General features: G+C 72.7%; 44 protein-coding genes and 1 other RNA gene (2 of these 45 only partly in view). 7 read left to right on the top strand and 38 right to left on the bottom strand.

Annotated elements, in window-relative coordinates:
• The 12 genes from mycP to C1N81_RS27945 all read right to left on the bottom strand — a co-directional run.
• Nucleotides 1-487 carry the 5' portion of a type VII secretion-associated serine protease mycosin gene (gene mycP / locus C1N81_RS28000; RefSeq protein ID WP_394433612.1) on the bottom strand. It extends 935 nt beyond the left edge of the window, so the window shows 487 of its 1,422 coding nt (coding positions 1-487); its start codon is at nucleotides 485-487; the stop codon falls past the left edge of the window.
• 3 nt (nucleotides 488-490) lie between these two features.
• A complete protein-coding gene (locus tag C1N81_RS27995; RefSeq protein WP_394433610.1) occupies nucleotides 491-2,215 on the bottom strand; it encodes a hypothetical protein in 1,725 nt (574 codons plus the stop codon).
• Nucleotides 2,215-2,748 carry a hypothetical protein gene (locus C1N81_RS27990; RefSeq protein ID WP_394433608.1) on the bottom strand — a complete coding sequence of 178 codons (534 nt, stop codon included), beginning with the start codon at nucleotides 2,746-2,748 and terminating at the stop codon, nucleotides 2,215-2,217. Before C1N81_RS27990 ends, C1N81_RS27995 begins: the two co-directional genes overlap by 1 nt.
• A gap of 215 nt (nucleotides 2,749-2,963) precedes the next feature.
• Nucleotides 2,964-5,270 (bottom strand): xanthine dehydrogenase family protein molybdopterin-binding subunit, encoded by a 2,307-nt coding sequence (locus tag C1N81_RS27985; protein WP_394433606.1) that lies wholly within the window; start codon nucleotides 5,268-5,270, stop codon nucleotides 2,964-2,966.
• On the bottom strand, nucleotides 5,267-6,889 hold the full coding sequence (locus tag C1N81_RS27980) for a 2Fe-2S iron-sulfur cluster-binding protein (RefSeq protein WP_394433605.1): 1,623 nt from the start codon (nucleotides 6,887-6,889) through the stop codon (nucleotides 5,267-5,269). Before C1N81_RS27980 ends, C1N81_RS27985 begins: the two co-directional genes overlap by 4 nt.
• Nucleotides 6,886-7,782: an FAD binding domain-containing protein gene (locus tag C1N81_RS27975; RefSeq protein ID WP_394433603.1), complete on the bottom strand. Its 897-nt coding sequence runs from the start codon at nucleotides 7,780-7,782 to the stop codon at nucleotides 6,886-6,888. The genes C1N81_RS27980 and C1N81_RS27975 overlap by 4 nt, the downstream gene beginning before the upstream one ends.
• 388 nt (nucleotides 7,783-8,170) lie before the next feature.
• Nucleotides 8,171-9,778: a beta-N-acetylhexosaminidase gene (locus C1N81_RS27970; RefSeq protein ID WP_394433601.1), complete on the bottom strand. Its 1,608-nt coding sequence runs from the start codon at nucleotides 9,776-9,778 to the stop codon at nucleotides 8,171-8,173.
• Nucleotides 9,779-9,791: 13 nt separating this feature from the next.
• Nucleotides 9,792-10,679, bottom strand: a complete 888-nt coding sequence (locus tag C1N81_RS27965; protein WP_394433599.1) for a carbohydrate ABC transporter permease — start codon at nucleotides 10,677-10,679, stop codon at nucleotides 9,792-9,794.
• A complete protein-coding gene (locus tag C1N81_RS27960; protein WP_394433597.1) occupies nucleotides 10,676-11,593 on the bottom strand; it encodes a carbohydrate ABC transporter permease in 918 nt (305 codons plus the stop codon). Before C1N81_RS27960 ends, C1N81_RS27965 begins: the two co-directional genes overlap by 4 nt.
• Entirely contained in the window at nucleotides 11,590-12,933 is a 1,344-nt protein-coding gene (locus C1N81_RS27955) for an extracellular solute-binding protein (protein WP_394433595.1), read from the bottom strand. Before C1N81_RS27955 ends, C1N81_RS27960 begins: the two co-directional genes overlap by 4 nt.
• A 174-nt stretch (nucleotides 12,934-13,107) precedes the next feature.
• The gene (locus C1N81_RS27950) at nucleotides 13,108-13,395 is read right to left on the bottom strand and encodes a DUF3039 domain-containing protein (RefSeq protein ID WP_361070292.1); all 288 of its coding nucleotides are present in this window, start codon (nucleotides 13,393-13,395) and stop codon (nucleotides 13,108-13,110) included.
• A 65-nt stretch (nucleotides 13,396-13,460) separates the two neighbouring features.
• On the bottom strand, nucleotides 13,461-14,021 hold the full coding sequence (locus C1N81_RS27945; protein WP_394433593.1) for a YqgE/AlgH family protein: 561 nt from the start codon (nucleotides 14,019-14,021) through the stop codon (nucleotides 13,461-13,463).
• A gap of 254 nt (nucleotides 14,022-14,275) precedes the next feature.
• On the opposite strand from C1N81_RS27945, the gene murA reads away from it, so the two are divergent.
• Entirely contained in the window at nucleotides 14,276-15,622 is a 1,347-nt protein-coding gene (murA, locus tag C1N81_RS27940; RefSeq protein ID WP_394433591.1) for a UDP-N-acetylglucosamine 1-carboxyvinyltransferase, read from the top strand.
• A gap of 317 nt (nucleotides 15,623-15,939) precedes the next feature.
• On the opposite strand, the gene C1N81_RS27935 is transcribed toward murA, so the two are convergent.
• The 10 genes from C1N81_RS27935 to C1N81_RS27890 form a co-directional block, all read right to left on the bottom strand.
• A complete protein-coding gene (locus tag C1N81_RS27935) occupies nucleotides 15,940-16,221 on the bottom strand; it encodes an HU family DNA-binding protein (protein WP_105974351.1) in 282 nt (93 codons plus the stop codon).
• Nucleotides 16,222-16,547: 326 nt separating this feature from the next.
• Nucleotides 16,548-17,981 (bottom strand): NAD-dependent malic enzyme, encoded by a 1,434-nt coding sequence (locus tag C1N81_RS27930; RefSeq protein ID WP_394433589.1) that lies wholly within the window; start codon nucleotides 17,979-17,981, stop codon nucleotides 16,548-16,550.
• A gap of 355 nt (nucleotides 17,982-18,336) precedes the next feature.
• Nucleotides 18,337-20,724, bottom strand: coding sequence for a HelD family protein (locus C1N81_RS27925; protein WP_394433587.1), 2,388 nt, complete (start codon nucleotides 20,722-20,724; stop codon nucleotides 18,337-18,339).
• Nucleotides 20,725-20,816: 92 nt separating this feature from the next.
• Nucleotides 20,817-21,626 carry an anti-sigma factor family protein gene (locus tag C1N81_RS27920; protein WP_394433585.1) on the bottom strand — a complete coding sequence of 270 codons (810 nt, stop codon included), beginning with the start codon at nucleotides 21,624-21,626 and terminating at the stop codon, nucleotides 20,817-20,819.
• Nucleotides 21,623-22,198: a sigma-70 family RNA polymerase sigma factor gene (locus C1N81_RS27915; RefSeq protein ID WP_324774160.1), complete on the bottom strand. Its 576-nt coding sequence runs from the start codon at nucleotides 22,196-22,198 to the stop codon at nucleotides 21,623-21,625. Before C1N81_RS27915 ends, C1N81_RS27920 begins: the two co-directional genes overlap by 4 nt.
• Nucleotides 22,199-22,314: 116 nt before the next feature.
• Nucleotides 22,315-22,914 carry a CGNR zinc finger domain-containing protein gene (locus tag C1N81_RS27910; protein WP_394433583.1) on the bottom strand — a complete coding sequence of 200 codons (600 nt, stop codon included), beginning with the start codon at nucleotides 22,912-22,914 and terminating at the stop codon, nucleotides 22,315-22,317.
• 53 nt (nucleotides 22,915-22,967) lie between these two features.
• Nucleotides 22,968-23,501 (bottom strand): GNAT family N-acetyltransferase, encoded by a 534-nt coding sequence (locus C1N81_RS27905; RefSeq protein WP_394433581.1) that lies wholly within the window; start codon nucleotides 23,499-23,501, stop codon nucleotides 22,968-22,970.
• 77 nt (nucleotides 23,502-23,578) lie between these two features.
• Nucleotides 23,579-24,742: a uroporphyrinogen-III synthase gene (locus C1N81_RS27900; protein WP_394433579.1), complete on the bottom strand. Its 1,164-nt coding sequence runs from the start codon at nucleotides 24,740-24,742 to the stop codon at nucleotides 23,579-23,581.
• Nucleotides 24,743-24,860: 118 nt separating this feature from the next.
• The gene (locus tag C1N81_RS27895; protein ID WP_394433577.1) at nucleotides 24,861-26,222 is read right to left on the bottom strand and encodes a nitrate/nitrite transporter; all 1,362 of its coding nucleotides are present in this window, start codon (nucleotides 26,220-26,222) and stop codon (nucleotides 24,861-24,863) included.
• 180 nt (nucleotides 26,223-26,402) lie between these two features.
• Nucleotides 26,403-27,377 (bottom strand): LysR family transcriptional regulator, encoded by a 975-nt coding sequence (locus C1N81_RS27890; RefSeq protein WP_394433575.1) that lies wholly within the window; start codon nucleotides 27,375-27,377, stop codon nucleotides 26,403-26,405.
• Between the two features lie 93 nt (nucleotides 27,378-27,470).
• Here C1N81_RS27890 and C1N81_RS27885 point away from each other — a divergent pair, with 93 nt between their 5' ends.
• Complete coding sequence (locus C1N81_RS27885; protein ID WP_394433573.1) at nucleotides 27,471-28,790, top strand: MFS transporter; 1,320 nt, start codon at nucleotides 27,471-27,473, stop codon at nucleotides 28,788-28,790.
• Here C1N81_RS27885 and dacB read toward each other — a convergent pair.
• From dacB to ftsE, 7 genes are all read right to left on the bottom strand, one after another.
• Nucleotides 28,780-30,384: a D-alanyl-D-alanine carboxypeptidase/D-alanyl-D-alanine endopeptidase gene (gene dacB, locus C1N81_RS27880; RefSeq protein WP_394433571.1), complete on the bottom strand. Its 1,605-nt coding sequence runs from the start codon at nucleotides 30,382-30,384 to the stop codon at nucleotides 28,780-28,782. The two genes, C1N81_RS27885 and dacB, sit on opposite strands and share 11 nt — an antisense overlap.
• 84 nt (nucleotides 30,385-30,468) lie before the next feature.
• The gene (locus C1N81_RS27875) at nucleotides 30,469-31,449 is read right to left on the bottom strand and encodes an extracellular catalytic domain type 1 short-chain-length polyhydroxyalkanoate depolymerase (RefSeq protein ID WP_394433569.1); all 981 of its coding nucleotides are present in this window, start codon (nucleotides 31,447-31,449) and stop codon (nucleotides 30,469-30,471) included.
• Nucleotides 31,450-31,550: 101 nt separating this feature from the next.
• Nucleotides 31,551-31,939: a transfer-messenger RNA gene (gene ssrA, locus C1N81_RS27870) on the bottom strand.
• A 111-nt stretch (nucleotides 31,940-32,050) separates the two neighbouring features.
• Nucleotides 32,051-32,590 carry an SsrA-binding protein SmpB gene (gene smpB / locus C1N81_RS27865; RefSeq protein WP_394438284.1) on the bottom strand — a complete coding sequence of 180 codons (540 nt, stop codon included), beginning with the start codon at nucleotides 32,588-32,590 and terminating at the stop codon, nucleotides 32,051-32,053.
• A gap of 31 nt (nucleotides 32,591-32,621) precedes the next feature.
• Nucleotides 32,622-33,818, bottom strand: a complete 1,197-nt coding sequence (locus C1N81_RS27860; protein WP_394433567.1) for a S41 family peptidase — start codon at nucleotides 33,816-33,818, stop codon at nucleotides 32,622-32,624.
• A 78-nt stretch (nucleotides 33,819-33,896) separates the two neighbouring features.
• Nucleotides 33,897-34,814 (bottom strand): permease-like cell division protein FtsX, encoded by a 918-nt coding sequence (gene ftsX, locus C1N81_RS27855; protein ID WP_394433565.1) that lies wholly within the window; start codon nucleotides 34,812-34,814, stop codon nucleotides 33,897-33,899.
• Nucleotides 34,815-34,880: 66 nt separating this feature from the next.
• On the bottom strand, nucleotides 34,881-35,570 hold the full coding sequence (gene ftsE / locus C1N81_RS27850; protein ID WP_324767349.1) for a cell division ATP-binding protein FtsE: 690 nt from the start codon (nucleotides 35,568-35,570) through the stop codon (nucleotides 34,881-34,883).
• A 363-nt stretch (nucleotides 35,571-35,933) separates the two neighbouring features.
• Here ftsE and C1N81_RS27845 point away from each other — a divergent pair, with 363 nt between their 5' ends.
• Entirely contained in the window at nucleotides 35,934-36,122 is a 189-nt protein-coding gene (locus tag C1N81_RS27845) for a hypothetical protein (protein ID WP_394433563.1), read from the top strand.
• A 111-nt stretch (nucleotides 36,123-36,233) separates the two neighbouring features.
• Here the strand turns inward: C1N81_RS27845 and C1N81_RS27840 are convergent, their stop codons facing one another.
• The 4 genes from C1N81_RS27840 to C1N81_RS27825 form a co-directional block, all read right to left on the bottom strand.
• Nucleotides 36,234-37,160, bottom strand: a complete 927-nt coding sequence (locus tag C1N81_RS27840; protein ID WP_394433561.1) for a hypothetical protein — start codon at nucleotides 37,158-37,160, stop codon at nucleotides 36,234-36,236.
• A 341-nt stretch (nucleotides 37,161-37,501) separates the two neighbouring features.
• Nucleotides 37,502-38,605 (bottom strand): peptide chain release factor 2, encoded by a 1,104-nt coding sequence (prfB, locus tag C1N81_RS27835; protein ID WP_394433559.1) that lies wholly within the window; start codon nucleotides 38,603-38,605, stop codon nucleotides 37,502-37,504.
• A gap of 59 nt (nucleotides 38,606-38,664) precedes the next feature.
• Nucleotides 38,665-39,933, bottom strand: coding sequence for a serine/threonine-protein kinase (locus C1N81_RS27830; RefSeq protein ID WP_394433557.1), 1,269 nt, complete (start codon nucleotides 39,931-39,933; stop codon nucleotides 38,665-38,667).
• 132 nt (nucleotides 39,934-40,065) lie between these two features.
• Nucleotides 40,066-41,748, bottom strand: a complete 1,683-nt coding sequence (locus C1N81_RS27825) for a serine/threonine-protein kinase (protein ID WP_394433555.1) — start codon at nucleotides 41,746-41,748, stop codon at nucleotides 40,066-40,068.
• Nucleotides 41,749-42,136: 388 nt separating this feature from the next.
• Between C1N81_RS27825 and C1N81_RS27820 the strand changes: the two genes are divergently transcribed.
• The 4 genes from C1N81_RS27820 (at nucleotide 42,137) to C1N81_RS27805 (ending at nucleotide 49,395) form a co-directional block, all read left to right on the top strand.
• Complete coding sequence (locus C1N81_RS27820) at nucleotides 42,137-45,346, top strand: FHA domain-containing protein (protein ID WP_394433553.1); 3,210 nt, start codon at nucleotides 42,137-42,139, stop codon at nucleotides 45,344-45,346.
• A 326-nt stretch (nucleotides 45,347-45,672) separates the two neighbouring features.
• Entirely contained in the window at nucleotides 45,673-47,040 is a 1,368-nt protein-coding gene (locus tag C1N81_RS27815) for an ABC transporter substrate-binding protein (protein ID WP_394433551.1), read from the top strand.
• Nucleotides 47,041-47,047: 7 nt separating this feature from the next.
• Nucleotides 47,048-48,517, top strand: a complete 1,470-nt coding sequence (locus tag C1N81_RS27810; RefSeq protein WP_394433549.1) for a carbohydrate ABC transporter permease — start codon at nucleotides 47,048-47,050, stop codon at nucleotides 48,515-48,517.
• Nucleotides 48,514-49,395, top strand: coding sequence for a carbohydrate ABC transporter permease (locus C1N81_RS27805; RefSeq protein ID WP_394433547.1), 882 nt, complete (start codon nucleotides 48,514-48,516; stop codon nucleotides 49,393-49,395). The genes C1N81_RS27810 and C1N81_RS27805 overlap by 4 nt, the downstream gene beginning before the upstream one ends.
• 62 nt (nucleotides 49,396-49,457) lie before the next feature.
• Here the strand turns inward: C1N81_RS27805 and C1N81_RS27800 are convergent, their stop codons facing one another.
• From C1N81_RS27800 to C1N81_RS27780, 5 genes are all read right to left on the bottom strand, one after another.
• The gene (locus C1N81_RS27800; protein WP_394433545.1) at nucleotides 49,458-50,603 is read right to left on the bottom strand and encodes a glycosyltransferase; all 1,146 of its coding nucleotides are present in this window, start codon (nucleotides 50,601-50,603) and stop codon (nucleotides 49,458-49,460) included.
• Nucleotides 50,600-53,257 (bottom strand): CDP-glycerol glycerophosphotransferase family protein, encoded by a 2,658-nt coding sequence (locus C1N81_RS27795; protein WP_394433543.1) that lies wholly within the window; start codon nucleotides 53,255-53,257, stop codon nucleotides 50,600-50,602. Before C1N81_RS27795 ends, C1N81_RS27800 begins: the two co-directional genes overlap by 4 nt.
• A complete protein-coding gene (locus C1N81_RS27790) occupies nucleotides 53,254-56,751 on the bottom strand; it encodes a bifunctional glycosyltransferase/CDP-glycerol:glycerophosphate glycerophosphotransferase (RefSeq protein ID WP_394433541.1) in 3,498 nt (1,165 codons plus the stop codon). Before C1N81_RS27790 ends, C1N81_RS27795 begins: the two co-directional genes overlap by 4 nt.
• 108 nt (nucleotides 56,752-56,859) lie before the next feature.
• Nucleotides 56,860-57,363: a hypothetical protein gene (locus C1N81_RS27785; RefSeq protein ID WP_394433539.1), complete on the bottom strand. Its 504-nt coding sequence runs from the start codon at nucleotides 57,361-57,363 to the stop codon at nucleotides 56,860-56,862.
• A 68-nt stretch (nucleotides 57,364-57,431) separates the two neighbouring features.
• Nucleotides 57,432-57,671, bottom strand: the 3' end of a protein-coding gene (locus tag C1N81_RS27780; protein ID WP_394433537.1) for a bifunctional glycosyltransferase/CDP-glycerol:glycerophosphate glycerophosphotransferase. It continues 1,875 nt past the right edge of the window; 240 of the gene's 2,115 nt are visible here — the last part of the coding sequence; its start codon lies off the right edge, out of view; it ends in the stop codon at nucleotides 57,432-57,434.

Here is a 57,671-nt window from a genome sequence, read left to right as displayed (position 1 = left end):
CGTATGTGATGCCCTCGGCGATGGCGCCGAACAGTTCGGCGTCCGCGCTGGCCTGGTTGTTGGCCTTCTTCGCGTTGGGCAGCCGGATCGGGAGCACCTTTACGCCCGGCGCGAGTCCGTAGGCTCCTTGTCCCCCGTTGCCCGACCCGGTTCCGGCGATCATGCCGGCGATGCCGGTGCCGTGGCCGTCGTAGTCCGTGTGCTCGTCGCCGCTGAGCCCGGTCGAGAGGTCCTTCCCGGGCAGCACTTGACCTCGCAGGTCCGGGTGGTCGGCGTTGACACCGCTGTCGATCACCGCGACCGTGACACCTTTGCCGGTGCTCGTTCTCCACATCTGGTCCGCCTTCATCGCGTCCAGATGCCACTGCTGAGCACGGAACGAATCGGCGTACGCGTTCCCTGCGGCGGTCGTGCCCACCAGCAGCAGGCCGAGAACTGCCGAGGCTGCCGCGCCTAGGGCCCGGCCACGATTGCGGCTGGTGGGCATGGGTTACCTCTCGTCCTTCTTGGTCTCGTCCGCCACGACGGGAGGCACATTACGGTGTGTGTCCGGTCGCCAGGTGGCCTCGTCCTCGGTGACGTGGTCCGGGCGCTCGCTCCCCTGGTCCTCCCTGCGGTTGCCCGGCCGTGCCGCGTTGGGTGCCGCTCCGGCGCGGCCGGCCGCTCCCGAGCCGTGGCCACGTTCCTCACCCGCTCCGCCGGGCGCGGTCGCGCCGCGGACCAGCCCCGAGCCGCCTTGGCTGAAGGAGCGGGTGTCGGGTCGCCGCTGTGTGCTCGGCCTGCCGCCCACCACTCCCTTGTCGCCCGTGGCGCCTGCGGAGATCCGCCCGGGTCCCGTCCTGCCCGCCGTGGAACCCGTCGTGGTCGGCCGTCCGCTGATCCCGCCCTGGGCCGGGCCGGACGGACCGCGGGCCCCGGCCGACGCACCGCGGGCCGTGCCGCCCGCACCCTCGCCGCCCATGACCGTGCCCCGTGGTACACCGGTCGCCGATTTCCCCGTCGACGGCTGGGGGCGCCCACCCGTGACCCCGCCTTGGGCAGGCGCGCGGCCGGTTGTCGAGCCACCGGAGCCACCCGCGCCGGGCACCGAGCCGCCCGCGCGGCCCGTGCCAGTGCCGGGCTGACCGGGCACCATGCCGCCGGGAGGACGGCCGACGGGGTTCGAGGCGGACGGGCCGGTGGGCCGAGCCGGGGTTCCGGTCGGCAGGGGGCCGCTCGGGCGTCCGGTGACAGGGGCGGTGCCTCGCGCGGGGGGCCGTGGCGTGCCGGTGAGGCCGTACGCCGGTGGTGGCGCGCCAGGGGTCGAAGGTGCGGGCCCTGTCGGGCCGGTCGGGCCCGTGGTGCTCGGCGAAGTGGCGGAAGGCGTGTGCGTCGGCGGGAGTGTGCCGACGGAGTCGACCTCCATCCGGGCCGGCGCGTCCGGCACGGAAGGGGCGATCCGCGCCGGTGTGTCGGGCGCGCCGGGCCCTGCGGGGGTGAGCGGCGTCGCGACGCCCGTGTGCCCGGCCACGGACGGCCGGGCCGCGTCGGGCGTGGAGTGAGCGGTATCCGTGTCCGCGACACCGTCGGCGGAGGACGTCGCCCGGCGAGGGGTGACGCTGCTCGGGGTCGAGGCGGTCCGACCGCTCCGGCCGGTACCTAGGTCCTCGGCGCCGTAGACGTCACGAAAGTTCGGGTCCTGTAGGGCGACCGGCGGCGGCGGGAACTTCAGCAGATCCGGCTTGCGCGCCGCGGCCATCTGCGCCGTGGAGAGGGAGTATGCCTGCCCGAGCTTGTCCAGCTCGTCGGCGGTCTGCTGCCGGACCGCCATGTTCTTGGACAGGATCGATTGCGCGTCCGGGTCGTTGTGCGCGGAGCGCGCCGCGTCGATGTTGGCGTCGACGCCCTTGTCGCGCGGGACCGAGGTCTTCGCCTTGCTGATCGCCTGGGCCGCGTGGCCGAGCCACTTCGACGACTCCTGGCTGTAGTCACCCAGCGCCACGGTCGCGTTGGCCAGCTTTCCGGCCCACTCACGGAAGGAGTCGGCGCCCTCGCCCTTCCACTTCACCCACTGGGGACGGACCTTGAGCTCGTCGGCGATGCTGTGGATCTCCTTGGCCGCGGAGGCCAGCTTGTCGGCCGCCGCCTGCACCGTGCCCGCGTCCGCGGCGTCGAGCCACGCCAGCATCTGTTCGTGCGTCATGCCGTCGAACGACGTCTTCTTCTGTCCGGCCATCAGAGCCCCGTCTCCTGTCCGCCGCCGGTCTCCGCCGCCCTGGGCTCCGCCGCTCCAGGGGGGTCGGACGCCTTCGTCCGGGCGGGCTCGGGCACGTACTCGCCCCCGTAGTGGTGCTTGGTCTCCGCACTGATCGCCGCCATCCGCCGCCGCACATCCATGTCGACGTTCTCGTACCCCTTGTGGGAGGCCGTGACGGCGATGCCCATGGCCTCGATCGAGTCCGAGAGCAGCTTGGAGAGGTTCTCCAGGTCGGCGATGACCGTGTCGTACTGGGTGAAGACCTGGTGTGCCTCGTGCCAGCCCTGGTGGCCGCCGCCGAACTTCGCGCGCTCCAGGGCCTCCTGGCCGACCTTCTTCGGGCCCGCCTGGGATGCGCTCAGGTCTTTGATCAGTTGGTCGACTCGCTGCTGGAACTTCGTGAACGACTCCAGCTCCGTGACAATGTCCCCGACCGCGTCCCTGGCCGCCTCGACCACGGCGAACGGCCAGCCGCCCAGGCCGGTCGAGCCTCCGCCTTTGTCGTCCGCCATCGCGTCCGCCCCTCCCCGTTCCCCCGTGGGCGCGCTGAACGCGCCCCGTACACCGAACGCGCCCAGTGCGTCGAGTGCACTCGGCACAGTGAGCGCGCCTTCACAACAAGTTGGTCGGGTAACAACTTTAGTCGGCCGCACTGACAGTTCACAGGAGTCACAGCACAACGGCGGTTCGTGTGCGGCGGGTTGACCGGTGTGGGGCAGGTGTGAGGTCAGGGAGTGTCGGACGCGTTGGCCACGGCCGCCTGCGGCCGGATCGGCAGGCGGTTGACCGGGCGGCCCGTTGCCGCGCGGACCGCCGAGGCGATCGCGGCCGGGGCGGTGACGACGGGGACGGTGCCGGCGGCCTTGGCGCCGAAGGGGGCCACCACGTCGCGCTCCTCGACGAGCCGGACGATGTGGATGTCGGGGGCGTCGAGGGCGGTGGGCAGGGCGTAGCCGGTGAGGTCGGGGCGGCGGATCACGCCCTTGGGGGTGCGGAGGTTCTCCGTGAGGGCCGCGCCGACGCCCTGCGTGACGCCGGCCTCGATGCGGGCGGCGAGCTGACGGGGGTTGAGGACGCGGCCGACGTCCTGGGCGACGGCCAGTTCCACGACGCGTACGGAGCCGATCTCGATGTCGACGTCGACGACGGCCCGGATCGCGCAGAACGCCATGCCGACGAAGGCGTCGCCCTGGCCGGCCGCGTCCAGGGGCTCCGTGGGGTGCGGACGGCACTGGGCGGTGGCCCAGAGTTCCTTGCCGTCCATGGCTTCCTCGACCGTCGTCGACAGGACGCCGTCGTACGACGTGATCTTGCCGTCGGCGATCTGGAGCAGCTCCGTGGACATGCCGAACTTGTGGGCCAGGGGCTGGAGGAGCTGGGTGCGGACCATCTTGGCCGCGCGTTCGACCGCTCCGCCGGAGACCCAGGTGTGGCGGCCTCGGCAGCCCGGTCCCGCCGGTGGCTGGTCGGTGTCCACCGGTGCTACGTGGACCTCGTCGATGCCCAGGGTCTCCTGAACGATCTGGCGGGCCAGGGTCGTGAAGCCCTGGCCGGTCTCGACGGCCGCGCAGATCACCGTGGCGACGCCGTTCTGGACCTTGACGGTGGCCGTGGAGACCTCGTCCGCGCCCTCCGCGCCGAGGACGTGCACCATGCCGATGCCGTAGCCGACGCCGCGCCGGACCGCGTCGGGTTCGCCCGCTCCCTCGGGGCCGCCGGGCAGCAGCCAGCCCGTCTCGGGGGTGTCCTTGGGGAGCGCGGGGAGGGGGAAGTCCCGTACGGAGGTGAGGAGTTCGGCCACGGGGGCCGGGCAGGTCACCGTCTGGCCCGTGGGGAGTACGTCGCCGGTCGCGAGGACGTTGCGCAGGCGCAGTTCGGCCGGGTCGACGCCGAGCTTCTTCGCGAGCTTGTCCATCTGGGCCTCGTAGGCGGCGCAGACCTGGAGCGCGCCTTCACCGCGTACGTGGCCGGAGGGCGGGTTGTTGGTGCGGACGGCCCAGCCCTCGATGGAGGCGTTCGGGATGACGTACGGGCCGCAGGCGAAGGCGACGGCCGCCGCGAGGGCGTCCGACGACGTGTCCGCGTAGGCGCCGGAGTCGAGGAGGATCTGGGCCTCGACCTTGACGAGTCTGCCGTCCGCGTCCGCGTGGTGGCGGTAGCGCAGGAGCGTCGGGTGGCGGTGCGGGTGGCCGAGGAAGGACTCCTCGCGGCTCGCCGTCAGCTTCACGGGGCAGCCGGTGTGCAGGGCGAGGAGGCCGAGCGGGAGGTGGAAGCTCTGGTCCTCGCGGTCCGCGGTCGCACCGGGCACGCCTGTGACGACGACCTTCACCTGGTCCGGGGAGAGGCCGTAGCGGGCCGCCGCCGCGTCGCGGTCGCCGTGCGGGTCGGTCGAGGCGACGTACAGCTCCACGCCGCCGTCGGGGCGGGGCACGGCGAGACCGGCCTCGGCGCCGATGGGGGCCGGGTCCTGGCGGCCGATGCGGTAGAGGCCCTCGACGATCACCTCGCCGGTCGCGTCGAGGTCGCCGTGGCGCAGCGGGATGTGGCGGACGAGATTGCCGTCGGGGTGCAGCGGTTCGGCGGCGAACGCCTTCTCCGGGTCGGTGACCGGTTCGAGGATCTCGTACTCGACGATGATCGCGGCGGCCGCCATCCGGGCCGTGTCCGGGTGATCGGCGGCGACGGCGGCGAGGGCCTCGCCATGGTGGCGGACGACGTCGGAGGCGAAGACCGGGCGGTCCGCCGTGCGGTGGCCCGTGAGCGGGCCGCCGGGGACGTCCTCGTGCGTGACGACGGCGCGGACGCCGGGCATCTCGCGCGCGTGGGTGGTGTCGATGGAGACCACGCGTGCGTGCGCGTGCGGGGAGCGCAGGACCGACGCCCACAGGAGCCCTTCGGCCCACAGGTCGGCGGCGTAGGGGAAGGTACCCGCCGCCTTGGCGTCGGCCTCCACCGAGGGCAGGCTCGAACCGAGCCCGTGGGGGATCTCCTCCGCCCCGCGGGCCGCGGGGGCCTCGGTCGTCTCGCTGGTCACGCTCGGCCTCCGTCCCGGCTGTCCCGACCGTCCTGGATGTGCTGGCTATCCCGACCATGCCGGATGTGCTGGCTGTCCTGGCTGTGTCGCACGCCCTCACGTGCCGCGGGGCCGCCCTGGTGCGGGATGAGCGGAGGATCGTCCTCCGCCGCCGCCCTTTCCTCGGTCTCCGCCGCTTCCGCCGCGCTCTCCGCCGCCGCCTGCGACGTCGCCCGCCGCGCGTCCGCGACCTGGCGTACGGCGTCGAGCACACCCCGGTAGCCGGAGCAGCGGCACAGGTTGCCGCAGAGCGCCTGGCGAGCCTCCAGGTCGGTGGGGTTCGGGTTTCCCTCGAGCAGGTCGTGGACCGTCATCGCCATGCCGGGCACGCAGAAGCCGCACTGCACGGCTCCGCAGGCGGTCAGCGCGCGCTGCACGTCCGAGGCCCGGCCGTCCTCGGCGAGGCCCTCGACGGTGCGGACCTCGCTGCCGGCGGTCGTCGCGGCGGGCACCAGGCAGGAGGCTACGAGGCGGCCGTCCACCTGCACATTGCAGGCGCCGCACTCGCCCTGCGAGCAGCCGTCCTTGGCACCCGCCAGGCCGAGACGTTCCCGCAGCACATAGAGCAGCGATTCGCCGATCCAGGCGTCCGTGACGGGGCGGTCGGTGCCGTTGACCCGGAGGACGTAGCTGGTCACGGGGTGGTCGTCGTGGAGGGGGGTGGCGCGGGTGGTGGCGGGGGCCGACTCGGTGACCGGTTCGGGGTCCACTTCGGTGCCCGGGTCGGCACCCTGGTCGGCGCCCTCGTCGGGCTCGGCGGGGTTCTCCCCCGTGGCCTCCTCCGCGACCGACGTCCCGGCGTCTTCCGCGACCTCGTCCCCGGCCTGCGTCCCGGCCTCGTCCGCGGCCTCGTCCGCGACTGCGGCCTCGACCTCGATCTCGTCCTCTTCGGCCGCCGCCGCGATCTGAAGCTCCGGGTCAGGCTCAGGCTCAGGCACCGACAGCGGCTGGGGCTCGGGCTCGGGCTCCGGCACAGCCAGGCCCTCGGGCTCAGCCTCCGGCTCCGCCGGGACCTCCGCCGGGACCTCCGCCGGGACCTCCGCCGGCGCGGCCTCCTCCGTGACCGGCGCGGGCACCTGCGCCCACGGTTCCGACGCCCACGGCGCGGGCGCGCCGCCCGGCAGCGTCGCGGGCGGGGTGCGGTCGCCCCAGTGGGACGCCAGTGACGCGGTGGTGTACTCGCCCGATTCGTCCGGCAGTTCGCCCTCGGCGACGGGGATCGACCACTGCCCCGTGTCCCCGCCCTGCGCGAAACCGTACGGCTGCTCGGGGCCGGCAAGGGGCGCGGGCTCGGGCTCGGCCCCGTACGGCGCCGCCGTCATCCCCGTCAGTTCCGGCGGCAGCACCCACACCCCGGTGGCGGCCGGGTCGGTCGCCGCCGCGCCCGTGACCGGGCTCACCGTTATCTGCGGGGGCACGTAGCCGTGGCCGGGCGCGGCGAGCGGCGCGTCCGGGAAGCCGTCTGGGGGCAGTTGGACGAAGGCCGTGGCGTCGGAGTCGTAGTCGCCCTGGGGCAGCGGCTGCCAGCCGTCCGCGTCCGGTGCGGTGTCCGGATCGGGTCCGTGGTACTCGTTCGTCACGACAGCGCCCTCCCAAGTGCACGTCGGGCCAGCGCGGCGACGGTGCGCCGCAGATGCAGTACGGCGGGCGGCAGCGCCTCCTGGGTGCCGTCCGGGGCCGGGGGCTGGTCGGGGATGCAGGCCGCGGCCACGTACTCGCCGAACGCCTGCACGGCCTCGGGCACGAGCGCCCCGCGGTCGCCGTCCCAGTCGATGAGCGAGGCCACCCACTGCTCGGCCTCCAGGGGGCGCAGCGGCATCGGCGCGATGGCCCCGACGGCGCAGCGCACCCCGCGCCGGGCGGGGTCGAGGACGAGGGCGACGGAGGCGGTGGCGCGGCCGGGCCCGGTGCGTCCGGTCGCCTTGAGGAAGACCTGGGGGGCGTGCAGCAGGGGGACGCGGACGAAGCCGATGAGTTCGCCGGGGCGCAGCATCTCCATCCCGGCGAGCAGGTGGGAGACGGGCACTTCGCGGCGGGCGCCCTGCGGCCCGGCGATGATCAACGTGGCTTCGAGGGCGGCCAGTACGGGCAGCGCGTCGTTGGTCGGGGCGGCGGAGGCGATGTTGCCGCCGAGAGTGCCCGCGTTACGGATCTGGGGCGGGCCGGCCGCGCGCGCGGAGGCGGCGAGGGCGGGGATGAGGGCGGCGAAGTCGGGGCGGCCGATACGGGCGTGGGTGAGGCCGGCGCCGAGGAGGGCGTGGCCGTCCTGGTACTGCCAGCCGCGGATCTCGCTGATCCGGTTCAGTCCGACGAGGGCGGCGGGGCGGAGTTGACCCGCGTTGACCTGGGCCATGAGGTCGGTGCCGCCGGCGACGGGCACGGCGGCGGGCATGGCCGCGAGCGCCGCGACCGCCTCGTCGAGCGAGGTCGGAAGTACCGCGGCCTGTGTCGCCTGCGGTGCGTGCGTGGTCAAAACCGGCTGCCCCTTCCCGATGCCCGGCCGCGCGCCCGGCGGCCACGGTGGTACTCACGTGGGCTGACGCCGCTCGCGTGACCGCCGTTCCCGCCGTTACGCCTGTTCCGCCGTACGGTACGTGCTGACAGGCCGGACGTGGCAACTCTGGCACATCTTCGCGGGCGCCCGGGATCGGGGTCCGGTAGGAGGCTTTCGCCCCCTCCACCTGGGAGATGACCGATATGCGAAGGGATCGCCGGTGCGCGCGGATTGAGACTCTTCGGTGACCTTTGAGACCTCGTACGCGGCTGGGGCGAGGGGCCCTACGGGACCGGGGCGACGGGCCTTACGAGGCCGGGGCGACGGGCCCAACCCGGGGGGTGGGTCCGCCGCCGGGCCGGGGCCCTCACACGTTCGGCGGCGCCCCCTCGATCGGGCGTCCGAGCACCCCGGGTCGACGCTGCCACGGCAACGGGCCGCCCGGCGGGCGGTAGGCGACGCCGAGCGCGTCAAGTCGCCGGAAGTGTGCGGTCATCCGGCGTTCGAAGTCGGCGTAGTCGCGCTCGGCGGGCGCGGGCAGTTCGCTCCAGGCCACCTCGCAGAAGGCGGAGAGGCGCGGGAACGCCTGGTAGTCGACGCGCTGCTGGTTCTCCATCACCTCGGTCCACAGGTTGGCCTGGGTGCCGAGGACGTGGCGCGCCTCGTCCTGCGTCAACTGCGGCGGAACCGGCTCGAAGCGGTAGACGTCCTCCAGGGTGCGGACGAAGCCGATGGGGACCGGCTCGTCCTCGCCGGGTGCCTGCCGGTGGTCGAGGTAGACCTGCTGTTCGGGGCACATGACGACGTCGTGGCCCGCCTTGGCGGCGGTGATGCCGCCGCGGTAGCCGCGCCAGGAGGAGACGGCGGCGCCGGGCGCGAGACCGCCCTCCAGGATCTCGTCCCAGCCGATGAGGCGGCGGCCGCGCGCGCTCAGCCAGGTGTCGAAGTGGCGGATGAACCAGGACTGCAGCTCGTCCTCGTCCTTGAGACCGAGCTCGGCGATGCGGGCCTGGGCCGTCGGGGACTTCTGCCACTGGTCCTTGGGGCACTCGTCGCCGCCCACATGGATGAAGGTCGACGGGAAGAGGTCGAGCAGCTCCTCGAAGACGCCCTCGTAGAAACGGAGGGTGGTGTCAGTGGGGGCGAGTACGTTCGGGTTGATGCCCCAGGTGTCCCAGACGGGGAGGGTGGACGTGTCGATGACGTCGGTGTTGCCGAGTTCCGGATACGCGTGGATGGCTGCCTGCGAGTGGCCGGGCAGGTCGATCTCGGGGACGACCGCGATATGGCGGGCGTGCGCGTAGGCGACGATCTCGCGGATGTCGTCCTGGGTGTAGAAGCCGCCGTGGGGCTTGTCGTCCCAGAGTTCTGAGGCGCGGTGGCCCCACTTGGTGCGGGTGCGCCAGGAGGCGTCCTCGGTCAGCTTCGGGTACCGCTTGATCTCGACGCGCCAGCCCTGGTCGTCGCTGAGGTGGAAGTGGAAGACGTTGAGCTTGTGGGCGGCGAGCAGGTCGATGAAGCGCAGGACGCCGTCCTTCGGCATGAAGTGCCGGGCCACGTCGAGCATGGCGCCGCGCCAGCCGAAGCGGGGGCCGTCCTGGATGTGCACCAGCGGCAGCTCCCAGGTGCGCCCCGGCAGCGGGGCGCGGCGGAAGGCGTCGGGGCCGAGGAGTTGACGCAGCGTCTGGGCGGCCCAGAAGACGCCTGCGGGGGCGCCGCCGACGAGGTCGACGCCGGTCGCCGTGGTGTGCAGCCGGTAGCTCTCCGCGTCCAGGGCCGGGTCGATCGAGAGCCGTATGGCCGCGCCCTCGCTCTGCGGGGGCAGCGCGAGTCCGGTGGCGGCGCCGAGGGTGCCGCGCAGCCAGCGCGCGGTGGACTCGGTGCCCTCGCCCGCGCTGATGCCCGTGGTGCTGTCGAGGACGAAGGAGCCGTCGCCGTCCGGGGAGACGTGACGGGGTGCCGGAATCAGATCCATGGGGTGAGACCTCTCAGTCCTTGACCGCGCCGCCGAGCCCGGACACCAGGCGCCGCTGTACGAGTACGAAGAAAACCAGTACCGGAATGGTCATCACGGTCGAGGCTGCCATGATTCCGCCCCAGTCGTTCTCGTCGGGTTTGAAGAAGACGAGCAGGGCCATCGGCAGCGTCGACTGGGACGTGTCGCTGATGATGAAGGACTTCGCGAACAGGAAGTCGTTCCAGGTGGAGATGAAGGAGAAGACGCTCGTCGCCACGAGCCCCGGGAAGACGAGCGGGAAGAGGATCTGCCACAGGAAACGGGCGCGGCTCGCGCCGTCCAGATAAGCCGCTTCCTCCAGCGCTTCGGGCACCGCTTTCACGAAGCCGCGCAGCATCCAGATGGCGAACGGCAGGGAGAAGGCGAGGTGCGGCAGGATCAGCGAGCCGAGCGTGTTGAGCTGCCCGAAGTCCCGCATCAGGAAGAACAACGGAATGGTCAGCGCCTCGACCGGCACCATCTGGGCGACGAGGAACATGATGAGCAGCGTCGTACGGAACTTGAAACGGAAGCGGGTCACGGCGGTCGCGGCGAGAAAGGCGACGAGCGCCGAGACGAGGACGACCGTGCCCGCCACGATGAGGCTGTTGACGAAATACCGCCCGAATTCCTCCTGTTGGAAGACGCGCCGGAAGGAGTCGAGCGACGGGGAAAGCGTCCACGGGCGGGGCTCCGTCGATTCGATCTCGCCCGCCGGCTTGAAGGCGCTGAGCACCATCCAATAGAGCGGGAAAGCGACGGCGACCGCGATGAGCAGCGCGGAGGCTTCGGCGGCGAGCCGCCAGGGTCTGCGGATCCGCAGGGCGCGCAGGGCCCTGACACCGGATCCCGCACGTGTTCCGACACCGGAAAGGCTCACAGTTCCCGCCCCTCTCTGCGCATGAACCGGAGATAGACGAGCGTGACGGCGAGCAGGATGACGAGCATCACGACGCCGATCGCGGAGCCGAGGCTGTACTCGCTGCCGGAGAAGGCCTTCTGGTAGGCGTAGACGTTCAGGACGAGGTTCTGGCCCGCGATGCCGCCGCCGTTCGTCATGACGTAGATCTGCGTGAAGACCTTGAAGTCCCAGATGATCGACTGGATGGTGACGACGACGAGGATCGGGCGGAGCATCGGTGCCATGACCGAGCGCCAGGTCCGCCATTGCGAGGCGCCGTCGAGCGAGGCCGCTTCGAGGACTTCGGCGGGGATCGCGCGGATGCCCGCGTACACGGTGACCATGACGAAGGGGAAGCTGCACCACACGACTTCGAGCAGGACGAGCGCGAAGGCGCTGTACCGGCCGTACGTCCAGGAGTGGTCGCCGAGCCCGAGGACCTTGTTGACCGGGCCGAAGTCCGGGTCGAAGAGGAACACCCAGACGGTGGACCCGGTGATCGCCGGGGTGGCCCAGGCGCCGAGCGCGGCCAGCATCAGGGCGAGCCGTGGCAGGGCCCGGACCCGGGTGAGCAGGACGGCGAGGGCGCAGCCGACGAGCAGGGTGGACAGGACGCAGGCCGCGGCGAAGAGCACGGTGGCGAGCAGGACCTGCCAGAACTGGCTGTCGGAGAAGAGGTGCTGGTAGTTGCCGAGGCCCTGGAAGGTGGCCGGTTCGCCGCCGCTGACCTGGGCCTGGGTGTACTCCAGGAAGGAGATCAGGCCGAGCTGGTAGATCGGGTAGACGAGGAGGCCGCCGAGGAGGACGAGGGCGGGGGCGAGGTAGAGCCAGGGGGTCCATCCCCCGCCCCGGATCCCGCCCTTGACCCCGCCCCGGATCCGCGCGGAGCTCACCCGGCGGCCCCGAACGCCTCGTTCATCTTCTTCGCGGCGTCGCCGGATGCGGCCTTGACGTCCTTACGGCCGCTGACGACCTCCTGGAACATGGTCGGCAGGACGAGCGAGGCGTCGATCTTCGCCCAGGCGGGCGAGGCGGGGACGAACTTGGTGCCCGCGCCGAGCGTCTCGACGAAGGGCGCGACGAACGGCTCCCTCTTGGCTACCTCTTCGCGGACGTCGGTGTAGGTCGGCAGGAAGCCCATGCCGTCGAAGAGGGCGCGCTGGGCGTCCTTCCCGGCGAGGCGCTTCATGAGGTCGACGGCGAGCGTGCGGTGCGAGGTGCTCTTCAGGACGCCGATGTTGTTGCCGCCGGCGAACGCGGGGGCGATCTCCCCGGCCTTGACGCCGGGCAGCGGCACGACGGCGTACTTGCCCTTGACCTTGCCGTCCTCCATGGCCTGGTGGCTGAAGTCGCCGCCGATGGCCATGGCGGCCTTGCCGGTGGCGAAGGCGGTGACGGTGTCGTTGCCGCCCATGCCCGCGCACTTGGCGGCGGGACAGTTCGCGGAGCCGAACAGCGAGGTGTACGCCTTGATGCCCTTCTGGGCGGCGGGCGCGTCGAGGGTGCTGGTGTAGGTGTCGCCCTTCTTCTCGGCGAGGTCGCCGCCGTTGGCCCAGATGAACGGCATCGCGCCATAGGTGTAGGCGCCGCCGACGGCGAGCCCGTACAGCTCGGGCCGCTCCTTGTGGATCTTCTTGGCGGTGGCGGCGAGCTCGTCCTGCGTCTTGGGGACGGATATGCCGAGGTCCTTGAAGACGTCGGTGCGGTAGTAGAGGGCGCGGACGCCGACGAAGTAGGGGGCGCCGTAGACCTTCCCGTCGACCGTCACGGACTCCTTCGCCGTCGGGTCGGTGTCCTTGGCCTCGGACCACTGGCCGAACTCGGCGCTCACGTCGGCGAGTCCACCGTCCTTCACGTACCCGGCGGTGTCGGTGTTGCCGTACTCGATGACGTCGGGCGCGCTCTTCGGGTCGTTGAAGGCGGCCTTGATCTTCTCGGCGCGGGTGTCGACGGGGATGTACTCGACCTTGACCTTCGCACCGTCATGGGCCTTCTCGAAGGCGTCGACGGCGGCGTCGACGGACTTCTGCTTCGGCGCGTTGTTGACCTCCTGGAAGAGCCAGACGCGCAGGGTGCCGCTCTTGTCGTCCTTGGCGGAGCCGCTGGTGTCGGAGGTGCCGGGCGCGCAGGCGGCGGTGGCGGCGAGGACAAGTGCCGTGAGCGGCACAGCAGTTCGATACGGGAACTTCACGGGGAGCTTCAACGGAACGCCTCCGAGCTGTCGTTGCAACATACGCAATGGTTGTTTCGCTGTGCACAACAGGGAGGAGGCTAGAAGGACTGGACCAGTGAGCGCAATGGTTTACGTGAGGCAACGCACAGCCGGGCGCGCGCGGAACACACGAAGGCCCCCGGTGTGCGTCACCGCACACCAGGGGCCTTCGGGGAGTCCGAGAGGGGGCCGGGGCTACTTACCGCCGTCCTTGCCGCCGTCCTTGTCGCCGCCCGCGCCCATGGACTCGTAGATCTCCTTGCACATGGGACACACGGGGTACTTCTTCGGGTCGCGGCCCGGCACCCACACCTTGCCGCAGAGCGCGACGACCGGCGTGCCGTCGAGAGCGCTCGCCATGATCTTGTCCTTCTGGACATAGTGGGCGAAGCGCTCGTGATCGCCGTCGCCGTGCGACGTCTGCGGCGTCGGCTCTACGAGGGTCCCCGTACCTGTCCCGCGCTCGGGCTCAAGAGTGCTCATAACCGCCAAGGGTACTGAAGGCCGCGCGCAGGACGAAGGCCCGCCGGTGACGACGGCGGACCCGGTCAGTTGAGCGACGGATCGTCCGGATACGTCGCCACCATCGCCAGCTCGCTGCGCTGACGGCGCAGGACCGCGCGCCACAGCCCCTCGGGCCGCGTCGCCGACACGTCCCCCGGCTCCGACTCGACGACGTACCAGGCCCCGTCGGACAGTTCGCTCTGCAGCTGGCCAGGCCCCCACCCCGCGTACCCCGCGAAGATGCGCAGCGAGCCGAGCGCCGCCGCGAGCAGTTCCGGCGGCGCCTCCAGGTCGACGAGGCCGATCGCGCCGTGCACCCGGCGCCAGCCGAGCGGCCCGTCCTCGCCGGGGATGACGGCGACGCCGAGCGCCGAGTCGAGGGAGACGGGGCCGCCCTGGAAGACCACGCCCGGCTCACCGGCCAGCTCGCCCCAGCCCTCCAGGATGTCTCCGACGTCCACCGGGGTGGGCCGGTTCAGGACCACGCCGACCGAGCCCTCCTTGTCGTGGTCGAGGAGCAGCACCACCGCCCGGTCGAAATTCGGGTCCGCGAGAGCGGGAGTGGCCACGAGCAACCGCCCTGTGAGCGAGGACACCTCGGTCATGGCAGACATGATCCCGCACTTTCCCCGGACAGGGGGAGACAAGCGGGATAACGACAAGACGGCAGCTCAGCCCGGACACGGCCGCACGGGACGCACACCCGCGCACCAGTCACCCCATGCGCCCGGTTCGTAACGGTTCGTGTTGTAGCCAATTCATGACGCTCCGGGGCGCCCTCGGGCTGATAAGAGCGGTGCTCCGCACGCTTACCCTTGTCCCTTGGCCCCCTGCCCACCCTCTTCGGAACGCGAGATACATGACCGTCACCGGCATTGACGACGTACTGACTGTCCACGGCGGAACCCCGCTGGAGGGCGAGATCCGGGTCCGCGGCGCCAAGAACCTGGTGCCCAAGGCCATGGTGGCCGCGCTGCTCGGCAGCGCTCCGAGCCGGCTGCGCAATGTCCCCGACATCCGTGACGTCCGGGTCGTACGCGGTCTGCTGCAGCTGCACGGTGTGACGGTCCGCCCCGGTGAGGAGCCGGGCGAGCTGGTCATGGACCCCTCGCACGTGGAATCGGCGAACGTCGCGGACATCGACGCGCACGCGGGCTCGTCCCGTATCCCGATCCTGCTCTGCGGCCCGCTGCTGCACCGCCTCGGCCACGCCTTCATCCCGGGCCTCGGCGGCTGCGACATCGGCGGCCGGCCGATCGACTTCCACTTCGAGGTGCTGCGCCAGTTCGGCGCGACGATCGAGAAGCGCGCCGACGGCCAGTACCTGGAGGCCCCGCAGCGGCTGCGCGGCACCAAGATCCGGCTGCCCTACCCCTCCGTCGGCGCCACCGAGCAGGTCCTGCTCACGGCCGTCCTCGCCGAGGGCGTGACGGAACTCTCGAACGCGGCCGTCGAGCCGGAGATCGAGGATCTGATCTGCGTCCTGCAGAAAATGGGCGCGATCATCGCGATGGACACCGACCGCACCATCCGCGTCACCGGTGTGGACAAGCTCGGCGGCTACACGCACCGCGCGCTCTCCGACCGCCTGGAGGCGGCGTCCTGGGCCTCGGCCGCGCTCGCCACCGAGGGCAACATCTACGTGCGCGGCGCCCAGCAGCGCTCGATGATGACCTTCCTCAACACCTACCGCAAGGTCGGCGGCGCCTTCGAGATCGACGACGAGGGCATCCGCTTCTGGCACCCCGGCGGCCAGCTCAAGTCCATCGCCCTGGAGACCGACGTCCACCCGGGCTTCCAGACGGACTGGCAGCAGCCGCTCGTCGTGGCGCTCACGCAGGCCACGGGCCTCTCGATCGTCCACGAGACGGTGTACGAGTCCCGGCTCGGCTTCACGTCCGCGCTGAACCAGATGGGCGCGCACATCCAGCTGTACCGCGAGTGCCTCGGCGGCTCCGACTGCCGGTTCGGGCAGCGCAACTTCCTGCACTCGGCGGTCGTCTCGGGCCCGACCAAGCTGGAGGGCGCCGACCTGGTCATCCCCGACCTGCGCGGCGGCTTCTCGTACCTGATCGCGGCGCTCGCCGCGCAGGGCACGTCCCGGGTGCACGGCATCGACCTGATCAACCGCGGCTACGAGAACTTCATGGACAAGCTCATCGAGCTCGGCGCGAAGGTCGAGCTGCCGGGCAAGGCGCTCGGCTAGCCGCCGTTCTCCCCGGCTCTACGGCGATGGGGCCCACCCGGATCATCCGGGTGGGCCCCATCGCCGTTCCGGCGGCTCAGAGGCTGCCCCAGACGCTTTCACGGCCGCCTGCGGGTACTCCGTGGCTGGTCGCGCAGTTCCCCGCGCCCCTGGCGGCGAGCGGAGCTCGCCTTTCAGGGGCGCGGGGAACTGCGCGAGAAGCCCCACCGGCCGTCGGACGGCGACGAGACGCAGAACCCGGCAGACGCGGCCCCGAACAGGCCGACGGGCGGTCACCCGGAACCCCGGGTGACCGCCCGCCGCAAAATCGCCGAAGGTTACTTACCCTTGGCGGCTTCCTTGAGCTTCGAGCCCGCGGAGACCTTCACGCTGTAGCCGGCCGGGATGTTGATCGGGTCGCCGGTCTGCGGGTTACGAGCGGTGCGAGCGGCACGGTGGGTGCGCTCGAAGGTCAGGAAGCCGGGGATGGTGACCTTCTCGTCGCCCTTGGCAACGATCTCGCCGACGGTCTCGGCGAACGCGGCCAGCACGGCGTCGGCGTCCTTGCGGGTCACCTCGGCGCGGTCGGCCAGCGCGGCCACCAGCTCACTGCGGTTCATGTTTGTACTCCCGTGTTCTTCTTGCCGTTGAGGCGTGCCATACGGCAGGGCCGTATGTGGGGCAACAGCGAAGCCGATGCTGCCAGGGTCTCGGTCAGGCCCGGGACCCGGGGTCCGTATCGCAGGACCCTCGCGCCCGCTGGGGGCGCCCCCTGGACCACGTCCTTGGGGAAGCATCCTGCCCCCACCAGCGGCGGTAAAGCCAATCCGGCACCATGGGGGTCACCTGGAAAGCCTTACCTCCCAGGGGCCGGGGGCGGGTCGGGCCTGCTTCCCGGCCACCCTAGAGGGCCCGGCGGAGCGGGTGATCCGCGACGCGCCGGATCTCAGGCGGTCGTGGTGCCCGTCACAACCACTCCGGCGGCCTTCGCGGCGTCGCGCACGGCACCGGCGACGGCCCCGGCGACCTTGTCGTTGAAGACGGACGGGATGATGTAGTTCGGGTTGAGCTCGTCCTCGCTGACCACGTCGGCCAGGGCCGTCGCGGCGGCCAGCATCATCTCCGTGTTCACCGTGCGCGACTGGGCGTCGAGCAGGCCGCGGAAGACGCCGGGGAAGACCAGCACGTTGTTGATCTGGTTGGGGAAGTCGGAGCGGCCCGTGGCCACCACGGCAGCCGTCTGGCGGGCGATCGCCGGGTCGACCTCGGGGTCCGGGTTCGCGAGCGCGAACACGATGGCGCCCTCGGCCATGGCGGAGACGTCGTCGCCGTCCAGGACGTTCGGGGCGGAGACGCCGATGAAGACGTCGGCGCCGACGACGGCCTCCTTGAGGGTGCCGGTGAGGCCTTCGGGGTTGGTGTTGTCCGCGATCCAGCGCAGCGGCGAGTCCTTGTCGGCGTCCTTGAGGTCCTCGCGGTCGGCGTGCACGACGCCGTGGATGTCCGCGACGACGGCGTTCTTCACGCCCGCCGCGAGCAGCAGCTTGAGGATGGCGGTGCCGGCCGCGCCCGCGCCGGACATGACGACGCGGATGTCGCCCATGCCCTTGTTGGCCACGCGCAGGGCGTTGGTCAGGGCGGCGAGGACGACGATCGCGGTGCCGTGCTGGTCGTCGTGGAAGACGGGGATGTCGAGGGCCTCGCGCAGGCGGGCCTCGATCTCGAAGCAGCGGGGCGCGGAGATGTCCTCCAGGTTGATGCCCGCGAAGCCGGGGGCGATCGCCTTGACGATCTCGACGATGGCGTCGGTGTCCTGGGTGTCCAGGCAGATCGGCCAGGCGTCGATGTCGGCGAAGCGCTTGAAGAGGGCGGCCTTGCCCTCCATGACGGGCATGGCGGCCATCGGGCCGATGTTGCCGAGGCCGAGCACGGCGGAGCCGTCCGTCACCACCGCAACGGTGTTGCGCTTGATGGTCAGGCGCCGGGCGTCCTCGGGGTTCTCGGCGATCGCCATACAGACGCGGGCCACGCCGGGCGTGTAGACCATGGAGAGGTCGTCACGGTTGCGGATGGGGTGCTTCGACGCCATCTCGATCTTGCCGCCGAGGTGCATCAGGAACGTACGGTCGGAGACCTTCCCGAGCGTGACGCCCTCGATCTTGCGCAGCTCCGTGACGATCTCGTCCGCGTGGGACGTGGAGCTGGCCGCGATCGTGACGTCGATCCGGAGCTTCTCGTGGCCGGAGGCGGTGACGTCGAGGCCGGTCACCGAGCCGCCGGAGGACTCCACGGCGGTGGTGAGCTGCGAGACAGCCGTACCGCTCGCGGGCACCTCCAACCGGACCGTCATCGAGTAGGAGACGCTGGGCGCCGTTGCCATGGCCGACTTCCTCTGCTTTCACCGTGTAGCTGTTGCCGTCCGATGGTCGCACCTACCGCCGAGTACGTGGTAGCCGCATCGGATTGTGAACCTTACGTTCACCGTGTTTTCGGAATTGAGTTTCCACCATACGAGAAGTGCGGGGGAAGAGGAAGAGGCGCCCGGAACGACGAGAGGCCCACGTCACTGAGTGACGTGGGCCTCTCGCTCTCCGTTCATGACACCGACCCGCCATGCTCGCCTCGCGGCAAGTGGTCCCTCGTAGGGACGATGGTTGGGCCCGGGGGCTTGGATCGAGCCGGTGCCACTTCAACGGTAACACCGGCTGCTCCCGACACAAGAGTCCGTCGCGAGGTCAGTCGCGCAGCAGGTCCGGCACCCCGTCCGCGTCGGGTTCGTCGCGCTCGCCGGAGACCACGGTGAGCTGCTGGGTGGCGCGGGTCAGCGCCACGTACAGGACACGCAGGCCCGCCGGGGACTCGTCGGCGATCTCCGCCGGGGAGACCACGACCGTCGCGTCGTACTCCAGGCCCTTGGCCTCCAGGGAGCCGAGCGCGACCACCCGCTCGCCGAGCCCGTCCAGCCAGCGGGCCGCCTCCGCGCGGCGGTTCATCGCGACGACGACGCCGACCGTGCCGTCGACCCGGTCCAGAAGGCGCGCCGCCTCCTCGCGGACGGCGGTGCCGAGCCGGTCCCGTACGACGGCGAAGCGCGGCTGGACGCCGGTGGAGCGGACCGCGGACGGGGACGGGGAGCCCGGCATCGCGAGGGCCAGGACCTTCGCCGCCAGCTCCGCGATCTCGGACGGGTTGCGGTAGTTCACGGTGAGGGTGAAGCGGCGGCGCGGGCGGGTGCCGAGCGCCTCGTCGCGGGCGGCGGCCGCCTCGTCCGGGTCGGACCAGGAGGACTGGGCCGGGTCGCCGACCACGGTCCAGGTGGCGTGCCGGCCCCGGCGGCCGACCATGCGCCACTGCATCGGGGTGAGGTCCTGTGCCTCGTCGACGATGACGTGCGCGTACTCGGTGCGCTCCTGGGCGAGGCGTTCGGCGCGCTCGCGCTGGGACTCCTCGCGCTGCGGCATCAGCTCCTCAAGGCCCGTGAGCTGGTCCAGCGGGTCGTACTCGCGCTTCTTCTTCGGGCGCGACGGGGTGCCGAGGATGGCGTTCAGCTCGTCCAGGAGCGCCACGTCGTGCACGGAGAGCGCGTCGCGCCGCAGCGAGCGGGCGACCTTGCGGATCTCGCCCGGGTTCAGGACGCGCCGCGCCCACCGGCCGAGGCGCCGCTCGTCGGACATGGCGGTGAGGACGGCGCGCGGCGTCAGCTCCGGCCACCAGGCGTTCAGGAACCGTACGAAGTCGTCCTCGCCGGTGATGTCGTCGTCGAAGGAGGAGCGCAGCTCGGCGGCGAGTTCGGGGTCGGTGTGGCGGCTGCCCGCGCCCGACTGCTCCCACAGGGCGTCGAGGAGGAGCTTGCGGGCGCGCGGGCGCAGGTGGTTGACGGGGGCCGTGCCGCTGAGGGCGGTCTGGCGGATGCGGCGGAGTTGGTCGGCCTCCAGTTCCAGACGGCGGCCGAAGGCGACGACGCGCAGGCGGGTGGGGGTGCCGGTGGGGGCTTCCCGGGCTTCTTCGGGGGTCTCGTCCTCGCCGAACGTGAGCTGTTCGGCGGGGGCGGGGGCCGGGCGGCCCGACTCCAGGGCGCCGCGCGCCGCCTTGCGGAGCACCTTCAGCATCCGCGAGGAGCCCTTGACGCGGGCGACGGCCGGGCTGTCGTACTCGCTCGCCTCGGCCCCGTCGACCAGGGAGCCGACCGCGCGGATCGCGACCTGGCCCTCCTCCCCGAGGGAGGGCAGGACGCCCTCGGTGTAGGCGACGAGGAGCGGGGTCGGCGAGACGATGAGGATGCCGCCCGCGTACCGGCGGCGGTCCTGGTAGAGGAGGTAGGCGGCGCGGTGCAGCGCCACCGCCGTCTTGCCGGTCCCGGGCCCGCCCTCCACGTAGGTGACGGAGGCGGCGGGCGCGCGGATGACCTGGTCCTGCTCGGCCTGGATGGAGGCGACGATGTCGCGCATCGAGTGGGAGCGGGCCTGGCCGAGCGCGGCCATCAGGGCGCCGTCGCCGATGGCCGGGAGCCGCTCGCCGTCCAGGAACGCGGTCAGCTCGGGGCGCATCAGGTCGTCCTCGACGCCGAGCACCTTGCGGCCCTTGGAGCGGATGACGCGGCGGCGCACGACGCGGCCCGGGTCGACCGGGGTGGAGCGGTAGAACGGGGCCGCGGCCGGCGCCCGCCAGTCGATGACGAGCGGCGAGTAGTCCGCGTCCAGGACGCCGATGCGGCCGATGTGCAGCGTCTCGGCGATGTCGGCGGTGTTGTCGGGGCGGACCGCGCCCTCGGCCGGTTCGATCGCCGTGTACGCGCCGTCCGGGCCCTTCTTGCCGTCCTTGCCCTGGAGCAGGTCGATACGGCCGAAGAGGAAGTCCTCGAACTCGTTGTTGAGCCGGCTGAGGTGGACGCCGGCGCGGAAGACCTGGGCGTCCCGCTCGGCGAGCGCGCCGGGCGTGCCGACCTGGCCGCGCTTGGCGGCGTCGTCCATCAGGAACTCCGCCTCGTGGATCTTCTCTTCCAGTCGGCGGTAGACGGCGTCGAGATGGTGTTGTTCGACACCGATCTCGCGGTCACGAACGGAGTCCGTATCCGAGTCCACCGCCGGATCCACCGCTGGATCCTGCTGAGCCTGAGCGGCCACCGGGCCCCCTTCTGACGTGCTGGGCAGCCGTCAAAGGTACGCGAAAGGGGGGCCCTGCGGCTACGTCCGGCGGGGGCGACCCGGCGGCGGGGTCACGCGTGTACCTCCACCAGTCGCTTCCCGTCGAGGGTCTCGACCTCGAAGCGGTCGATCTGGTCGCGGTCGAAGGCGGCGCCGCCGTGCACGTAGAGCGGGTAGGTGGCGTCCTCGTGCGGGCTGTCCTTGATGCCGTAGCCCCACTTCGGGACGGACCAGGTGGTGACCGTCTCGCGCGCGCCGTTCTTGCCGACGGCGACGAGGCTGCACTTCAGCGGGCCCTTCACGTTCTTCAGCTGGAGGACCGTGTGGGTGCCCCACGTCTTGTCCTCCATGCCGACCGTCGCGCTGACCTTCGTCGTCGCGTCGGTGCCCGACACCTTCTCGTCCATGTGGTGGAAGAAGGCGTCCTCCGCGGGGCTCGTGGGGTGCGGCTCCGCGAGGACCCCGGTGCCGCCGCCGTCGGAGACCGCCATGACCGTGAGCGGGCCGCCGATGATCAGCGCCGCCGCGGCCGCCACCAGGTACAGGGAGCGGCGCCGCTTGCGCCCGCGCCTGCGCGCGACCTCGCCGATCAGCGACTCCGAGAGGCGGCGGCTGGGCGCGGCGGCCAGCGACTCCCCGATGTGCCGGACGGCCGGTGCGTCGCGCCGGGGCGGCAGATCGGCGAGGGCGGCGAGCATCGGCTCCATGCCCGCGAACTCCTCCAGGCGTGCCGCGCACACCTCGCACCCCGCCAGATGGGCCTCGAACGCGCTCGCCTCGGCGTCGTCGAGCACGCCGAGGACGTAGGCGCCGACGGCCTCGTGCACGTCACCCGCCGGGCCGTGCCCGGACGGTCCGTTCGCCCCGTACGCCGACGTCATGCCGTCACCCCCCGCTCCTCAAGCGCCAGCTTCATGGAGCGCAGCGCGTAGAAGACGCGGGAGCGCACCGTGCCGCTGGGGATGCCGAGCGTCTCGGCCGCCTCATTGACCGTACGCCCCTTGAAGTACGTCTCCACGAGCACTTCGCGGTGCGCGGGGGTCAGGTCCTCCAGGGCGTCGGAGAGTGTCATCAGCCACAGCGCCTTGTCGATCTCGTCCTCCGCGGGGATGACCTCCAGCGGTGACGCGTCGACCTCCTGCGGCCGGGCCTGCCGGCTGCGGTGGCCGTCGATGACGATGCGTCGGGCGACCGTCACCAGCCAGGGGCGTACCGAGCCGGTCGCACGGTTGAGCTGACCGGCGTTCTTCCAGGCGCGGATGAGCGTCTCCTGCACGACATCCTCGGCGCGCTGCCGGTCCCCCGCGACCAGCCGCAGCACATAGGCGAGGAGGGGGCGCGCGTGCTCGGCGTAGAGCGCGCGCATCAGCTCCTCGTCCGGCTCCGGCGGCCGGGGCGCACGATGCCGGGCCCGGGGAGGGCGTTCATCGGCCACGGCGGAATCCTTGCGCACGCCTACCTCCGGTGTCCCCGGTTCGACGATCCGGCCGTCTTTTTTCGGCTGGGTTCACGGGAGGGATACGTAACCGAACGCGCGTGTGTTCAAGGGGAGTTGGAAAAAGGCGACCGTCAGGCGCGGGCGAGGGCCGCCCTGCGGCGGTGCCGGGCCACGCGCTCCCGGTTGCCGCACACCTCGCTGGAGCACCAGCGGCGTCTGCGGCCCCGGGACGTGTCGAGGTAGATGATCGGGCAGTTGTCGCCCTCGCACTGGCGCAGGCAGCCGCGGACGGCGGGGTCGGTGAGCAGGTCGACGGCGTCCCGGGCGACGGCCGCGAGCAGGGCCGGGCAGCCGGGCGCGTCGTGCAGCGCGCGGACGAGCGCGCCGTCGGCGGTACGGACGGCGCGGGGCGCGGGCGGGGCGGCGCGGGCGAGCAGGTTGACGCGTTCGAGGGCGGCGGAGGCGGGGCGGCCCGCCAGCTCGCCCCGTACCAACTGGCCGATGTGGAAGCGCAGTTCGCGGAAGGCGGCGAGCCAGGCCGGGGTGCACGCGGTGAGTGCGGCCGGATCGGGGACGAGCTGGGCACCGACGAGCCAGGCGCACAGGCGGTCGGTGGAGGTGAGGCGTTCGTCGGGGTGTGCGGTGGCGACCAGGTCCAGGCAGAGGCGTCCGGAGTCGAACCGCAACTCAGGGAGAGGGGGGAGGGAGGGCTCTGTGGGTACTGCTGCCATGTCCTCTACAGTGCCCGCCCCGCCGCCCCGCCGGAACCCCCGGTAACGGCGGGCTACGTGGACAGGTGCGCGGGCGGCCCGTCGTGCAGCAGGCGCTGGAAGAGGACGTGGTCGCGCCACTCCCCCGCGACGAACAGGTACTTGGGGGGCCTGCCGTACTCGGTGAACCCGCACTTGGCGAGCACCCGCTGGGACGCCTTGTTGTCGGTGAGGGTGCCCGCCTCGACGCGGTGCAGGCCGAGTTCGTCGCGGGCGGCGCGGCAGACCTCCTCGACGGCGGCCGTGACGAGACCCCGGCCGGCGTACGCGCCGTCGGCCCAGTAGCCGAGCACGCCGCTGCACAGGGGGCCGAGGGTGATGCCGTTCAGCATGACGCGGCCGACGACCCGCTCCCCGTCGAACAGCAGCCATGTCCGGCAGTTCGGCTGGGTCAGCCGCTCGGCCTGCGCCGCCGCCGTGTAGAAGCCCGGTTCACGGGGCGGCTCGGTCGCGCTCAGGTGCTCCTGGTTGCGCAGGTACGCGTCGGCGAGGGCCTGGGCGTCCGCGGGGACGGCGGGGCGCAGCTCGATGGTGTCGTTGATCAGCATGGGCGTACGGTACGCGGGGCAGGCCCAGGTCAGCGTGGGTCACCCCGCGTACGTGGCGTCCGCCAGGTCGGCGTCGGTCACCCCGCGTACTTCGCGTCCGCCGACGCCGGGTCGAGCGCGAGCCGGTAGCCGCGCTTGACCACCGTCTGGATCAGCTTCGGCGCGCCGAGCGAGGACCGGAGGCGGGCCATCGCCGTCTCCACCGCGTGTTCGTCGCTGCCCGCGCCGGGCAGCGCGCGCAGCAGGTCCGCGCGGGACACCACCCAGCCGGGGCGGCGCGCGAGGGAGCGCAGGAGCGCCATGCCCGCGGGCGGTACGGGGCGGAGTGCGCCGTCGACCATGACGGCCTGGCCGCGGATCTGCAGGCGGTGACCGGCGACGGGCAACGTCCGCGCCCGGGACGGCAGTTCGTGGCAGAGCAGCTGCACCAGCGGGCCCAGCCGGAAGCGCTCCGGCTGCACCGTGGGCACGCCCCGGTCCTGCAGCGGCAGCGCCGTGACCGGGCCGACGCAGGCCGGGACCACGTCGTGCTCCAGCGCCGCGAGGAGGTCGGGGAGGCTGCCGCGCTCCTCGGCCCGCTTCAGGAGGGAGGCCGCCGCGGGCGCCGAGGTGAACGTCAGCGCGTCCACGCCCCGGGCCAGGGTCGCGTCCAGAAGGCGGTCGACGGGCCCGATGTCCTCCGGCGGCATCCACCGGTACACCGGCACGCCCACCACCTCGGCCCCGGCCTCGCGCAGCGCCTCCACGAAACCGGGCAGGGGTTCGCCGTGCAGCTGGACGGCGACGCGCCGGTCCTGGACGCCCTCGGCGAGGAGCCGTTCGAGGACCTCCGCCATCGACTCCGACGACGGCGACCACTCCTCGGTGAGGCCCGCCGCGCGGATCGCGCCCTTGACCTTCGGGCCGCGCGCGAGGACCTCCACCCCGCGCAGGCGGGCGAGCAGCGCCTCCCCGAGGCCCCAGCCGTCGGCGGCCTCGACCCAGCCGCGGAAGCCGATCGCGGTGGTGGCGACGACGATGTCGGGGGCGTGGTCGAGGAGTTCCTTGGTCGCGGAGAGGAGTTCGCTGTCGTCGGCGAGCGGCACGATCCGCAGCGCGGGCGCGTGCAGCACGGTGGCGCCGCGGCGCTTGAGGAGCGCGCCGAGTTCGTCGGCGCGGCGTGCGGCGGTCACACCCACGGTGAACCCGGCGAGCGGGCCGTGCGCCGGCTCCGCCCCGGGGGGCTGCTGTGCGTCGTCCATGCTGGTTCTCGTCCCGCTCGACGGTCGTGTCGGTGCTGTGGCGCCGGCGTCCGAGCCTGTCAACTCGGCGTGACGGGCCCGGATCGGCGCCATTGCGTACGTGTTACGGGCCCGCCGCTCACACCTCGGCGTAGCTGAGCTGCGGCTTCGCCTCCGCGTTCGGGGCGGGCACGGAACGCGCCGCCGGACCTCGAAGGTATACGGCCCAGGTGACCGCGAAGCACACCGCGTAGAAGACGAGGAAGGAGACGAAGGCGCCGGTGCCGGTGCCCGCCGTCTGGAAGGATTGCCGGAACGCGAGGTTGATGCCGAGTCCGCCGAGCGCCCCGGCCGCGCCGATCAGCCCCATGGAGGCACCGGAGAGCCGCCGCCCGTACGCGGCCGCCTCCTCGCCGGTGAGGCCGAGGCCGAGCGCCTTGGCGTGGAAGATGCCGGGGATCATCTTGTACGTGGACCCGTTGCCGAGCCCGCTCAGCACGAACACGACGATGAAGGCGACGGTGAACAGGGTGAGGGACTCCTCGACCGACGCCAGGACGACGACGGCGGTCGCGGCGCCCATCGCGACGAAGTTCCACAGCGTGATGCGGGCGCCGCCGAACCGGTCCGCGAGCCGCCCGCCGACCGGCCTGATCAGCGAGCCGAGCAGCGGCCCGATGAAGGTGACCCCGGCCGCCTGGAGCGGGGTGCGGCCGAACTGTGTCTGCAGGACGAGGCCGAAGGCGAACGAGTAGCCGATGAACGAGCCGAACGTGCCGACGTAGAGGAACGCCATGATCCAGGTGTGGCCGTCCCTGGCGGCGTCGCGCGCGGCGCCGGTGTCGTTCTTCACCGACGTCAGGTTGTCCATGAACAGGGCCGCGCAGACCGCCGAGACGACGATCAGCGGGAGGTAGACGCCGAGCAGGACGCGCGGGCCGCCGCCCGCGCCGATGACGGCGAGCGCGACGAGCTGGATGACGGGGACGCCGATGTTGCCGCCGCCCGCGTTCAGGCCGAGGGCCCAGCCCTTCTTGCGCAGCGGGAAGAAGGAGTTGATGTTCGTCATGGAGGAGGCGAAGTTGCCGCCGCCGACGCCGGTGAGCGCCGCGCACAGCATGAACGTGCCGTACGAGGTGCCCGGCTCCATGACGGCGAAGGCGAGGGCGGTCGGCACGAGCAGCATGGTCGCCGAGATCACCGTCCAGGTGCGCCCGCCGAACACGGCGACGGCGAACGTGTAGGGCACGCGCGCGAAGGCGCCGACCAGCGTCGCCATGGAGACGAGGAAGAACTTGCCCGCCGGGTCGATGCCGTACTCGGGCCCCATGAACAGGACCATGACCGACCACAGGGACCAGATCGAGAAGCCGATGTGTTCGGAGAGGATGGAGAAGACGAGGTTGCGCCGGGCCACCTTGGCGCCCGTCTCCTCCCAGAACGTCTCGTCCTCGGGGTCCCACCGCTCGACCCACTCACGGGTCCCGCTCCGGCCTGCCATCTCACGCCTCCAGGGTCACGGATCCTGCCTTCCGTCCGACGGTAGGGAGGCGGGGTTTCCGGACTGTGGCGCGCGATGACCGGCGGGGAACGTTGCTCTCACCCGCTGCCGGGGCGCTCGGTGAGGGCGCCGGGCTCCTCCCGTCGCTCCAGGGTCACGGCCCCTCGGGGGGAACGCCCGTCACCCGCGGCTCAGCATGACGAGGGCGTCCGGTTCCGGCAGCCACGTGTCCGCGGGGCGGTCGAGCCAGCCCTCCTCCTCGGCGAGCGCGGCCGCGGCGGCCCGCAGCGCGTCGATCCCGGGATGCTTCTGCCCCTTGCGCCACACGAGCGACACCGGTGACAGCGGGACGGGGTCGACGATCGGCCGGAGCACCGATCCGGGCATGGGCGGGAAATCGATCCCGGCCAGCACCGGGTGGCGGTACTTGGCCATGATCCGCCGGAACTCCTCCTCCCCGACGGCGAGCGGCGCGGGCGGCGCGACCCGGATGCCGCGCCCGTCGAACAGCCGCCGGGCGAGATCGGTCCACTCGGGCGTACGGGGATTGCCGGCGCCCGCATAGAGCGTCTCCCCCGCGAGCCGGTCGAGCGGTACGGCGTCGAGACCGGCGAGGGGGTGGTCGTCGGGCAGCATGACCGCCATCGGCTCGTAGCGCAGGGGTTGCTGGGCGAGGCGCTCGCGCACGGCCGGGTCGAGCCCCGCGAACCGGCCGAAGGAGACGTCGATGCGCCCGGCGAGGAGCTCGGCGGCGGCGTACGTCAGGCCGCTCTCGAAGCGCGCCATCAGCTCGTGCCCGGGCGCGAGCGCGCGGGCCCGCGCGAGGACCCGCTCGTGCACGAGCCCGGGGCTGTTGACGTCCACGAGCAGCGGGCGCTCCTCGGACCCGGGCCGCGTGAACGCGGCGAGCAGCTCGTCCTGCGCCTCGATCACGCGGCGCGCGTACGGCAGCAGCCGCGCGCCCTCGGCGGTGAGCGTGACCTGCCGTGTCGTCCGCCCGAACAGCTCGGCGCCCAGCTCCCGTTCGAGCCGCCGGATGTCCCGGCTGAGCGCCTGCTGGGCCACGTAGAGCCGGGCGGCGGCCCGCGTGAAGTGCAGCTCGTCGGCGACGGCGAGGAAGGCGCGCAGGAGGCGCGGGTCGAGGGTGGTGGCCATCGGGAGAACCTACAACGACTTACAACACAGGTGAGTGAATGGGTACGGAGTAGGTGTTGGACCGGGGGTACCACCTGCGGTGACGCTCTTGGCATGCCTGAGACAACCACCCCGACCGCCACACCGTCCGCCACCCCGACCGCCGCTCCGCCCGCCACCCCGTCCGCCCCCGCGACCGCGCCCGCCGCCCCAAGAATGACCTACGCCCGGCTCTTCGCCGTCCCCGGCGCCCGCGCCTTCACCCTCGGCAACCTCCTCGCCCGCTTCCCGCAGGGCATGTTCAGCATCAGCGCCGTCATCATGATCTCCGGCACGCGGGGCTCGTACGCGCTCGCCGGCGCCGTCACCGCGACGGGCCTCGTCGCCAACGCGGTCGTCGGCCCCTGGACGGCACGGCTCGTCGACCGGTTCGGGCAGGCCCGCGTCGCCGTCCCCGCGACGGTGATCTCCGCGTGCGGCTCGCTCGCCCTCCTCCTGTGCGTGCACTTCGGGGCGCCGAACTGGACGCTGTTCGCCGCGTACCTCGCGTCGGCGGCCACGCCCAACACGGGCGGCATGTCCCGGGCCCGCTGGGCACACCTCCTCAAGGGCGACGCGGACGCCCTGCACACCGCGAACTCCTTCGAACAGGCGGCGGACGAGCTGTGCTACATGCTCGGCCCGGTCATGGCCGCCTTCCTGTGCGGCACCCTGTTCCCGGAGGCGGGCACGCTGGTCAGCGTCGTCCTCATGGTGACCGGCGTACTGATCTTCGCCGCTCAGCGGGCCACGGAACCCCCGCCCCACGCCCGTACGGAGACGACGAGAACGCCGCTGCGCGCGCGTGGCATGCCGCCGCTCCTCATCGCCTTCCTCGCGACGGGCGCGATCTTCGGCTCCCTCGAAGTCGTCACGGTCGCCTTCGCGGACGCGCAGGGCCACAAGGCGTGGGCAGGCGGCATCCTCGCGCTCCAGGCGGCGGGGTCGTGCGCGGCGGGCCTCGTCTACGGGGCGGTCAGGCCGGCGGGCCCGGCCGACCGGCGCCACCCGGTGTGCGTCGCCGCGATGGCCGCCCTCATGACACTGCCGCTGCTGGCGGCGGCCCTCACCGGTTCGCTCCTCGCCCTCGGCGGGGCGCTCCTGGTCGCGGGCATGGCGACGGCACCGACGATGGTGACGGGCATGACCCTCGTCCAACAGCGCACACCCGCCGCCCAGTTGAACGAAGGCATGACGCTCGCCGTGACCGGTCTGCTCGGCGGCATCGCGTGCGGCTCCGCGACCGGCGGCGCCGCGGTGGAGCACTGGGGCCCCACCGCGGCGTACACCGTCCCGGTCGTGGCGGCGGCGACGGCGTTGCTGCTCGCGGTCTACGGATACGTACGTGTGCGGGGTGTGCGGGGTGTGCGGCGTGTGCGGGGCGTCAGCAGGTGACGGGCTTGCGCCACGAGCATTCGAGCCCGTCGGCGGTGTCCGGCACGGACGTCCTCGCCCTCGGCTTCGGGACGACATCCGCCGCCGCCTTCTCCGCGGTCGACTCGGCGAGCGTGACGACGATCGCGTCCTCCAGCGGCTTCACCGAGTCGGCGAGGTAGTTGTTCTGGACGACGCTGTAGACCAGCTCGCGCCCGTCCGCGTCCTTGACGTACCCCGACAGGGCGCTGGCCCCGGTCAGCGAGCCGGTCTTGCCGCGGGCGTTGAGCGCGGCCGGGGTGTCGCACATCCGCGTCCGCAGCGTCCCTCCGACGAACCGGTCCGGGGCGCAGGCCACCGGCAGCGACGTGTACCAGTCGGCGTACCAGGGCTCGTCCCGTACGGAGAGCAGCAGGTCGGCGAGTTGCCGGGCGGCGAAGTTGTTCTTGCGCGACAGGCCCGAACCGTCGACCTGGCGGATCTTGCCCGTGTCGACCCCGGCGGTCTTCAGGTAGGAGGCGACGGCGGCGATCCCGTCGCCCCAGTTGCCCGGCCGGCCCGTCGCCTCGTACGCCATGGCCTTGGTGAGCGACTCGGCGTGCATGTTGTTGGACAGCTTCATGAACGGGATGAGCAGGTCCTTCAGCGCCATCGAGTCGTGCGTGGCGAGCGCCGTCGCCCCGGCCGGGGCGGCCCGGCCCAGCCTGGTGGCGCCGCTCACCCGCACCCCGTGCGTGGCGAGCGCGTCGCGGAAGACGGCGGCGGCGTACCCGGTCGGCTCCCACACGGTGACCCACTCCTTGGTGGTGTCCCCGCCGACCGGCACGGTCCCGCCGACGGTGATCGTGTTGGTGCCGTGCTGCCGCTCGACGGCGATGCTGTCCGCCCCGGCGGCGGCGACGGTGCGCGCCCGCACGTCGAAGCGCACGTAGTCCGTCTCCGGCGTGGTCCGCACCCGGGGCCTGTCCCCGGCCTTCTTCCCCGGCTCGACCTCGACGATGACGGTCCCGGTGTCGTAGTCGGTGTCGGGTGCGACGCTGAGCGCGGAGATCTGGGCGGCGTAGTACGAGGACTCGTCGTCGGCGCCCCAGGTGTCGCCCTGGCGCCGGTCGTCGAACCGGGTGTCGTCGGCGACCAGCCGCCCGTCCACCCTTCTCACCCCGGCGGCGGCGACATCGGCGGCGAGCCGGTCGTAGTCGGCGGCGAGCGTGGTCGGGTCGCCGGTCCCCCGCAGATACAGGTCGCCGCGCAGCACCCCGCCGCGCACGCGCCCACCCGCGAGCACGTCCGTCGTGAACCGGTAGCCGGGGCCGAGCACCCCCATGGCCGCCGTCGACGTGGCCAGCTTGGTGTTGGACGCGGGCATGAGCCGCCCGGTCGGGTTGTGCTGGTACAGGGTCTCGCCGGTGGCGGCGTCGGCCACGACGACACTGGCCGCGCCGCCCTCCATCCGCGGGTCCCCCAGGATGGTGTCGATCGCCTCGGACAGTCCGCTGGGGTCGCCGTCGGCCCCGGCGCTCCCGCCCCACGAGAGGGTGGCGGCGGCCACACCGAGGACGACGGGCCAGACCCATCTCCGGTACGCCTTACGAGGTTCGCTGTCAGCTCTGCTCATGCCACAGGAGCATCCCGGACGCCCGGGGCCCGGCCAAGCCCCGAGAGTCGGCCAAGCCCCGAGAGTCGGCCAAGCCCCCAGGGATCAGCCAAGCCCCCAGGAGTGCCCGAGCACCTGGGCGGCGCACAGGTTCACGTCGAGGAGGTACGCCCCCGCGGTCCCGCACTGCGCGGCGCCGGTCCCCGGATCGACGGGCTGCCCGTGCCCCATGCCGGTGATGCTGTACGTCTCGACGGCGGTGGCCCCGGAGGCGTCGCGGAAGACCTGGTGCGGATACCCGGCGACGCTGTCGCTGGCGTCGGCGACCTGGTCGGCGCCGCGCACATCGGTCCACTGCTTGGTCAGGTCGGTCATGTTGACGGGCTTCACGGTGTAGTCGGCGCTGCCCTGGAACACGGTGAGCCGCGGCCACGGCCCCGCGTACCCGGGCCGCGCGGCCCGCACCCGGTCGCCCCACTGCCCGGCGCTCTGCGTGGCCCCGACATACATGCAGACGTACGGGGACCCGGCGGCCTGCGCGCACCCGTAGGGCAGCCCGGCGACGACGCCCCCCGCGGCGAACTTCTCCGGGTAGGCGGCCATCATCACGGCCGTCATGGCGCCGCCCGCGCTGAGCCCGGTCACATACACCCGGGACGGGTCCGCGCCCGCGTCGGCGACCTGCTTGTCGACCATCTGCGCGACCGAGGCGGCCTCGCCCTGCCCGCGCGCGATGTCCCCGGCCTGGAACCAGTTGAAGCAGGACTGGAGGTTGTTGCCCGACGCCTGCTGCGGCAGCACGACGGAGAACTTCCACCGCTCGGCCAGCTCGGTCCACCCGCTCCCGGTCCCGTACCCGGCGGCGTTCTGCGTACAGCCATGCAGCACGACGACGACGGGCCGCCCACCGGCCAGCCCCTCAGGCACGTACCGGTACATCTTCAGGCCCCCGGGATTGGACCCGAACCCGGCGACTTCCTGCACCCCCGGCGCGGCGGCACCCGCCTGCGGCACAGCGGGCAGAAAGAAGGCGAGAAGAGCGAGCAGGACGGTCGCGGCTCTGGTGCGTGTACGCGTGTGTGTCATGGGGAGCGAAGGTAGAACCGGGCCCGGGGGGCCGATATGGGGCGGGCCCACACAACGACAAAGGCCCGGCTGTGTGAACAGCCGGGCCTCAGCGCATGGGGTGGTGGAGATGGCGGGAATCGAACCCGCGTCCAACGGTGCAGCAGCAGGGCTTCTCCGAGCGCAGTTCGCTGCGATTTTCTCGGCCCCGGAGATCACGCGAACAAGTCTCCGACGGGCCCAGTCGCTGTTTGATTTCCCATCGAACCCCGCGACCGGGCTCGATGGTTTAGTCCCCTAGATTATGCCAGGGTCCGGGTCGGGAACATCCCCGGGCTGACACCCATTTAGGGTCCTTCAGTCACTGCTTATTAGGCAGCGAGGGCGAAGGACTGGGAATCGCTCTTGGAATTGGCGATTATTGGTTGCGACATATGGTTTACGAGATCATTGCCGCTTCCTCGGCTCGCTTCCCCTGCTTCGACAGCCGCTGTCGAAACCGATCATCCCCATGTTGTTTTTTCAATGTGGGACCTTGCGGTCCCGGTGCCCCTGCCGTGAGGAGCAGTCCCATCGTACGTGACCAACGGGCGCGGGTGCCAGCTTATTCCCCGGCGCCGCCTCAGCCCTGCTGCGCCCGCTGGCGCCGCTTCGCCGCCGCGATGGCACGGTCTGATTCCCGCCGGTCCTGCTGCTCACGCAGCGTCTGGCGCTTGTCGTACTCCCGCTTGCCCCGGGCGAGCGCGATCTCGGCCTTGGCCCGGCCGTCCTTGAAGTACAGCACCAGCGGCACGATCGTGTGCCCGGTCTCCTGCGACTTCGACTCCAGCTTGTCGATCTCCTCGCGGTGCAGGAGCAGCTTGCGCTTGCGGCGCACGGAGTGGTTGGTCCAGGTGCCCTGGCTGTACTCGGGGATGTGGGCGTTGTGCAGCCACGCCTCGCCGCCGTCGATCTGCACGAAGCCGTCGACCAGCGAGGCCCGCCCCTGGCGCAGCGACTTGACCTCGGTGCCGGTCAGCACGAGGCCCGCCTCGTAGGTGTCGATGATCGCGTAGTCGTGGCGCGCCTTCTTGTTCTGCGCGACGATCTTGCGCTTGCCGTCCTTCTTGCCGGACGCGTCCCCCTTGCCCTGCTTGGGCTGGGACTCCTTCGGTACATACATTCCCTTGGCCATAGTGCTGGCCATTTTCGCACTACGAGGGGGTACCGAGGCCACTCAATACCGTCTCGGCCCGCTGCCTGGCGCCGTCCTCGGCCTCCAGGTCGGGGGTGATGCCGTGGCCGTCGACGCCCCGGCCGCCCGGGGTGCGGTAGTGGCCGACGGTCAGCTCCGCGACGGAGCCGCCGGGGAGCCGGCTCGGCATCTGCACGGAGCCCTTGCCGAAGGTCCTGGTGCCCACGACGACCGCGCGGCCGCGGTCCTGGAGGGCGCCGGTGAGCAGTTCGGCCGCGCTCATCGTCCCGCTGTCGACGAGCACGACCACCGGTCTGGTGGTGTCCCCGCCGCGCGCGGCGTGCAGGGCGCGCTGTTCACCCCGTACGTCGTACGTGGCCACGAGCCCGCCGTCCAGGAACGCGGAGGCCGCGCTGACCGCCTCGGTGACCAGGCCGCCGGGGTTGCCCCGCAGGTCCAGGACGATGCCCGCGCGCGCGGGCGCCTCGCGCACCGCCCGGCGCACCTGGGCTCCGGTGCCCTTGGTGAAGGCGCTGACCTTGATCAGTTCGGCGCCGGAGGCGAGGCGGGTCGTCGTGACGTTGTCGGTGGTCAGGTTGGCGCGGTGCAGTGTCTCGCTCCACGCGCGCGTGCCCCGCCGCAGCCCGACGCGTACGGGGGTGCCCGCGTGCTCACCGCGCAGCAGCCCGAGGACCTCGGTGACGGGGCGCCCGGTGACGGGCTCGCCGTCGACGGCGGAGATGCGGTCGCCCTCGCGGATCCCGGCGAGCTGCGCGGGCGAACCGGAGCGGACCTTGGTGATCTGGACGTCCCCGTCGGCGGCGCGGCGGGCGCGCAGGCCGACGCCGGTGTACTCGCCGTCGAGGGACTGCTCGAACTCCTCGAACTCGCCCTGCGAGTAGACGGCGCCCCAGCGGTCGCCGCTGCGGCTGACGGCCTCCTCGGCGGCGAGCGTCGGGGACTTGCCGTCCTGGACGGCCTCGGCGGCCGCCTCGGTCGGGTCGGTCGGGCGGTCGGCGATGTGGCGCTGGGGCGCGGCGGCGACGGAACGGCCCGGTTGCGTGGCGGAATCCTCCGCGTCGTCGGGCCAGGAGCCGGTCGCGGCGCCCGCCACGAGCACGCTCGCGAAGACGAATGTCAGGGCCGCCCCGCGACCGATGCGGCGGGGCCCAGGGTGCGCGGCGAGCGCGTGGAACAGATCCTGGCGGCCTGACATGCCGGTGAGTCTAGGACAACCTGGGGCGCCGTACGGGAGGTTGACCCGCCCGGCGCCCCGTTGCCCGGGGGACTCTCGTCACACCTTCAGGTACTTGCGCAACGCGACGAACGCGGCCAGCGCGGGCATCAGGACGCTCACCGCGAGGATGAGCGGCAGCTTCGTGAGCACCGCGTCCCAGCCGATGAAGTTGATGAGCTGGAGCTTGTCGGAGAGCGCCACACCGTTGTCGATCACGAAGTACTGGCCGGCCGCCAGGAAGATACAGGCGATGCCGCCGCCGATGAGTCCGGCGACCGCCGCCTCCATGATGAACGGCGCCTGGATGTAGAACCCGGACGCGCCGACGAGCCGCATGATGCCGGTCTCGCGGCGCCGGGAGAACGCGGACACCCGCACGGTGTTCACGATCAGCAGCAGCGCGACGACGAGCATCACGAGCATCACGGCCCCGGCCGCGTAGTTGAGGTAGCCGAGCAGCCGGAAGAGGTTGTCGAGCACGCCCTTCTGGTCCTGCACGGACTGCACACCGGCACGGCCGTTGAACGCGGTCGCGATGACCTCGTACTTCTCCGGGTCCTTGAGCTTGATCCGGTACGACTCCTGCAGCTGGTCCGGGGTGAGGGAGCTGGCCAGCGGCGAGTCGCCGAACTGCTCCTTGTAGTGCTTGTACGCCTCGTCCTGGGACTCGTACGTCACGTTCTGGACGACGTCCATCTTGCCGAGGTCGTCCTGGATCTGCTTCTTCTGCTCGGCGGTGACCGGGCCCTTGGCGCAGTTCGGGTCGGACTCGGCGTCTCCCTTGTTGCACAGGAAGATCGAGACGTTGACCTTGTCGTACCAGAAACCCTTCATCTGGTTGACCTGGTCGCTCATGAGCAGCGAGCCGCCGAACAGGGCGAGCGAGAGGGCCACCGAGATGATGACGGCAAAGGTCATCGTGAGATTGCGGCGGAGACCGACACCGATCTCCGACAGAACGAATTGGGCACGCATAGCGCTTACTGAGCCTTTCGCAGCTTCTCTCTCGGTACTTCTACTTGAATCTCTGTCCGGTACTTCTCAGTGCTGGTAGCCGTAGACGCCGCGCGCCTGGTCGCGGACGAGGCGGCCCTTCTCCAGCTCGATGACGCGCTTGCGCATCTGGTCCACGATGTTCTGGTCGTGGGTCGCCATGACGACGGTGGTGCCCGTCCGGTTGATGCGGTCGAGCAGCTTCATGATGCCGACCGACGTCTGCGGGTCCAGGTTGCCGGTGGGCTCGTCCGCGATCAGCAGCTTGGGGCGGTTGACGAAGGCCCGCGCGATGGCGACACGTTGCTGCTCACCACCGGACAACTCGCCCGGCATCCGCTCCTCCTTGCCGCCGAGCCCGACGAGGTCGAGCACCTGCGGCACGGCCTTGCGGATCTCGCCGCGCCCCTTGCCGATGACCTCCTGGGCGAACGCCACGTTCTCCCCGACGGTCTTGTTGGGCAGCAGCCGGAAGTCCTGGAAGACCGTGCCGAGCTGGCGGCGGATCTGCGGGACCTTCCAGTTGGAGACGCGGGCCAGGTCCTTGCCGAGGACGTGCACCTGGCCGTGGCTGCACCGCTCCTCGCGCAGGATGAGCCGCAGGAACGTCGACTTTCCGGAGCCGGACGAGCCGACCAGGAAGACGAACTCGCCGCGCTCGACCTCGAGGGAGACATCCCTGAGGGCGGGGCGGGTCTGCTTCGGATAGACCTTGGAGACGTTGTCGAATCGGATCACGGAGCGCCTCGGAGCGTCGGGTTGCGTCGGGGGCGGGGGTGCGGTGCGGGGCCTGCGGGGCACCCCCTCGGTGTGCGTGACCATACGCGAACCGGCACACGCAGCGCAGGCGCCGTCCCTGGTTGCGCGTTTTGTCCCGGTGCGCGGTCACGGACAGTGCCGTTTTTGTCCGTCCCGGGCCTGGTCAGGGCGGCCGGGCGGACGTCTTCAGCCAGGTCGTCCGAGGGGGCCGCGCCGAATCCGCGGGAAGCTGGCACAGTGGAGTGGGAACGGTTGCGTTTCCGGGAGCGTTGAGCGGAGAGAACCAGTGGGAACCTGGCAGACGTCGCAGCCGGCTCCGCCGCGCGGGAGGAGGACAGGCGCATGACCTATGACCGCTTGGTGTGCGCGAACTGCGCGGCGCCGGTGAGCGAGGGCCGCTGCCCGGTGTGCCGGGCGAACCGTGAGCGGCTCCAGCAGAGCCCGTTCGCGGGGCTGAACCCGATGGCGCTGGTCGCGCTCGTCGCGATTCTCATCGCGGCGATGGCGCTGCTCGCCCATCAGACCGTCTAGCCCGCGGTATTTGATCTTTCAGAGCACGCGGAAGGGCCCGGAGCTGTGGCTCCGGGCCCTTCCGTGCGCACTGGCGTGTGCGCCGCGTTGTTCAGTTGTCACACAGAGGTGTTACGCGGCTGCGCCACGGTTGTTCGCGAGGCGCGGCAGGAACCGGAAGCCCACGCCGCCCGCGATCATGGTCGCGGCGCCGATGAGCAGGACGGTGGTGCCGTCGGCACCGGTCTCGGCCAGCTCGCCGTCGTTCTTGCCCTGAGCGCCGGTCTGCTCCGCAGGGGTCGAGCCGGTGTCCTGCAGGCTGTCCTTGCCCTGGCCCTGCTCGACGGGGTTGTTGTTGCCGTCGGGGTTGGTGTTGTCGACGCCACCGGAGCCGCTGCCGCCGTTGCCACCGGTCTGCGAGCCGCCCGTCTGGGAGCCGCCCGACTGCGAGCCGCCGGACTGGTTCCCACCGGACTGGTTGCCGCCGGCGTCGTTACCGCCCGCGTCGTTGCCACCGGCGTCATTGCCGCCCGCGTCGTTGCCACCGGCGTCGTTACCGCCCGCGTCGTTACCGCCCGCGTCGTTGCCACCGGCGTCATTGCCGCCCGCGTCATTGCCGCCCGCGTCGTTGCCACCGGCGTCGTTACCGCCCGCGTCATTGCCACCGGCGTCATTGCCACCGGCGTCGTTACCGCCCGCGTCGTTGCCACCGGCGTCGTTACCGCCCGCGTCATTGCCGCCCGCGTCATTGCCGCCCGCGTCGTTACCGCCCGCGTCATTGCCGCCCGCGTCGTTGCCACCGGCGTCATTGCCGCCCGCGTCGTTACCGCCGTCGACACCGCCGTCGACGCCACCATCGACGCCGCCGTCCACACCACCGTCGGTGGCGCCGTTGAGCACGCCCACCTTCAGGCCGTCCTCGTTGGCCTCGACGCTCGCCAGGCCCGGGACGTTGATCTCAAGGGCGGAGGCGGCACCCGCTGCGGTCAGCGACGCACCGGCGGCGATCACCGCTCCGGCCGCTATCCGCGCTACGCGGATCCGCGTCTTCTTGGTCATATGTCTGCTACCCCCAGTAGCCAATTGTCATTGGAGCAGCGCCCGGGACCACGTTCAACCGGGGTGCAGCAGGCATCGAATTCGACCCGGCCCCCGTTCACACGCGTCCCACTGATACGCATGCCGCGCGCCAGCCTTCCCAGTTTTCGGATCAGCGTCAAGGTCGTTGCGTACGCGATGGCCCGTTATAGGGCGACTTGACCGCCGTACGGTCATGTGACTGTGACGTAAAACGCCGAAGGACCTTCACAGTTGGGGGTGGGCCCTCACGGAACAAGGCAACTGCCGTGACGCACACGGCAGTTGCCTTGTCGATAAATCACGGGAAGCGCGAGCGCGGGTTACTTCTCCTGCTGCTTGCGCCAGCGAATTCCGGCCTCGATGAAGCCGTCGATCTCACCGTCGAGCACGGCCTGCGGGTTGCCGACCTCGCACTCGGTGCGCAGGTCCTTGACCATCTGGTAGGGGTGCAGGACGTAGGAGCGCATCTGGTTGCCCCACGAGCTGCCGCCGTCCTTGAGGGCGTCCATCTTGGCCCGCTCCTCCTGGCGCTGGCGCTCCAGGAGCTTGGCCTGCAGCACGTTCATCGCCGTGGCCTTGTTCTGGATCTGCGAGCGCTCGTTCTGGCAGGAGACCACGATGCCGGTGGGGAGGTGGGTCAGGCGGACCGCGGAGTCCGTCGTGTTGACGCCCTGGCCGCCGGGCCCGGAGGAGCGGTAGACGTCGACGCGCAGGTCCGACTCGTCGATCTCGACGTGGTCGGTCTGCTCGACGACGGGGAGCACCTCGACACCGGCGAACGACGTCTGGCGGCGGCCCTGGTTGTCGAACGGGGAGATGCGCACGAGGCGGTGCGTGCCCTGCTCGACGGAGAGCGTCCCGTACGCGTACGGCGCCTGGACGGCGAAGGTGGTCGACTTGATGCCGGCCTCTTCCGCGTACGAGGTCTCGTAGATCTCCGTCTTGTAACCGTGGCGCTCGGCCCAGCGCAGGTACATGCGCTGGAGCTGCTCGGCGAAGTCGGCGGCGTCGACGCCGCCGGCCTCGGCGCGGATGTTGACCAGCGCCTCGCGGGAGTCGTACTCGCCGGAGAGGAGCGTACGGACCTCCATCTCGTCCAGCGCCTTCTTGACCGAGGTCAGCTCGGACTCGGCCTCGGCGCGGGTGTCGGAATCGTCCTCCTCCTCGGCCATCTCGAAGAGGACGGAGAGGTCGTCGATCCGGCCGCGCAGCGCCTCGGCCTTGCGGACCTCCGCCTGGAGGTGGCTCAGCTTGCTGGTGATCTTCTGCGCCGCCTCGGGGTCGTCCCACAGGGACGGCGCGGCCGCCTGCTCCTCGAGCACGGCGATATCTGCCCTCATCTTGTCGAGGTCCAGGACGGCCTCGATCGACTCCATGGTCGAGGAGAGGGACTTCAGCTCTTCGGAAACATCGACGACTGCCACAAGACCAGCCTAACGGCTGAGGCAAGTGATCTGTTCCGGGCGGTCCGGCGGGCCCGGGCCTAGGGGATCTCCGGGGCTGAGTTGTTGCTGTCGCCGGGCGGGGTCTCGTCCGAGCCGGAGGAGGTGACGGCCCAGACGCCGCCGCCGATGGCCGCCGCCGCCACGAGGCCGACGACGCCCAGCGTGATGCGGCGGCGCCGCGCGGGGTGCCGGTTGCGGGCCGAGCCGGGGCGGCGGGCGCCGGTGGCGCGCGGCGCGCGGGCGGTGCCGCGGGCGCCCCCGGCCAGCTCGTCGGGGGCGGGGACGCGCATCGAGGTGTGGGTGTCGCGGTTGGAGTCGGCGGAGGCGGCGCCGGGGACCAGGGAGACGGCGCCGCGCCGGGGTGCGGCGGGCTCGGCGGCGTCCGGGGCGGCGGAGCGGGGCCGGTCGGCGGACGGGGCGGTGTCCTCGTCGCTGTCGTCGCCCTCGGTGTCGTCGGGGTCGTGGACGTCGAGCGGGGCCATGCCCGCCAGCATCGGGGCCAGCTCGCGCAGGCGGGCGGCCAGCTCGGAGGCGCGCAGCCGGGAGGCGGGGGCCTTGGCGAGGCACTGGATGAGGAGCTGCCAGAGCTCGTCGGGGATGCCGGGGAGCGGGACGACCGTCTCCGTGACATGGCGGCGCAGGATGGCGCCGGGGTGGCCGCCGCCGAACGGGGTGAACCCGGCGAGCAGCTCGTAGAGGACCGTCGCGAGGGCGTAGATGTCGACGGCGGCGCGCGGCGGGAGGCCCTCGATGATCTCGGGGGCGAGGTAGTCGGGGGTGCCGATGATTTTCGTGGCGCGGGTGCGGCGCGGGGTGTCGATCAGCTTGGCGATGCCGAAGTCGGTGAGGAGGGCGGGGTGGGCGCCGCCGGGGCCGAGCGGGCCCTCCATGTCCAGGAGCACGTTCTCCGGCTTGACGTCGCGGTGGACGATGCCGGCGGCGTGCGCGGCGGCCAGCGCGTCGGCGATGTCCGCGGCGATGGCGACGGCGGCCTCGGGGGCCAGGCGCTTCTCGCGGTCCAGGCGGGTGCGCAGGTCGGTGCCGCGGACCAGGTCCATGACGAGCGCCAGGTCGTTGCCGTCGACGACGAGGTCGTGGACGCCGACCACGCGCGGGTGGTCGAGACTCAGCAATGCGGTGCGCTCCTGGACGAAGCGGCCGACCAGCTCCTGGTCGGAGGCGAGGTCCTCGCGCAGCATTTTGATGGCGACAGGACCCTCCGGTCCCTCACCCAGCCACACCGTGCCCGCACTGCCGCGCCCCAGGATCTGGTGTGCGGTGTACCGGCTGCCGATCTTCCGTGCCAAGGCTGCTCCTACAGACGCGTGTTGGCGCCCAAGCTACGCGGCTCGGACGCCAACCAACGCATCAGGAGGCGAAATCACCCGCTGGGTGTCGACAAATCTCCAACATCGCCTGTCGGCACCGGCCGCGGGCGGCTAGTTGCTCAGGCTGCCGATCCAGTCCGTGACCGTCGTGAACCAGTCGGAGAGCTGCGCCCAGTACCCCTTGCCGGTGCCGATCCAGTCCTGGAGCGGGGTGAACTCCCAGACCAGCCAGGACACCACGAAGAGGATCACGATCATGAACAGGCAGCCCTTGAGGCAGCCGAGACCGGGGATCTTCATCGGGTTGGCGCCGCGGCGGCGCGGCTCGCGCGGTTCCCTCGGCTCGCGCGCGGGCGGCGCCTGGCGCGGCGGCGCGGGCGGCGCGTACTGCTGCGGCTGCGGGCGCGGCTGCCGGCGCTGCGGGGCGTACTGCTCGGGCTGCTGCTGCGGTCGCTGCTGGCGTCCGCGCGGCTGCTGCGGGGCGTACTGCTGCGGCCCGGGCTGCTGCTCGGGCCGCGCGACCTGGCGCTGCGGGCGGCGGCGCAGGGGGTCCTCGTTCGGGTCGAGGTACTGGACCTGCGTCTGCTCGTTGCGGTCGCGGGCGGCGCGCATCTGGTTCTGCCAGGGGTGCGGGTCGTCCGGGTCGCCGCTCTGCGGCTGCTGCCCCGGCTGGTGCGGCGGGACGGGCGGCATGACGGCGGTCGGGTCGGCGGCGCCCCGATGGGGCAGCACGGACGTCGGATCGGCGTCCGCATACTGGTTGCCCTGACTGGCCTGATTGCCCTGCTGCTGCATGACGCTGGTGGCGGCGTTCGGGTCGTACGTCGCCGCGTTGCTCGGCAGCACCTGGGTCGGGTCGGCGGCGCCCGGGACCTGCGCCGGGTCCGGGTCGGGCGCGAGGAGGGCGCCGACGCCCTCGGCGGCGGCGATCTGCGCGCTGCTCGCGTGCACGCCGATGCCCTCGGCGACGGTGCGCAGCGCCCGCGCGAGGTTCTCGGCGCTCGGCCGGTCGTCCGGGTTCTTGCTCAGGCAGCGCTCGATGACCGTCCACAGCGGGTCGGGGACGGTGGAGGGGCGCCGGGGTTCGGCGCTGAGGTGCTGGTGCAGGACTTCGAGCGCGGAGCCGCCGGAGAACGGCGGGCGCCCGGTGACCAGCTCGTACAGCAGGATGCCCGCGCCGTAGATGTCGACGGCGCTGGTCTGCGGGCGGCCCTCGGCGGACTCCGGGGCCACGTACGCGGGCGTGCCGACGAACTCGTGGGTGCGGGTCAGGCCCGGGGAGTCGGCGAGGCGCGCGATGCCGAAGTCGGTGAGCATGGGGTGCATGCCGCCGTCGTCCTGCTTCAGCAGCACGTTGGCCGGTTTCAGGTCGCGGTGCACGACGCCGTCGGCATGGCTGGCGGCGAGCGCGTCGGCGATCTGGGCGGTCAGGAGCGCGGCCGCGACCGGCGAGAACGGGCCGTTCTCGCGCAGGTAGCGGTGCAGGTCCGGGCCGTCGACCAGGTCCATCACCAGGGCGAGCAGCTCTCCCTCGACGACCAGGTCGCGGGTGCGCACGATGTTCGGGTGCGTGAGCCGGAGCAGGACGGAGCGCTCGCGCAGGAAGCGCATCACCACGTCCGCGTCGTTGGCCAGCTCCTCCTTGAGGACCTTGATGGCGACGGTCTCGCCGGGCTGCCCTGCGACGGCCGCCTCGGCGCCCGCGGTCTCCCGCTGGCGGGCTCGCCAGACGGTGCCCGTGGCGCCGCGTCCGAGCGGCTCCTCGAGCAGGTACTTGCTGCCTACCGGCCGCACGTCATGCGCTCCCTGCATCGGTACTTGCGTGATCTGCCCCGGTCCCGGGTGCCGCGACCCACTCTAGTGGCGGCTCATGGGGTCCTGGTGAGAACAGACCCGCGACAAACCTGTGTTCGACGTGAAGACGCATGTACCCGGCCCTTGGTTGCCGGAGGGCGACGTGAGTGATCTCAACCGGCACCGAGGCGGCCCGCAGCAGGCACTTTTGCGGGCAGAGCCGACCAATCAAGATCATTTATGGGTGGGGGGCGGGCGTGTTGTCAGTGGCAGGTGCGAGGATGCCTGCAGCACTGGCTGATGTGCCCGTGGCGAGGGGGACGCGCGGTCGGGGGGACCGCGGGCCGACCCGTCCCGGGCGCCCGCGCAGAAGGGACCGCAGACGGCGATGCAGATCCGCCTTACCGTCGTAGACCCCCTGGGCCCGCGCCCCGACGCGGCCACGCGCGAGGGAGCCGCGAGCACCGCGGTGGACGTGCTGGTCACCGCGCCGGGCGGGACCGCGCTCGCCGCCGTCGCCTCCGGGCTCGCCGCCGCCGTCGCGGGCGGAGACGCGCCGTCCTCCGTCCTGTACGCGGGCGCCGAGCGGCTCGACGCCCAGCGCTGCCTGCTCGGCGAGCCGCCGCTGACCGACGGCGCGGTGCTCTCCCTCGGCGCCCCCACCGACCCGGGCCCCGACCCCGACGACGGCGCGGCGCAGCTGCACGTGGTGGCCGGGCCCGACGCGGGCGGCGTCCACCTGCTCCACGGCGGCCAGGTCCGCATCGGCCGCTCCGCCGACGCGGACGTGCCGCTGGACGACCCGGACGTCTCCCGGCTGCACTGCGCGGTGACGCTCTCCGCGGACGGCCGCATCACGGTCGTCGACCTGGACTCGACGAACGGCACGACCCTCGACGGCCGCCCCCTGGACGAGCGCCCCGTCCGCCTCGCCCCCGGCGCGCTCCTGCGCCTCGGCGAGTCGGCGCTGCGGGTCGTGACGGCGGGCGACACGGCCCGCCCGGCGGCGGTGGCCACGGCGCCGGACGGCGAGGGACACGTACGGGTCGCGTGCGGCGGCGGGACCGGCCCGGCTCCGGCGGGCGGCCGGGCACCCGGCACCTCCGCGACGCCCCCCGCGTCCTCCGCCTCTTCCGCGTCCTCCGCCGCCTCCGCTTCCTCCGCGACATCCACGTCCCCCGTGTCCTCAGCGTCCTCCACGTCCTCCGCGTCCGACGAGACCCGGCACGCCTACGGGGACGCCTCCTGGGGGGCCGCGGGCGAGAGTCAGGAACCGGGCGCCCGGCCCGTCGTCCCCGGCCAGGGCGGCGCCCCCGGCCTGGAACAGGTGGCGTCCGGCACCCCGGCGCGCGGCACGGCGCTGCCCCGGGCGCAGCGCCGCAAGGGCGGTCTCGGGCGGCTGCTGCGGCGCGGGCGGGACGGGCAGGAACAGGACCAGCAGCACGAGATCCACGAGCCGTACACGCTGCGCACCCCGCACATGCCCGCCCCGTACGAGGACGGGCCGGATCCGGCGCCGCCGCCCGCGGGACCCTCGACCACCGAGACCTGGCCGGACGCCGCGGCCCTGCTGCTCACCGCGCTGGGCCCCGGCCCCCGGCTGTGGGAGCGCCGCCCCGGGCACCCGGAGGAGCTTGCGGTGCGGCTCGGCACCGTCGACCGCACGGGCCCGGGGGGCGGCGGGCTGCTGCCCGCGGTCCCGGTGACCGTGGGCCTCGCCGAGGCCGGTGCGCTCGGCCTGGCCGGTCCGCGGGCGCGGCTCGCGGGGCTCGCCCGGTGCGTCCTCGCGCAGCTCGCCGCGTTGCACGCGCCGGACCGCCTGGAGATCGTGCTGATCGCCACGGACCGGGCCAGGAGCGCGCAGGAGCGGATCGCCGAGTGGTCCTGGCTCGGCTGGCTGCCGCACGTGCGCCCGGTACACGGGCAGGACTGCCGGCTGCTGCTCGCCTACGACCGGGAGCAGGCGGCCGCGCGCACGGGCGAGCTGCTGCGGCGCCTCGAGGACCACGCGGCGGGGCTGCGCCCCGGGCGGGAGGAGTCGGCGGCCGGGGAGGACGCGGCCGTCGTCCCGACCGTCGTGGTCATCGACGGCGACCCGGGCTCGGCGACGCTGCGGGAGGCCGCGGCGCGCCTGGCCGCCGAAGGGGCACCGGCCGGGATCCATGTGCTGTGCCTGTCGGAGGCGCCCGCCGCGTCCCCCGCGTCCCCCGTCGACGACACGTACGAGGCGGCGTGCGCGCAGAGTCCGGCGTTCCGGGCGTGCGGTGCCGTGGCGCTGCTCAGCGGTGACGTGGCGACGGCGCTGCGGCTGCACCGGGCGGCGCGGGGGCAGCTCGTGGGGCACGGGACGGTCGCGGCGGTCGACGCGGTGTCGCTGCCGTGGGCCGAGCGGTTCGCGCGGGCGCTCGCGCCGTTGCGCACGGACGCGTCCGGCGGGGCCGGGGAGCGGCAGGCGCGGGTGTCCGCGCCGTTGCCGCAGTCGGCGCGGCTGCTGGACGAGTTGGGGCTCGCGCGGGCGACCCCGGCGTCGCTGATGGCGCGGTGGGCGGCGGCCGCCGATGACGCGGGGTCGGTCGGGGGCCGGGTGTGGGCGGTGCTGGGGGCGGGGCCGCGCGGTCCCGTCGCCGTGGACCTGGCCGCGGACGGACCGCACCTGCTGATCGAGGGGCCGCCGGGCAGTGGCCGTACGGAGCTGCTGCGGTCGGTCGCGGCGTCCCTGGCGGCGGCCGAGCGGCCCGACCGGCTCGGCATCGTCCTGGTGGACGGGCAGGGCGGTGGTACGGGTACGGGGAGCGAGCGGACCGAAGGGCTGCGGGTCTGCACGGACCTGCCGCACGTCACCACGCACCTGGCCGCCAACGACCCGGTGCGCATGCGCGAGTTCGCGCAGTCGCTGACGACGGAGCTGAAGCGGCGGGCCGAACTCATAGGGCGTACGCACTTCACGGAGTGGCACACGCAGCGGGCCGTCGCCGGACGGATGGTGGCCCAGCGGGCCGCGCCGCCCGGCTCCGGCGGGGCCGGGGACCTGGAGGCGACGACCAGCTCGACGATCCGGTTGCGGGCGGGCGGGGCACGCGAGAAGGCGGAGCCGCCCGCGCTGCCGCGGCTCGTGGTGGTCGTCGACGACCTGGACGCCTTGCTGGCCCCGCCGTTGGGGTCGCCGGGGCGGCCCGCCGCGGGGTCCGTCGTCCGGGCGATCGAGGCGGTCGCGCGGGACGGGGAGCGGCTCGGGGTGCATCTCGTGGCCGGGTCCGGGGTGGGTTCCGGGCCCGGGTGGGGGGCGGCCCGGCCCCGGGTCGTCCTTGATCCGGCGGGGTCCGGGGTGGAGGATCCGGCGCCCGGGCGCGGCCGTCTGCTGGGGGCCGACGGGCGGGACACCGGGGTGCAGGTGGGCCGGGTCACCGGGCGTATCCCCCGTACGGCCACGCAGCGGCCGACCGTCGTCGCCCTGGACTGGGCCCGTATGGGTGATCCGCCGGACCGTCGCCCCGTACGGGAGCTGGGCAACGGGCCGACGGATCTGGCCCTGCTCGCCTCCGCGCTCGAGCGGGCGGCGCGCTCGGTCTCGGCGCAGGAGGTCCCCTCCCTGCTGTAGCGCCCTCGCGCCGGGCGGGGCTCCTCTCTGGAGTCCCGCTGCACGACTTTCTGGAGTCCCGCTGCACGACTTTCTGGAGTCCCGCTGCACGACGCACCGACGGAGGCTCGAAGATCCGGTCAGGGGCGGGGCGGCGAGAGCGCAGAGGGGTGCCGGGTTCCCGGGGTCAACTCCTGCCCCGCACAACGACGTTGACGCATCACGACCCCGTCACGATCACCCCCCTGAGCGCACAGGCACCCTTGCCGGTCATCCCTGGTCGGGCGTAGACCAGTGCGCACGGGACACCGCTCGGGTGAAGCGTTCAGGACGAGAACGGGGCAGCGATGCGCAGCACTCTTCGTACACCCATATTCCGCCGGGCCCTCGTGGCCGTGGCCGTGGGCTCTCTGGCCCTCGGGCTCACCTCGTGCGGGGACGACGGCAAGGACGACAAGTCCAGCGGGGGTGAGAGCAAGTCCCCCGCGAACGGTGTCCAACTGCCGAAGCTGGACGGCGCGTCGCTGGAGATCGCCGCGGTGTGGACCGGTGACGAGCAGAAGAACTTCAAGCAGGTGCTCGCGGAGTTCGAGAAGCGGACGGGCGCGAAGGTCACGTTCGTGCCGGCGCAGGACCCGATCATCAACTTCCTGGGGTCGAAGGTGGCGGGCGGCGCCCCGCCGGACGTCGCGATGCTGCCGCAGCCGGGCGCGATCAAGCAGGCGGTGGACAAGAAGTGGGCGAAGCCGCTGGGTCCCGAGGCCCAGGCGCAGCTCGCGAAGAACTACAGCAAGGGCTGGCAGGATCTCGGCAAGGTCGACGGCAAGCAGTACGCCGCGTATTACAAGGCCGCCAACAAGTCGCTGGTCTGGTACAACACCGCCGTCTTCGAGAACGCGGCGGCGAAGGAGCCGAAGACCTGGAAGGAGTTCCTGGCGACGGCGCAGACGATCTACGACTCGGGGGTCACCCCGGTGTCGATCGGCGGGGCCGACGGCTGGCCGCTCACGGACTGGTTCGAGAACATCTACCTCTCGCAGGCGGGCCCGGAGAAGTACGACCAGCTGGCGAAGCACGAGATCAAGTGGACGGACCCGTCGGTGAAGCAGGCGCTGACGACGCTGGCGCAGCTGTGGGGCAAGAGCGACTTCATCGCGGGCGGCAACAAGGGGGCCGTGCAGACGGAGTTCACGAAGTCGGTGGAGCAGACGTTCACCGGCGGTGACCAGCCGAAGGCGGGCATGGTCTACGAGGGCGACTTCGCGCAGGTCAACATCCAGCAGACGAAGGCGAAGATAGGGACGGACGCGAAGGTGTTCCCGTTCCCGGCGGTGGGCGCGGACGCCCCGGTGGTCAGCGGCGGTGACGCGGCGGTGCTGCTGAAGGACTCGAAGGCGTCGCAGGCGCTGGTGACGTGGCTGGCGTCGCCGGAGGCGGCGACGATCCAGGCGAAGCTGGGCGGCTATCTGTCCCCGAACAAGAGCGTGGAGCTGTCGGCGTACCCGAACGAGGTGCAGCGCACCATCGCGAAGGCCGTCATCGGCGCGGGCGACGACTTCCGCTTCGACATGTCGGACCAGACCCCGCAGGCGTTCGGCGGCACCCCGGGCAAGGGCGAGTGGAAGGCGCTCCAGGACTTCCTGGTGAACCCGAAGGACGTGGCGGGCACGCAGGCGACGCTCGAGGCCGAAGCGGCCAAGGCGTACAAGGGCTGACGCCGCGATGACCTCGGCCGCCGACGGCGGCGGCCCGGACCGCTCCGCCAAGTCACCGCAGGACAGAGCCGGTGACTTGGCGGGCTCGTCGTCCGGGCCCGCCCCCGACACCACCGCACCCCGTAAGAACCCCTCACGGTTCAAGAGCGTCACCGGCACCCGCCGGACCGTCGCGTTCCTCTTCCTGCTGCCCGCGTTGATCCTGCTCGGCGCGCTCGTCGTGTACCCGATCGGGTACTCGGTCGTGCGGAGCTTCTTCGACGCGTCGGGCGGCTCGTTCATCGGTTTCGACAACTACGAGACGCTGTTCACCCGCGCCGACACCAAAGCGGCGATCAACAACAACATCTTCTGGGTGGTGCTCGCCCCGATGGTCGCGACGGCGCTGGGGCTGATCTTCGCCGTGCTGACGGAGCGGATCCGCTGGGGCACCGCGTTCAAGCTGGTCGTCTTCATGCCGATGGCGATCTCGATGCTGGCCGCGGGCATCATCTTCCGGCTCGTGTACGACCAGGACCCGGAGAAGGGCGCCGTGAACGCCGTCTGGGTCGGCATCCATGACACGTTCGTCGATTCGTCGGCGTTCCCGAAGGCGCATCCGCGGCCGAACGGGGAGCTGGCGGGCCGGAGCGGCGGCCCGTATCTCACGAAGGAGCCGGTCCGGGCCGGTGAGCCGGTGAAGCTGGCGCTGGTCGGGGTCGCCGCCGACCAGATGCCGAAGGACGCGAAACCGGCCAAGGCGGCGCCCGCCGCGCCCGGCGAGGTCAGCGGCACCGTCTGGCAGGACTTCACGCTCGGCAAGGGCGCGGGCGGCCTGAACGGCATCGACGCGACGGAGCTCGGCTATCCGGGCATGAAGGTCGAGGCGGTCAAGGGCGGCAAGGTGGTCGCGTCGACGACGGCCGCCGCGGACGGCACGTTCACCCTGCCGGCGAAGGCGGACGGGGCGAAGCTGCGGCTGCCGTCGGCGAACTTCGCGGAGGCGTACAACGGCGTCGACTGGCTCGGCGACAAGAAGTTCTTCACGGTCCACCTGGGCGGATTCGACCTCTACCTCAACATCGTGACGACCTCGATCATGGTGTCGTACGTGTGGATGTGGGCCGGTTTCGCGATGGTGCTGATCGGCGCGGGCCTGGCCAGCATCCCGAGGGAGCTGCTGGAGGCGGCGCGGGTCGACGGGGCGACGGAGTGGCAGGTGTTCCGGCGGGTCACGGTGCCGCTGCTCGCGCCGGTGCTCGCGGTCGTCCTGGTGACGCTGATGATCAACGTGTTGAAGATCTTCGACCTGATCTTCATCATCGCGCCGGGCTCCTCGCAGGACGACGCCAACGTGCTCGCCCTCCAGCTGTACCGGTCGGCGTTCAGTGAGGGCAACGAGGGTCTGGCGAGCGCGATCGCGGTCCTGCTCCTGCTGCTCGTGATCCCGGTGATGTGGTTCAACATGAGGCGGCTTCGACGGGAGGCACGACGATGACGACCGTCGACGAGACAGTGCACAAGCCGCGATCGTTCGCGGGCCGCGTCGTCGACAAGGTCGGCAGCGGAGTCCTCCAGTTCGTCCTGATCCTGGTGGGCGCGTTGTGGCTGGTGCCGACCGTGGGCCTGCTGCTCTCCTCGCTGCGCAGCCCGGAGGACATGGCGGCGAGCGGCTGGTGGAAGGTGTTCAGCAAGCCGTCGCAGCTGACGTTCGACAGCTACAGCAGCCTGCTCGAGAACGCGGACGTCACGAAGTCGCTGGTCAACACGGCGCTGATCACGGTGCCCGCGACGCTGCTCGTGATCATCATCGGTTCGCTCGCCGGGTACGCGTTCGCGTGGATGGAGTTCCCTGGCCGGGACTGGTGGTTCCTGATCGTGGTGGGGCTGCTGGTGGTGCCGGTGCAGCTCGCGCTCGTACCGATCGCGAAGCTCTTCGGCGACATCGGGATCTTCGGCTCGCTGTTCGGCGTGATCCTCTTCCATGTCGGGTTCGGGCTGCCGTTCGCGGTGTTCCTGCTGCGGAACTTCTTCGCGGAGATCCCCCGGGAACTCCTGGAGGCGGCGCGCCTGGACGGCGCCGGTGAGCTGCGGCTCTTCGTGCGCGTGGTGATGCCCCTTGGCGGTCCGGCGATCGCCTCGCTCGGCATCTTCCAGTTCCTGTGGGTGTGGAACGACATGCTGGTCGCGCTGATCTTCACCGACACCGACAGCCAGCCGATCACGGTCGCGCTGCAGACCCAGGTCCGGCAGTTCGGCAACAACGTGGACGTGCTGGGTCCCGGCGCGTTCATCTCGATGATCATCCCGTTGGCCGTGTTCTTCGCGTTCCAGCGGCAGTTCGTGTCCGGCGTGATGGCGGGCGCGGTGAAGTGACTGGCAGGGGGCCGGGCAGGACCCGGCCCCCGCTGTCACCGCTGTCACCGCTGTCACCGCTGTCACCGCTCAAGGAGCGCGAACAGCTCCTCCCAGCGCTCCAGGACCCGCTCCTCGGAGAACCGCCGCACATGGGCGCGGGCCCGCTCCCCCATGGCGTCCCGCATCCGGGGGTTGCCGGTGAGGCGGAGCAGCCGGTCGGCGAGCGCGTCGAGGTCGCCGACGGGGGCGAGGAGGCCGTCCTCGCCGTCGCGGACGATCTCGCGGACGCCGGGCGCGCAGTCGAACACGGCGCACGGCACACCGCTCGCCATCGCCTCCATCAGGGCGAGCGGGAACCCTTCGCCGCGCGAGGACTGGACGAAGACGGAGGAGGCGGCGAGGGCGCCGGGCACGTCGTCGGTCAGCCCGCGCCAGCGCACAGACGCGTCGAGGCCCAACTCGGAGCATTGCGCCCGCAGTTCGGGCTCGTCCGGTCCGGCCCCGTACACGTGCAGCTCCCAGTCCGGGCGGAGCGGTGCGACCTTCGCCCAGGTGTCGAGGAGCATGTCGACGCCCTTCCGGTCGGTGAGCCGGCCGATCGAGCAGACGGCCTTCTCCGTACGGGGTGAGGGCTCGGCAGGCAGGTGGGCGAGGGCGTTGGGCAGGAAGTCGACGTTGTCGAAGCCCTCGCCCGCCCAGAGGTCGGCGTCCTCCTGGGTGAGCGCGAGCCAGCGGTCGACGTGCGGGTAGTGCCGCTCGATCTCCTGGTAGCGGTGGCAGGCGCGCGTGTACCGGTAGGACTCGTGGCTCATGCCGACGACGACGAGGCCGGAGGTGTCGATCTCGCGCAGCCACTCCATCGCCCACACCTGGGTGACGATCACGACGGAGCCGGGGCGGGCCGCGTCGAGGACCGAGCCGAGCGTGGCGAGGGCGTCGTCGCGGGCCGCGATCCGGCGGGCCGCGCGCCGGCGTGCGGGCACGCTGAACCGCCGGGCGCCGCCGGAAGGTCGCGGGGCCTGCGGGTGCTCGGCGTAGAGGCTGGTCACCGGGTAGCCGGGGGCCTGCGGCACGGCCATCTTCAGGTCGGACTCGAAGACGCCGATGACGTGCACGCGGTGGCCCGCGCCGGTGAAGAGGCGGGCCGTCTGGTGGGTCCAGGCGGTGACGCCGCCGAGTTCGTCGGCGGAGCCGGTGACGAGGAAGAGATCGCGGGCCGCGCTCACGAGTCTGCCTTTCGCGTGAAGAGGGCCTCGACGACGGCGCGTGCGGCGCCTCCGTCGTCGTAGGCCCCGAACTCGGCGGCGAACGCGCGTCGCCGCTCCTGCCACGCGCCGTCGGTCTCCTTGGTCTCCGCGAGGGCGCGGTGCAGTGCGTCCTGGGTCTCGACGACGGGTCCTCCGGCGCGTTCGCGCAGGTCGAAGTAGCTGCCGTGGTCGGCGGCGTGCGCGTCGGGGTCGGGGGCGAAGTGCAGGATCGGGCGGTCGAGGAGGGCGTAGTCGAACATGACCGACGCGTGGTCGGTGATCAGTACGTCGGCCAGGCAGAGGAGTTCGGCGGTGTCGTGGTGGGCGGAGACGTCGACGACGGTGCCGGGCGGGGTCGGCGGCAGGGCCGCGGTCTCCGCGCGGTGGGCGCGGACGAGCAGGACGTGCGTGTCCCCGAAGGCGTCGGCGAAGGCCCGTACGTCCAGCGGAAGGTCGACGGTCCCGCGCTCCGGGTCGCCGCGCAGGGCGGGCGCGTAGAGGACGACGGTGCGGTGGTCCGGGATGCCGAGGGCGGCGGCCGGGGCGGGGCGCGGGAGGCGCCCCTCGCGTTCGTCGCGCTCCCTCGCGGCCACGAGCCGGTCGTTGCGCGGGGAGCCGACGCGAAGGAGGCGCTCCTCGGGGATGCGGTGGGCGCGGGCGAGGGTGCGGACGTCGTGCTCGGAGCGGACCAGGAAGTGGTCGAAGCGGGCGACGGCACGGTCGAGCCGGGCCCGCTGCTCCGCGTTCCGCGTCTTGTGGCGGATCTCGTCGCGGCCCGTCCGTTCGTACGCGGAGCCGTGCCAGGTCTGGAGGTAGGTGGTCTCCCTCGGCTTGGTGAGGGCCTGCGGGAAGCCCTGGTCGTCGACCCAGAACTCGGCGCGGGCCAGCGCCCACAGGTACCGCCACGACCAGCGGCGGACGAGCCTGGCGTCGGCGGGGAACCCGTCCGGCGACGTCGCGTACGACCACACGGCGCGAAAGCCCTGGCCCCGCAGCTCCTCGTGGAGGGCGCGGGGGCTGTCGCCGTAGCGGGTGCCGAGGTGGCTCTCGAAGACGACGGTGCCGCGGCTGACGGGCAGGCGGCACAGGTACCGGTGGTAGACGCGGACCTTGACGCGCCGCGTGTGCAGGGCGGCGTACCGCTCCACGAGCTTCTTCCGCAGCCGCCCGACCGTGCGGGCCGGGCGGAAGGCGGTGAGGTGGCGGGCGAGGGCGTTGGCCTTGCGGGCGAGGGCGCGGCGGGGCAGCAGGCACACGGCGAGGTGGTGCCCGGTGGTGACGTAGGGCTGCCAGGTGTCGCCGGTGAGCCGGGTCAGGCGTGGCCGGGCCGGGAGCGCGGCCGACGGCCCCGGAACGGTGTCGGGCTCCGCGAACAGGTCGAGCGGCGGCAGGAGCGTGCCGTCGACGCCGAGGCGCAGGCGCGGGTCCCAGACGCGGTCGCCGATGCCGCGCGGGCGCAGCAGCCGGGTGAGCGGGACGGTGGCGCGCCACACGAGCGTGGAGTCGTCGCGCAGGCGTACGGCGTCGGCGGCCACGGTCACCGCCGTCCGCGCGGCCCCGCGGGCCACCAGGTCGAGGGTGGCGGTGAGGACGCTCCCGGGTCCGTACAGGGCGAACGGCACGACGATCCGGCCCTCGACGACGAGCCGGCCGTTCCTCGCCACACAGCGGGTGACGCGGTTGAGCAGCGTGTGGCCGTGCGGGTCCTGGTGCTGGTGGCCGAGGTCGGTGACGTCGTACGCGGCGCCGGTGTGCGCCGCGCTCCACCGCACGGCGCCGTCGTCGGCGCGGACCAGGGCGGAGACGACGGTGCCGGGGTGGTCGAGGGCGTAGGCGGCGCGGAGCACGCCGTCCGTGTCGCCGTCGGCGAGCAGCCGGGCGGCGACGCGCTCCAGGGCGGGGAGGTCGCGGAGGGCGGCGGTGTCGAGGAGGCCGTCGAGCGAGCGGGCCGCGGCGGCGGCCGCCTCGTCCCGGCGGGCCGCGTCGAGGCCGGGGAACGCGCGGGCGTACGGCAGTACTTGCCCGGTGACGAAGTGGTGCGTGCGGCGCGTCCGCAGTGCGGGGTCGTCGATCAGGGCGAGGGCGTGCCGGTGGCCGGCGACGGCGGCGGGGAGGTCGCCGAGCGGGTCGGGGGCGGCGCGACGGATGGTGACGAGGTTCGGCACGAGGGCGATACGGCGGGCGGCGAGGGCGAGGCCGAGCCCGGAGCGCGGCTCGGTGGCTTCGTACAGGTCGCGTCGGACGCAGTAGCCGGCGGTCAGCGCGGGGCGGGTCAGCAGCGCGGGCGCCTCGGCCGCCGCCGCCAGGACCCGCGAGCGGGCGTACAGCTCGCGCTGCCAGTCGGGGGCGGTCTCCTCGCCCCCACCGAGCCGGGTCCACCGCCCCGCGACCAGGTCGGCGCCGGTGCGGCGGGCCGCCGCGTACAGGTTGCGGCAGGCGTTCTGTTCGAGGATCTCGCCCGCGGTCAGGGGCAGGACGTACGTGCCGCGGGGCGCTCCCCCACCGACGACGACCTCCGTACGGCGGTGGGTCTGGTCCCGGACCGAGCGGACCGTGGCGTGCAGCAGCGCGGGGTCGGTGTCCGCCGGGCAGTCGACGAGGACGCTGATGTCGGGGTCCTCGGCGGCGCTCACGCGCGGCCCCCGTCCGCGTCCGCGCGCGCGCCGAACGCCAGCATCGCGTCGGCGACCTGGGCCGCCGCCGTGCCGTCGTCGAGGTCGCAGAACGCCTCCCGGAACCGGGCGTGGGCGGCCCGGTGCCCGGCGACCGCCGCGTCCGGGTCGAGGAGCGCGGCGATGACCTCGTCGCTGGTGCGCAGGAGCGGGCCCGGCGCCCGGGCGGTGAAGTCGAAGGAGAAGCCGCGCACGGAGTCCCGGTAGTGGTCGGGGTCGTAGGTGTGGAAGAGCATCGGGCGGCCGGTCTGCGCGAAGTCGAACATCATCGACGAGTAGTCGGTGACGAGGACGTCGGCGACGAGGAGCAGGTCGGCGGCGTCCGGGTGGCGGGAGACGTCCCGGACGAAGTCGGAGGCGGGGACGGTGCCGCCGACGAGGTGGGGGCGGCGGACCAGGAGGACATGGTCGTCGCCGAGCGCCGCCTCGGCCGCCGCCAGGTCGAGGCGGAGGTCGAACCCGTGGCGGCCGGGGGATCTGCGGGGCCGGTGCTCGCGCCGGGTCGGGGCGTAGAGGATGACGCGTCTGCCGTCGGGGATGCGCAGGCGCTCGCGGACGGCGGTGGCGAGCTTGGCGCGGTCGGGGGCGTGCAGCACGTCGTTGCGCGGACAGCCGGAGGCGAGCACGGGCCCGTCGTAGCCGAAGGCGCCGCGCAGGAGGGGTGTGGAGAAGCTGTTCGGGGAGACGAGCAGGGACCACTGGGCGGCGCGGTCGGGCAGCGTGCCGATGGAGCGCCGGTCGGCGGAGGCGGCGCCGCGCGGGTCGCGGCCGATCCGCTCGAGCGGGGCGCCGTGCCAGGTCTGGACGACGTACTGGCCCTCGGCTCGCCGGAACCAGTCGGGCAGATGGGTGTTGGTGACGAGGTAGCGGCTGCGGGCGAGCGCCTCGTGCCAGTCGGCGCTCCACAGGGCGACGGGGGTCGCGCCCGGCGGCAGCTCCACCTGCTGGTCACGGACGACCCACAGATGCTCCAACTCGGCGCCGCGCGAGCGGAGTTCATCGAAGACGGCGCGTGGGGAGTCGGAGTACTGGCGGCCGTCGAAGCTGACGTAGAGGACGGCGTCGCGGCGGGGCAGGGTCCGCTGCCGCGCGGAGGCGGCGCGCAATGCCGCCTGGGCGCCCCGCCCCCGGTCCCGCTCGGGCAGCGACGTGCCGGAGGTCAGCAGGAGCTGGTCGTGGTGGCGGCGCCGCACGGTGAACTCGCGGCCGCCGAGGACCTTGCTGAGCGGCAGGTGCGGATGGCGGGCGGGGGCGACCAGCACGGGGGCGCGGCCGTCCGGTTCGGCGGCGCCGCTCGCGCGCAGGAACAGGCGCCAGGTGCCCTCGGCGAGCGGCAGCGTGCCCGCCGGGCCCGGCAGGGCGTGCGGGCGCAGGGCCGCCTCGAAGCGGCCGTCGGCGAGGGTGAGCGGGACGGCGTTCTCCTCGTCGTGGCCGCTGTGCACGAGCACCAGTTCGCGGCGTACGGCGTCGGGGCAGCTGCCCGCGATCAGCAGCCGGCCGTCCTCGTCCCAGCGGAGGGTGTCCACGACGGGGCGCACGGTCTGGTCGCGCAGTTCGGTGTCGCCGGACGGGTTGGCGAGGACCATCAGCTCACGGCCGCCGTCGAGCCCGTAGCGGCCGGGGGCGATGTCGGGGCGGACGGGGAGGGAGATCCGCTCCGCGCCCTCCGCGCCCTCTTCGGCCCTGCGGACCAGGCCGACGCCCCACGGGTCCGCGGAGCCGTCCGCGCCGCCGAAGAGGGCGAGCGGCACCTCGGCGGTGAAGGTGCGCCCGTCGACGGTGACGGGCAGGTCGTGGGCCTCCTTGGTGCGCCAGTTCTCCACCCGCACGGCGAGCGGCACGTCCTGCCGGCCCGGCGCGAGTTCGCCTTTGACGCGCACCCGCCGCCCGTCGCTCTCGTGGGCGACGAGGCGCGCGGGCAGCCGCTCGACACGCAGCCGGAGCCGTCCGCCGCGCAGGACCGGCGCGATCCGCAGGAAGTCGTCGAGGTGGCGTACGGGCAGCGGGCAGGCGCCGCTCATGCGGACGGGCCCTGTGCGGGGCAGGAGGCCGCCCGCGTACGCGGCCAGCTCCAGGTTCCAGGTGGTGCTCGCGCGCCCGGTGACCAGCTTCGCCGGGTCGACGACGGTCTCGAACCCGGCCCGGTCGTAGTCGTGCAGGCCCTGCCGGGAGGAGACCGTCGCCTGACGGGAGCGGACGGTGCGCAGACGCAGCGGCACGGCCCGGCGCCTGCCCGCGCGCAGCCAGGCGAGGCGGACCCGGGCGGTGAGGCGTCCGGCGGGCAGGTTGCGCACGTAGGCGTAGCCCTTGAGCCGGAGGGTGCCGTCGGCGCCCCAGGCGGCATGGGTGACGCGGGCCTCCAGGGGCAGGTCGGCGCGGGTGAGGGCGACGACCCTGCGGGGCAGGGGCGGGGTCGGGGCGGGGAGGTCGGCGCGGCGCCCGAGCAGGCCGCGCCGGGTGGGGAAGGCGCCGGAGTGGGCTTTCTCGTAGGCCATGAACGTGAGCAGCTCGGGCAGGCGGCGCTCGCGGATCAGCTGCCAGCGCACGCGCAGGACGAGCGGGAGTTCGGCGAGGACGGCCGGGTCGACGGAGGCGGCGAAGGCGCCCGCGTGGTCGAGGAACGCCTCGTGGTAGGCGGCGTCGCCGTCCGGGAGGGCCTCCATGAACATCCACAGGTCACCGGCGAGCACGGAGGCGTCGTAGCGCCGCTTGCTCTCCCGCCACTCCGGGCGCTCCGCGAGGAACCGGCTGACGTGGGTGACGGAGGCGGTGCGGTCGCGGACGGCGCGGAGCAGGGCGCGCCGGTCGGAGATCGGGCCCTCGCGGTCGCGCCACAGGTGGACGGTGTCGCGGAGGACGTCGACGGAGCGGGCCAGGAAGTGGGCGGGCAGCACGACGGGGATGTCCTCGAAGAGGACGCCCTCGGGGAAGGTGAGGCCGTGCTCGTCCCAGAAGGAGCGCCGGAAGACCTTGTTGCGGGCGATGCGGTCGGCGAGCAGGTCCCCGTCGCGGGTCACGTGGGTGGCCCGGCGGCTGGTGGCCGTCGCCCCGCGGAACATGGGCGACTGCACGGTGGTGCCGTCGGCGCGCAGCCGGTGCACGTTGCCGGTGACGAAGTCGGAGCCGGACGCCTCCAGGGCGGCGAGCATCAGCTCGTAGGCGCCGGGCGGGATCACGTCGTCGCTGTCCACGAAGGCGAGGTGGGTGCCGTGGGCGTGCCGGACGCCGGTGTTGCGGGCGCCGCCGAGGCCCGCGCCGGCCTGTTCGACGAGGCGGAAGCGGGGGTCCTGTGCGGCGTGGGCGCGCGCGATCCCGCCGCCGGCGCCGGTGGACCCGTCGTCGACGAGGACGACCTCCAGGTCCGGCATGGTCTGTGCCGACAGCGACTCCAGGCAGGCGCCGAGGTGGTCCTCGACGGGGTGGACGGGGACGACGACGGTGAGGCGGGGTGTCATGCGCTGCGCACGTTCCTTCCGGCGGCGGCTGGGGGCCTGCTCGTCTGACAACCGGCGCCGCCGTTCCCGGTCACCCGGCCTGGGCCATACGGGTGGTCGCGGCGGCGGTCACGACCGGACTCCGTGGACGCCGACCGGCACGACGGGGGCGACGGGGCGCGGGGTGGCGAGCGGGATGGGACGGGCGTGGGTGAGCCCGGGGGTCGGCGGGGCCGGTGCCGGGAGGGCGGTGGGGTGCCCGGCCGCGGCGGTCAGGGGGTGGTTCCGCGCGGGGTCGTGCCCGTCGGCGTGCGGCAGGGTGGCGGTGGCGTCGGAGCGCAGGGGGAGCCGGTCGGCGTGGGCGTCGAAGGTGCGGCCGGAGCGGTCGGCGACCCAGCGCGGGGAGGGCGCCGGCTCCCGCCGGAACCCGGCGCCGTGCCCGGCCTGCCCGGCGAGCGAGAGGGCGAGGGCGCCCGCCACGGCGCAGCAGAGCAGGGCGCGGACGCGGGGCCTGGCCCCGTGCGCGACGGCGGTGACGGCGAGGGGGGCGGCCGACGCCGCCCCCGAGCGGGTCCGGGTGTGCGGCGGAGCCGCCGGGCGGGGCGGCGCGGAGGGGCGGTACGGGATTTTCATCCAGGGACCAACACCGGGCCGCCCGCGCGGGTCACGAGCGCTGGACCGCCCGGGTGACGCGGGTCGTCTCAGACCCCGGCGTCCTCGCCCAGGAACAGCCTGCGTACGACGCGGTCGGCGGCGCCCCCGTCGTCGTAGGCGCAGAACCGCTCGCGGAACGCGGCGCGCAGCCGGGTCGTCGCGGCGGTGTCGAAGCCGCCGTCCCGGAAGAGGGAGACGAGCTCCTCCTCGGTGGTGGCGACCGCGCCCGGGGTGTCGCCGGGCAGCCCGGACAGGAGGTCGAAGTAGGTGCCGCGGGCGAGCCGGTA

Source organism: Streptomyces sp. SGAir0957 (genome assembly GCF_043523415.1).
Note: the sequence above shows the minus strand (reverse complement) of the source record. Positions and strands in the feature narration are given on the sequence as shown.

Coding starts and splice junctions, on each gene's coding strand:
- C1N81_RS27995 (WP_394433610.1), bottom strand. CDS start 2,215: ATGGCCGGACAGAAGAAGACGTCGTTCGACGGCATGACGCACGAACAG.
- C1N81_RS27990 (WP_394433608.1), bottom strand. CDS start 2,748: ATGGCGGACGACAAAGGCGGAGGCTCGACCGGCCTGGGCGGCTGGCCG.
- C1N81_RS27970 (WP_394433601.1), bottom strand. CDS start 9,778: ATGGATCTGATTCCGGCACCCCGTCACGTCTCCCCGGACGGCGACGGC.
- C1N81_RS27955 (WP_394433595.1), bottom strand. CDS start 12,933: ATGTTGCAACGACAGCTCGGAGGCGTTCCGTTGAAGCTCCCCGTGAAG.
- C1N81_RS27950 (WP_361070292.1), bottom strand. CDS start 13,395: ATGAGCACTCTTGAGCCCGAGCGCGGGACAGGTACGGGGACCCTCGTA.
- C1N81_RS27945 (WP_394433593.1), bottom strand. CDS start 14,021: ATGACCGAGGTGTCCTCGCTCACAGGGCGGTTGCTCGTGGCCACTCCC.
- murA (WP_394433591.1), top strand. CDS start 14,276: ATGACCGTCACCGGCATTGACGACGTACTGACTGTCCACGGCGGAACC.
- C1N81_RS27935 (WP_105974351.1), bottom strand. CDS start 16,221: ATGAACCGCAGTGAGCTGGTGGCCGCGCTGGCCGACCGCGCCGAGGTG.
- C1N81_RS27930 (WP_394433589.1), bottom strand. CDS start 17,981: ATGGCAACGGCGCCCAGCGTCTCCTACTCGATGACGGTCCGGTTGGAG.
- C1N81_RS27920 (WP_394433585.1), bottom strand. CDS start 21,626: ATGACGTCGGCGTACGGGGCGAACGGACCGTCCGGGCACGGCCCGGCG.
- C1N81_RS27910 (WP_394433583.1), bottom strand. CDS start 22,914: ATGGCAGCAGTACCCACAGAGCCCTCCCTCCCCCCTCTCCCTGAGTTG.
- C1N81_RS27905 (WP_394433581.1), bottom strand. CDS start 23,501: ATGCTGATCAACGACACCATCGAGCTGCGCCCCGCCGTCCCCGCGGAC.
- C1N81_RS27900 (WP_394433579.1), bottom strand. CDS start 24,742: ATGGACGACGCACAGCAGCCCCCCGGGGCGGAGCCGGCGCACGGCCCG.
- C1N81_RS27895 (WP_394433577.1), bottom strand. CDS start 26,222: ATGGCAGGCCGGAGCGGGACCCGTGAGTGGGTCGAGCGGTGGGACCCC.
- C1N81_RS27890 (WP_394433575.1), bottom strand. CDS start 27,377: ATGGCCACCACCCTCGACCCGCGCCTCCTGCGCGCCTTCCTCGCCGTC.
- C1N81_RS27885 (WP_394433573.1), top strand. CDS start 27,471: ATGCCTGAGACAACCACCCCGACCGCCACACCGTCCGCCACCCCGACC.
- dacB (WP_394433571.1), bottom strand. CDS start 30,384: ATGAGCAGAGCTGACAGCGAACCTCGTAAGGCGTACCGGAGATGGGTC.
- C1N81_RS27875 (WP_394433569.1), bottom strand. CDS start 31,449: ATGACACACACGCGTACACGCACCAGAGCCGCGACCGTCCTGCTCGCT.
- smpB (WP_394438284.1), bottom strand. CDS start 32,590: ATGTATGTACCGAAGGAGTCCCAGCCCAAGCAGGGCAAGGGGGACGCG.
- C1N81_RS27860 (WP_394433567.1), bottom strand. CDS start 33,818: ATGTCAGGCCGCCAGGATCTGTTCCACGCGCTCGCCGCGCACCCTGGG.
- ftsX (WP_394433565.1), bottom strand. CDS start 34,814: ATGCGTGCCCAATTCGTTCTGTCGGAGATCGGTGTCGGTCTCCGCCGC.
- C1N81_RS27845 (WP_394433563.1), top strand. CDS start 35,934: ATGACCTATGACCGCTTGGTGTGCGCGAACTGCGCGGCGCCGGTGAGC.
- C1N81_RS27840 (WP_394433561.1), bottom strand. CDS start 37,160: ATGACCAAGAAGACGCGGATCCGCGTAGCGCGGATAGCGGCCGGAGCG.
- C1N81_RS27820 (WP_394433553.1), top strand. CDS start 42,137: ATGCAGATCCGCCTTACCGTCGTAGACCCCCTGGGCCCGCGCCCCGAC.
- C1N81_RS27815 (WP_394433551.1), top strand. CDS start 45,673: ATGCGCAGCACTCTTCGTACACCCATATTCCGCCGGGCCCTCGTGGCC.
- C1N81_RS27810 (WP_394433549.1), top strand. CDS start 47,048: ATGACCTCGGCCGCCGACGGCGGCGGCCCGGACCGCTCCGCCAAGTCA.
- C1N81_RS27805 (WP_394433547.1), top strand. CDS start 48,514: ATGACGACCGTCGACGAGACAGTGCACAAGCCGCGATCGTTCGCGGGC.
- C1N81_RS27790 (WP_394433541.1), bottom strand. CDS start 56,751: ATGACACCCCGCCTCACCGTCGTCGTCCCCGTCCACCCCGTCGAGGAC.
- C1N81_RS27785 (WP_394433539.1), bottom strand. CDS start 57,363: ATGAAAATCCCGTACCGCCCCTCCGCGCCGCCCCGCCCGGCGGCTCCG.